The sequence below is a fragment of the Nonomuraea cavernae genome (genome assembly GCF_014646355.1).
In the GTDB taxonomy this organism is placed as follows: domain Bacteria; phylum Actinomycetota; class Actinomycetes; order Streptosporangiales; family Streptosporangiaceae; genus Nonomuraea; species Nonomuraea cavernae.
In genome coordinates, this window is record NZ_BMNH01000027.1 from 1 (window position 1) to 56,974 (window position 56,974).

Below are 56,974 nucleotides of genomic sequence, written 5' to 3' on the forward strand. Positions count from 1 at the left end.
GCAATTCGGGAGAGTACTGCCTCGGCTTCTTCGCCACTACCTTGCCTTCCGGGTGTCACGTAAACCCTACTTGGGTCCGTGTCCGGAAAGATCGGGGCACCCCAGTGTCGAAGGCGTCGCCGTCCAGGCGGGCGAACAGTCGTCCCAGGGTGCTGGCGGCCAGGCGTATCGTGCCGTGCAGGCCGGCACGGGCGCGCAGGTCGGGGTCGTACCCGGCGATGAATCGGGCGATCTTCGCCAGGGAGGTCGCGCCGCCGAGTACGGCGAGCAGGGATAACGCCAGCAGGGGGCCGAGCCGGTAGCGGCGTCCCCGGCGGCTGCGCGGGTCCGGGAGGGTGTCCAGGAGTTCGGCGAGCGTGGGCAGATCGAGCGGCTCGGCGGGCAGGTCGGCGACGGTGACGTGCTCCAAGTGGCGCGAGAGCACGTCGATCGGGGATGATGGCACGCGAACGCGACCCCTGTTCTTGATCGACTGGCTAGACACCGACGATCATCAGGGGTCGCGTTTGTCATGTGCACCCCGGGGTGCCCTCAACACCTGCCTCATCGAGCCCAGCGAACGTCCATCAACCGAGAACGCAACGGCCTTGGGTACATCGTGGACACCGACGCCAGGTAGGTGCCACGATCGATCAGGGTCGCCCACACCTGGCGCGGCGACTTGTCTGCGAACTCCTTGCTGTTGAGGACTGCGATCAGTTCCTCGCATTCCTCTTCGGACAGCGCATTGGGCGGAGCCGCCCGTACGGTTGCGGGCTTTATCTGCTTCGGTTGCCGCTGTCGATACAGGGAGGATCGGTTGATGCCGGTCAGCGCGCAGGATCGTTGGATGCCGACGCAGGGTTCGAGTTGGTCGCGGGTTTCGGCGCGAAGCTCGCTCACGAGTTGTCTGAGTCCGCGCTCTCGGACATCGTTTCCAAGAGCGCGTGCCATTTTCCCATGATCTCCAGAGCGGCCTCGGTTTGAGCGAGCTTCTTCTTCAGCCGGGCGTTCTCCCGTTCGAGTTTTTCTCGCTCCGCCTTCTCCTTGGCCCGCTGTCTTGCCATCTCTCCGGATGCGACCTGCTTTTCCCCGGAGACGCCCTTCAAGGCACCCTCGTCGCGCTGCTTGCGCCACAACTGGATGCTGGAGTCGTACAAGCCTTCGCGGCGCAGAATGGCGCCCTTTTCGCCGGGCGGCGCCGCGTCGTACTCGGCGACGATCCGCAACTTGTACTCCGCCGAGAAGTGCCGGCGCTTGGGTCGATCAGCCCGAGGACCACCGGCCTCCAGGTCGTACTTCGTCATCGTCACAGCCTGCTACACCATGTCTCGCCCTACTCATGCCACACTGAGAACTTCCTCACCGTGTGTCCCACTTGAGCCTGACACAGAGGGAGGTCGTGGGCCTTGCCCGGTAACGCTCCGGAGGTCCACAGGATGGTCCCGTCAGGTGAGGCGATCACCTGGATGTTCATCCCGTGCACGCGGTGTTTGCCAGAGAAGTACGGGCGGTCGGCCTTGATCCGGTCGGTGCGGATCAGCGTGCCATCCAGCACCAGGTAGTGCAACCCGTCCGGCTTGGCCCTACGCAGTGCCCGCCCGAGCTTGGGCGAACGGGCCCACAACAGCGCCACCGTCTCTTCCACATACCGCCACGCGGTCGCGGTGGAGATCCCGAAGCCGGCCCCAAGTTCGGTGAACGTCTCGCCCTTACGCAGGTAGACCAGCACCAGCAACGCCTGCCGGCCGGGATTGAGCCGCCGCCAGAGCGACCCGATCGCCTTACGATGACGCCGGATCATCCCGGCGACGTAGTTCAATGTCTGAGGCGACAAATCGACGGCAGCACGATAGAAAAGCATCCGAGGCCCCTGGTTGTGACGGATCTGGTTGTGGTGATCAATCCATCTACCAGGGGTTTCTTACGTCGTCAGGCGAACACCAGGCTCGCGATCATGCTGTGACCATCGATCCGCCGTCAGGGGGATGCAAAGGCTCCGTGTGGCGCGCCCAAGCGAGCCTCCGTCCCGTTCATCTGCTTTACGCAGTAATAGCAAAATGTCATGAAATAAGCCTACTCGCGGCCTTTCGGGCAGCTCGCCACCAACTCCACAAAGATGACATAAACCTCATAGCGGGCATTTCGTCACTTGAATATCACACTTCAATCACGTTCCGAAGATGGAGCAGGCGATTTCCCCTCGGCGCGCGACTTTTCCTAGTGACAATGCGCGAGGAGGAGAGCATGAGTGCCAGCCCAATCGGCTACGCGGCGATCGATGTGGAGACCACGGGGCTACGGCCGTCGTGGCATGACCGGATCATCGAGATCGGCATCGTCCACACAGATCCCTCCGGGCGAGTGACCGGCGAATGGAACACGCTGGTCAACCCGGAACGCGACCTCGGCCCGCAGCATATCCATGGCATCAGCGCCTCCGACATCCGTCACGCACCAACCTTCAAGGACATCGCAGGCACGGTGGTCACGCTGCTGCGCCATCGAGTACCCGTGGCCCACAATCTCCGGTTCGACGCCGGATTCCTGCAGTACGAATTCGCCCGCATCGGCACACCAATTCCAGACTTGCTGGAGCTCGGCGTGTGCACCATGAGCGAGGCACGGCGGTTCCTGCCTCACGCACCGCGAAACCTGGCAGGCTGCTGCGCGGTAGCCGACATTCCCCTCGACGGCCACCATGACGCTCTGATCGACGCTCGCGCCGCCTCGGGTCTGCTTCATCACTATCTGAGCCTGTCCCGCACCGCTTACCCCTGGCCGGCAGCGCTTCACGGCACCAGCACGACCGCCCAATGGCCGGCGCTCAACGAGTCCCGGGCAGACTGCGTGCGCAGAGGCATCTCGGCCGAACGCCAGACCCACTTCCTCGCTCGCATCCTCGACCGCCTCCCCCAGGCGGCGCAGCCCCCCATGGCTGAGCCGTACCTTGCCCTGCTGGACCGCGTGCTCCTCGACCACCACATCTCCGCCGCGGAGGCTGACGCCTTGGTGGAGCTGGCCACAACACTCGGCCTGGGCCAAGCGGAACTCGAAACTCTGCACCGCGACTTCCTGGCTGAGATCGCACGCGCCGCCTTGGCGGACGGGATCGTCACCGACGCCGAACGGCGCGAGCTCGAGCTCGTCGCGTCTCTGCTCGGACTGCCTGCCACCGCCGTCGAACAAGCGTTGAAGGTGGACGCCGTCCCCCCTCGCCCCGGTGAGGCGGTTCGAGCTGCAACCGGGCGACCAGGTCGTCTTCACCGGCGAGATGGACGACGACCGAGAGGTGTGGGAGGGCCGCGCCCGCCAGGCGGGCTACCTCCCCCACCCCAATGTGACCAAGAAGGTCAGGCTCGTCGTCGCGGCCGACCCCGACTCGCTGTCCGGCAAGGCTCGAAAGGCACGCGCGTACGGTATCCCGATCGTCACGCCTCATGCCTTCGTCGGCATGCTCGGCTGATCCAGATCCCCGACCTTCTGAATGTGAGAGGAACATCTCCTGGTGCGTGCGTGGTATCCCCGAATGGCCGAGGTCAAGGGTGTCGGATTCTCCGGAAGTCCCGACGTGGACAGAAGCCGCCTGCCCGAAACCCATATCAGGCCCAGCAAGACAGACTACGGCGGCATCTCCTGGCCTATCGCCAATGGGAGCACCTCCGAATCGCCAGCGTCCGCCAGAGCGTTCGCCGACATGCGCGACATGGACATCCCATCGCTGATTCGATGGGTGTGGGAAGGGCTGGAAATTCCCGGCACAGTCTCGGATTATCACTTTCTGCTGCAAAGCGCCATCGCTCGGCTGTGGTCAGCTCGTGCTTCCGATCCGAGCGGGCTGCGGTTCCTCGAAGTCTTCGCCGACCTGGACCTCCGCCTGATCGAGGCCGCTCCTCGGCCATTCTTGATCGACGAGGACGACACGTCGAAGGGCTACTTCCACTTCTCAGGCGTGGCAACGTGGGTGACTCTCCTGCAGACCGAAGGCGCGCTGCGAGAAGCTCTGGCAATCAACAGGCGGCTTCAACGCTTCCATGAGGGCTATCGGCTGGAAACCCTGGAAGCCAAGATCGCTGCCCTGGACGAGGAGGCCCGGTGTACGGGACTCGCCTAACCGACGCTCTATCCGGTGAATCCTTCCTGGAGACCTCCTTCGTCAAGTGGGTCCTGAGCGCCGCCGCCACACCGGGAATCTCCGCGCACGTACACCCCCAACATCCCGTCACGGTCGACGACCGTTCCTACCATCTCGATTACCTCATCACCGGCGTCCGATCGCACGTGGTCGTCGAACTCGACGGCTACGAGTTCCACAGTTCCAGGTCAGCCTTCGTACACGACCGGATCCGGCAGAACGACCTCGTGGGCTTGAATTACGAGGTCTTGCGATTCTCCTATGCCGCCATCCGCGAGCACACGGCCCGTTGCGTGGCACAGTTGCAGAAAGTGCTAAAGCGCGATCCGCTCCTGGCCACGTACCTCATTCCCGATCCCATCGCCCCGGTCCCCGATGATATGGACCCCAACCCGCTGGGGTTCATCACTCCCCCACCAGCCCGACGTACGGCGACCGAGGACGACTACTTCGACCGTGCCCGGCGGCACCTGAATCTGAACCCCCTGCGCGGATGCCAGAGAGAGGCACTCGTCGCTCTCGCGAACTACTACCGGCGCGGTGAGATCAACGCCGCCTGCGTGATGTCCGTAGGTGCCGGCAAGACGGCATTGGGTGTGGCTGCCACGCTGGCGTTTACCCGGCGCAGGGCTCTGATCGTCACCCCGGGACGTGTGATCCGGGGAACCTTCGCCACAGCCCTAGACCCGGCGGTGGCGGGGAACGTGCTCTACACCCTGCGGGGCGGGCCGTTGCTTTCCGGCATGAGCGCTCCGGCCACCGAGGTGCTTGACAGCGACCTCGGCACGATCCAGTCCGTCAGCCGAAAACAGCTGCTCGACGCCGCCGTGATCGTCACCAACTTCCACTCCCTCGGAAGTGCCGACAACGGTTTGCTGGCCAAGTTGGAGCCGGATGACATCGACTTCATCGTGATCGACGAAGCCCACATCGCCGCCTCGGAGTCGTACCGACGCCTGTTCGCGCGCTTCCCGCGCGCTCGGCGATTGCTGATGTCAGCATGCTTCAGCCGCGCCGACGGCAGGACCATCACGGCAGACGTCGTGTACCGCTACCGGCTCATCGACTCGATCGCCGACGGCCACGCCAAGCACCTGCGAGCCCACAGGTTCACCCCCGACGTCGAGGAGACGGAGTACGAGATCCTCTGGCCCGGCGGCGAGCGCGAACCTATCGTCGGTAAGGCCGCGCTCCTAGACATCATGAAAGACGAGCGCAAGGTGGCCAGAATCACCGCCACCTCTGAGGAACCGATCCGCCGCGTCATGCGGATCGTCCGCGACTGCCTAGTCCAGCAGACACAGGCGCTATCACCGGTAAGGCCGCGGGTGTTGTTCGCCGCGCTCGGCCAGAGTCATGCCGAGCAGATCGCCCGCATCGCCAATGCGCACGGCATCGCTTGCGGCACACTGCACCACTCGATGACCAACTCGGAGATCGCCGCCACCCGCAAGCGTTTCGAGACCGAGTCCGGCAACCTGCAAGCCATCGTGCAGCTGAAGATGCTCGGCCAGGGGTACGACCTGCCGGCCATCGCCGCGGTGGTGCCGATGCGTCCCTACGGCAGCTTCGGTGAGTTCTATCAGCTGGTCGGGCGTGGCATCCGCACGGTGCACCACCCGGCGTTGGCCGAACGTGCGCAGCCGCAACATCTGGATCTGGTGTACCACGGAGAGCTCGGCCTCGACGATCATCTGGAGACCCTGCGCAGGGAAAACGACATGGATCCGCGGCCAGCGGAGCCGGATGACTTCGGCGACGCGCCCGTGCCTGATCGCGGCGCACCCCCACTCGGCTATCCGGTGTATGCCGACATGCACGTGACCGTCGTGGCGGAGCAAGGCGACAATCGCCAGCAATTCCTCCACACCATTGACCAGGTGGAAGCCCGACGACAGGAGCGTGAACTGAACACCCTCGCCCATCGCTACGCCGCTTACGTCGCCACCACCCCGAAGCCGAGGACATTCGAGGAGTTCGTCGCGGTGATCAGGAGCGCTCATGGGTGAAACGGATCTCGCCGTCAGGCTGGCATCCGCAGGAATCGAGGAGTTCCTCCGCATCGAGCGCGAGGCCGGTCACGACGCGGCCTTCGCCCAACTCGATGTCCTGACGGCGAACCTGATGCTCATGGCCCTGTCGGGACGCACGCTGGTATCCATGACGCCGGGTGGCCCTGGACGCAGCAGTAGCGACATCGTGTCCATGACCTTCCTGACTCCGCAGGACCGATCCTTCGTCGACGACACGTTCGCCTTGGAGACGCAGCAGCGAAAGGGGGCCTGGTTCCTGCCGGAGGAGGCGCGGCTTAAGGCCGGCACCCTGAATCTTCCCGCCTACGCCCGCCACCATCCCGGACAATCTCTGACACTTGCCCAAAGCGACTCGATTCGCACCCAGCTCAGCTCGACGGCGGACGCACTGCTGGTCTGGTCCCTACTCATCCCGCTCTTTGACACCCTGATGGCACCCGTTGTACTCCGCGCCGCGGGATCGGAGCAGACTGCTGACGTACAGCGCGCCACATGGGCGACGGTGTTGGAGTCCTACTCCAGCTTGGGCATAGCGCGCACCCCGGAGGTGGAGATGTTCACCTACGGTGGTGGGTGGGGGCGCCTCGATCGGGCCGGCCAGGCCCACGCCCGCACCCTGTTGCTGGACGCCCTGAGCCGGCACGATCTGTTCTCCATCGCCGCACGCTTTCGCGCGACGCGCCTGCGTGCGCTCATCGGTGCGATCATCGCGAAGACCCGTTCGACTACGCCGCCTGCCCGTCGCGTCCTCAACAAGACCCTGAAGCCGACGCTGAGCGCCTATTTCGGTGGCGACTGGCTGGCATGTCTCGATTACCTCGGCCTGCCGCCCAACCCAGGAGAGGAACTGGTCACCGCTTTGCCGACCCCCAAGCTCTACGTCGGGGGGGCGTCCAACGCCGACGCGACAGCGGCAGAGCACGGAGTTGGAGTCGGCGAAGTCGAGGCGATGCTGGCCGCCTTCCTCAACCAGGCCACAGCGGTCTCACCTGTCGAACAGCGCGTTGACGTGCTGCGCCGGTGGTGGGGAGAGTTCGACTCGGTGCATTCCCGACAGGAATCCGGGATGAAGCCTCTATGGGGCCTGGTAGAGGATGTTGGATATTCGGTGGGGTACGGCCACCGGCCCGATTACAGGCTGTACCGAACGCTACTCACCCCCAACCTCGTGGAGGAGATCAACCTTCTTTGGGACGGCACGACACTCCCCCGCTGGCCCGAGGCTGTCGTGAGCGAGCCCTATCCACACCGGCTGATGGCGGACACATTCGGCCCCGCTGTGTCGTTCTGGCACGGAGTAGCCCTCACCACGTGGTACGTCTGCGAAGGACCGTCGTCACGCACCACCCTGTCGGGCCTGCGCGCCTACCACGAGGGCCACCTCGCGAAACTCGCCGAGATCGGCACCCCGATCCACTCCAGCCTCTTCGCCGAACTGGAACAAGCAGAAAGCCGCCTCGGCCCGATAGAAGAACTCCCTACCTACGAAAACTGGTTCCAGCGCGACGAAGGCGTCGCGCTTCGGATGACCGGTGGAGGCAGTCGCCGCGACGGCTTCAGCGTCCTGCGAGATATTCTCACTCGTCATCGGCGCGGATGGACCAGCCGCTATCTCGACGAGTACCTGCACCACCGTTGGCACACCGAACTCACTGCCGTCGCCCGCGAACTGAACAAGACGATCGCCGCCTCCGGCAAATCCCCGACGTTCAAGCGATTCGCCCGCTTCGCCGCCAAAGCAGCGAACCACTGGTTCAACGGCGACCTGTCCGGCCTTTATACCGCCATCGGCGAGAAGGCACCGTCCACTCCTCCCCGCGTCGATCTCCTTCCGATCACCGCACACGACTTCGTCGATGCCCTGTACGCAGAGCTCGGCGGGCAACCGTACGAGGAGCTCCTGCGAGTGACGGATTTCCCTCTGGCCGACGTGTACCGGCAGAAGTCCCGGCTGGCGAGTGCTGGCGTCACGTTCGTGCAGATGTCCGAAGCGCTGGGACGTGCGCCAGATCCCAAGGAGTTCGGGGTCAGCCGTTACGAGTGGTCGTGGGCGGGTGGGGTCGATCAGGGGTGGCCGATCTATCAGACGGCCATCGAAGCAATTCTGCATCGGCATCAATAGTCGACACAGTCGAACGCATGTGTCCTTCGGGGCCAGAGGTAGCGCGGCGTCTAGCTCCTGACCATGGCAAAACAAGCAGTGGTAAAGCATGGTGCAGGCGCTTGTCGTGGCCGGATGCCCGGGGCACGGCCGTCACTGTTCGCCATGATCCCGATGATCCAGGTGAGGAGCATCGTCCCGAGAAGGAATCCCGACAACGCCACCACGCCGATGAACACCCCGGGAGCGGCGAGCGCCTTACTTCTGGAGCTGAGGGGGACCAAACGGTACCGAAACGCTTCAGCTGCAGGGAGCAGAATGCGAGCACGAGCGACGCGACGCGGAGCGGGGAACCACGACCAGTGTGGAGGCCCCGGCCAGGAGCACTGCCATCCCTCCCAGCGATGCCTGGTGGGCTGGAAGAAGTACGCCCTGTTGACCCAGCCCTCAAAGCCTGTGGAGTGTTCGGCCCGCATACTCCTGAGGATCACCGCGGCGTCCTCGTGGCCCGCGTCGGCGGCGGGGCGCAGCCAAGGTTCGGCCCCGTCACACCTCTGCACGTGGAACAGGACAGCCCCCAACCGCGCCCGTCGACCGCGACAAGCTGACCTACTTCGACGTGAACCTGCTGCCCATCCCCGCCCCACCCACCTTCCGGTCCGCTGACAACTTCCGCGCCCGTGATCTCAATGAGCAGTCACTGTCCGACGAACTGCTGAGGCTCCCCGCTGCCCTCCGCCGACGCGAAGAACTGGAGGCCACGCCGCTCGCCTCGAATCTCTCTGGCCAGCCCGCTGCCCTCCCTTGCGCCTAAATATGTAAATTTGAGCGATATGCGGACAAATTAGCCATGCAGAACTCTGTTCGGTTGCAGCGTTCCAGAGATGCCGTAGAGTTCTGGGCCATCCAGTCGGGACAAGGCGGACCCAAGCCGCACATGCACTGATTTTCGTGCCCTCATTCAGTATTTATCCACCCATATTGTCTAGTTATTCATGCATTTGTGCACGTCAGCCGAACGAGCGAGATATGGCAAAGTCACCCAATTCAGCAATGCAAGAATCCGTGACAGCAAGCCCTTCGGGCATGTACCTGCGAGAGCTCACCCTTAAGAACTTCCGCTCATGCGTCGACACGACCGTGGAGTTCCAGCCGACCCTCACGCTTCTGGCCGGCGAGAACAACGCGGGCAAGTCCAACATCATCGAGGCGCTTCGCCTAGCGACCGTTCCCTTGAGCCGCCGCCGCTCACGCTACTTCGAGCGGGAGGACATCTCCCGAGGGCAACAGGACGAGGGCATCGAGATCAGGACCAGGTTCCATGGCCTGACTCCCATCCAGGCGGGCCAGTACATAACCGCGCTGGACACCGAGACCGGAATTGTGGACTACTGCACACACTTCTCCGTGGACGGTGCCGCCGGACCGCGCCCCCGCCCCACCTACACCGCGGGACCTGTGGACGGCCCAGACGCAGAGCCGCAGAAGCGCGAGCAGATTACCCACGTCTACCTCGCTCCCCTTCGCGACGCACAGCGCGAGCTGGACTCCGCGGACGGCACGCGCCTGGCCGCGATCCTCGAGTTCCTCACCGCCCAGGAAGACCGGGCAGAATTCATCGAGACGGTCAACAAGAGCTTCAAGGACCTGCATGACCATGGCGTGCTCACGACGGCCAACGAGAACATCGGCGAGCACCTAAGTGAGATGACCAAGCCCGTTCGCGCCCAGGAAGTGGGCGTCACCTTCGAGGGCTACGAACTGCGACAGTTGGCCAAGAGCCTGCGGATCAAGATGGCCGAGGAAGGCGTCGACCTGGCCGATCTCGCGGAATCCGGCCTCGGGTACGCAAACCTGCTCTACATCGCGACGGTCATCCTGGAGTTGCAAAACGCCAAGGACGCCGAACTCACCCTCTTCCTTGTCGAGGAGCCAGAGGCTCATCTGCATCCACAGCTCCAGGCCGTCTTGCTCGACTATCTGAGAGAACACGCCGAGAAGTCTGGGGGCGACGACAGCACGGGGCCTGCCGGACGCATCCAGGTGGTCGCCACCACACACTCGCCGAATCTGGCCAGCGGTGTCGGTGTGGAGAATGCCGTCATCCTGCGTACGACCGTCGAGCGGGAGCCTCAGACCGAGCGCGATGCCGTTGTGCGTCGTTCCACCAAAGCGATCCCGGTGGCGCGACTGGGGCTCGACCAAGGTGATCTGCGCAAGATCAATCAGTACCTCGACGCCACGAGGTCCGCTCTGCTGTTCGCGCGGCGGGTCATCCTGGTCGAAGGCATCGGCGAAGCGGTTCTCTTGCCTGTTCTAGCCCGTCACCTCATCTTCGGATCAGATGACCCCAACAGCTTTGAGCACCGGCGTCAGTGGCGTGGGGTGACCATCATCGCTGTCGGCAGCGTCGACTTCTGGCCCTACATCCAGTTGCTGCTCGGAGGAGTCGACGGCAACCGGATCCTTGATCGGCTGGTGGTGATCACCGACGCGGATCCTCTCAAACGCAAGAAGGCAGCGTCCGACGAGGACCTCGAGGAGACCGCCACTTACAACCGCAAGGCGGATCTGGAAGGCAAGGCACGCCAACTCGGCGTGGACAAGCACCTTCACATTCATGAGGCCACTTGGACCCTGGAAGCGGACCTGCTGGAGCCCGGCGGTGGGAACAGCACCGTCCTTCAAGCCGCCTACCTCCAGCAGCACCCCCAGTCTCAGCACCACTGGGATGCGATCATGGCCGGCGAGTCGCCTGCCCAGGAGTTCTATCGCAAGCTACGGAAGAACTCGAAGTTTCTCAAGAAGGGCGAGTTCGCGCACAATGTCGCGGCGGCGATCGCCGGCGGCCAATCGTTCGTCTGCCCGCCATATCTGGCTGGGGCGGTGCGATCGGCGCTGGAACTCGACTCATGACGGAATCCGATCTGACCGACCCGCAGAGCTTCTTGGTCGATGCCAATGGCAGCCTGTTCGTTGAGGCGTGTCCAGGGGCGGGCAAGACCAAGGCGATCGTCGCGCGTTACATCCGGCGAGTGACCGAGGAACGGCGCAAAGGCATCGCGCTGGTGTCGTTCACCAACGCCGCGATCGACGAGGTGACCGACCGGTGCCGAGACCAGCCGGACAGCCTCGTCGTCCCGCACTTCGTCGGCACCTTCGACGCGTTCATCAACCGATTCATCGTCACCCCGCTCTACACTCGCGACTATCAGCGAAAGGTTCGCTTCATCGAGTCCTGGAACTCCCTGGACGACTCAGCGGTCCGGGTGCGGGGGCAGGCGTCACAGGGGCTGGAGCTGGAGTGGTTCGACTTCGACCACAATGGCCGCGCCCGCCTCAACGAAGGTCGCGTGCCCGGGAGGAGCCTTGGCAGGGCTAAGAAACTGATGGATTCGTATAGCAATGACCTGTGTGAGAGTGCTCGTCAGAAGCGAGCGCGACTGATCCGGGCGGGTGTACTCAGTAGTTCGGCTTCCCGGAGCCTCGCAGACCGATGGCTTGCCGTACCTAGAGACCGCACCCGCATCGGAGAGTTGCTGAACCAGCGTTTTGCCGAAGTCATCGTGGATGAGAGTCAGGACTGCGGCCGCGAGGAACTCGAGGTGCTCGGCCTGCTACGGGAGTTCGGCGTAGATCTCGTCATGGTCGCCGACCTCGATCAGTCGATCTACGCATTTCGCCGGGCCGTACCCGAGAAGGTGCTGAGCTTCGCCGCGACGCTCCCGCAAGGTGAGCGACTCGACGGCAATTTCCGGAGCACACCGGCCATCTGCAGGATTACCGCAAGTGTGAGGGGGTTGACACAGGTTGACCATGCCCTCGGCCAGCATCGGGAACTCACCGTGCCTGTTCGGCTCCTCACTTTCGAGAACCTCAGCGAGGTGAGCCCCATGGTCGCCGATATCGTGAGCGGGTACGGAATCGAGCCGAAGAACGTCGCTCTTCTCGCGTACCGCGAAAACGACGCGCGTCAAGCGGCCGGCGGTCAGACACAGGAGGAGCCAGGCACGAACCGCGTCCTTCGCATCGCCGCCGCGGGACACGTGTTGACCGATCCCAGATCAGACAGCCGTTCACGACTGCGAGCACGGCAGATGCTTGAACAGACCTTTCTGGCGCTTGCGAAGACGCCCTCGGACGACGACGGGATCGATGGTGCCTGCGAGAAGCTCGGGATCACCCAGGCTTGGCTGTCCGACGTGGTAGTCCGTATGGCTCTTACCTTGAGCAGCCACACCGGTGATGCAGCCAACTACACGAAGCGGATCAGGGCGTTTCTCGCTGGGGTGGCGTGGCCCACGACCTCGCCCAGCCAGCTCGGTTCCCTGAGGACTCCCACCACTGACCAGTGGATCGGGCAAGGTCTCCGCGACAAGAGTAGCGGGCTGGACTGGTCCACCGTTCACGGGGCCAAGGGGCGCCAGATGCCGGCTGTGGGGATGGTGATACCCAAGAAACTGCACCGTGACGAGGATAACCTCACTGCGCTAGATCACTGGGACTACAGAACCAGCTCCGAAGCCAAGCGGGTGCTGTACGTGGGCGTTTCCAGGGCTGAGCGATTGCTGATGCTGCTGGTCCACAAGAACCACAGCGCTCGTGTGGCTCAAATTCTGGCACGTGACGACGTTCCTTATCACTAGGCGCCGCCTGGTACGTCGCGCATGCTTGGGCAGAGGCTCCTCTGCCCAAGCATGGTCTTCCCAGACCTAGCGCTCCGCTCGCTCAGCTACGAGGCGAGCTGAGGCCAGATCGCAGAACGACGGGTTGATCTCAATTCCTATGAAGGCGCGGTCCAGTTGCGGCGGCGCGGCGCGCGCCGGCGGCGCGGCGCGGCCCCTAGATCAATAGCGGACTCTAGGATCGACCTTCCTGGGGCTCCCAACTCTTGATCAAGGAAGTGTGCCTGATAAGTATTGCGGGCTTTACATCGTAGATCAGCATCCAACATACGATTCCGCATGCCAAGGCGACCCCTCGTTAGGCTTCAAGTGCGTTCTGAACACCTTCTACCGGTGCCGTCACGACCCATGACACCTCCCCCTTTGGGGGACCGTAGGGGGACCGGCAGTCTCGGACAGTCCCGTTTCAGGGCGGCATATCCGACACTGTCCGGCGCTCCCACGACGCTCCCACCTGCAGGAATGCCATAGAGCGGTGCGGCCCGACATCACCCGACTCGTTGATCCACAGACTCATAATCCGTGGGTCGTGGGTTCAAGTCCCACCCGCCCTACTCTCCACTACCGCGTTCCACCTGCGGTTTCTCGGTTCACGCCGGCCTTGGATCTCTTTGTTGATCATGCTTGGTCGCTCAGTGGTTGCCCTTGCGTACGGACCGTGTATCGCGGTAGATCATTTGGACCGTCACCGTCAGTTCAGACCCCAATGACGACCATCCGAAGATCAAGCCAGAAGGTCTGCGCCGCGCTGCCGGTCAACGGGGATTCATGTCCGGCCAAGCCTTGTCAATTGGCTCGCCTTGCCGGCCAGGCCGCTGGTGACCAGCAGATAAATGATCCGCTGCTCCTCGCAGCGATCCTCGAGCCGTTCGCAGCGCAGGCTAGGGATCGATCGGCTGCACCGTCTGCGCGACAGCCGTGGAGTACGGACAGGCAGGCCCGCCGGAGGGTCGGCGGACCTGCCTGGGGTCGATGGTTCAAATGGCGGTGCCTCCAGTGCGGGTCAGCAGGGTGATCAGCCGGGCCGGTCCATCGCGGTCAGGACCTTGTCGGCGGCGCCCCGTGTGAGGTCCGCATGGGGCGGCGGGCGATGGGACTACCTTCTCCGAGGCCGTTCTGGACGACGATGATCAGATGTGCGAACATACGTTCGACAATCGAACCTCTGAATGGAGTGCATGTGCGCCTCCCAAGCTCTGGCCGTGCTCCTCTTGCCCACCGATTAGTCGCCCTGGCTGGGTCCCTGTTCCTGGCAGCGGTCCTGCTCGTCGCTCAGGCACCCGCCGCCTCGGCCGCCAACACCGTCACCGACCTCGGTGTAGCCGCCGACAGGGGCGGTGACGTGGTGGGGCACAGCGGCAAAATCTTCGTCGCCGCCGACGATCGGATCGTGGTCACCACAAGCGACGGCACGCTCATCGGCACGATCAGCGGCCTGTCCGGTGCCGTGGCCCTGTCCGTGGCGGACAACGGCAGGAAGGTGTACGCGGCGCTGCGCGATTCGCATGAAGTGATCGAGATCGACATCGCGACGCTCACCATCACCAAGCGGATCGACCTCACCGCCTACCCGTGCCCGTCCACGCTGGCCCAGTCGTACGAGCGGCTGTGGGTCGGATACGGGTGCGGCCAAGCAGGGGAAGGAGGCGTCGTCGCCCTCGAGCTGTGGAGGCCGACACCCACCCTCGTCCCGGTCGGATCAGGCACGACGCGGCCTCCGCTGGTCGCCGTCGCCGGGAGCACTCTGGTGGCGGGAGAGCCGGGAGCCGGCCCCGCCTCGATCAGGGTGTATGACGTCAGCGCCACCCCGGCCACCCCGCGCGGTGAGATCCACGCTGACACGTCCCTGCGGGACCTCGCCCTCGCCGACTACGGGTCAGCGGCGCTGTCGGCGCTGGCCGACACCGACCGGTTCGACGCCTGGGACACGACGACCAACGCCAAGACACGCGCCTACGACAGCGGCGAGCTGAGCGAGCACGGCCTCCCCACCGCCGTCGCGGCCAGCCCGAACGGCGCCTACGTCGTGGGCGGCTGGAACTCCTCCGCGGGCGACGCGGCGGAGCTCGTGGTGTACGACCCGGCCACGGCGGAGGTGATCTACTCGGCCGACCACCAGGGGAAGGCGCTGGTGGCGGGCAGCATCGCCTTCTACGGCGTACTCACCTATGCGGTGCTGAAGGAGCCTGACACCGGGCGGATGCACCTCTGGCGGCTGCCGCATTCGCCTTACCACGCCTCCACCCTGACCATGACGGCTCCCTCCGAGGCGACCGCGCTCAAGCAGCTGACCTTCAGCGGGCGGCTCACACTGAGCACCGGCGCGCTGCCCGGCGTGCAGACGCTTGAGCTGTACCGCTGGCTCCCCGACGGCACCTCCCGGCCCTTCCAGGAAGTCACCACGGAGGCGGACGGCACATACCGGTTCACCGATACCGCACCGAAATGGGGGTCGTACGAATATCGGTTGTACTGGCCGGGCAACTCCTGGTTCAGGGGCAGCGGCGCCTCGGCCATCGTCGAGGTGGGCCTGTACCAGCCGGTGCTAAGGGTGACCGGCCCGACGGCCGGCGCCGTCGGCGAGCGACTCGAATTCAACGGAACGTTCGCCGCCGACGGCATCACCTTCCCGCACACCATCGTCACCGTCGTACGTAACGTCTCCAGCCCCGATGGCACTACCTCGAAAGCCCTAGCCAAGATGACTGCCGCTGCCGACGGGTCGTTCATCTTTGCTGACACGCCGACGACGGCCGGCAAGCACACGTACGTCATCCAGCTGGTGGGGAACTCGACAATCGAGCCGGCGAAGACCACCCACGTGGTCGTCGTCTCCCAACCCTCCGTGTAACCTCCCGACGGGGTGACGGCGATCCGAATCGCCGTCACCCATGTCGTTGGGCCACGCCGAACCACGGAACTCAGCCCGCTTGGGTCTTCCCGCCACGACGTGCACTTCGTAGTAGTCGCCGGGCGCGTGCTCCTGTCCCGCTCGAAAATACGGTTGCGTACTGTGAACTGGGGTTTTGCTGCATGATCGGGGCGGTGGCCGCGACCAGCTTGAGGTGTTGTTGTCGTTGGCTTACCGGTTGGTGAGAGGCTTGTTCGGCCATCTCGCCGGTGATGGCGGGCTCCAGGGCCGCGTAGTCGTACGGCATGTCCGGAAGGGTGTAGTCACCCATGAGCTATCTCCCCGCTTGGTCCGCGGTCGGGCAACCGGCCCACTGACCGACGAACACCGCCAGCGGTGATTCCCCGGGGGAGCGTCCACAGGAGCAGTGCAGGATGATCTTCCCGTAGTCGTGGGACGGGAGAGATCGATGTGCCAAGAGACGGCCACTTCACCATCCTTCGATTCCCTCATATCAACACGAAGGGGACGAAGTGGCCGTCGATGAGCATCATGCCCGCTGCCCGGGACCACTTTGACGAGACTCTCGCCGCCGCGAGCCCGGACCTGCTGCGCACCATGGTTCGCGAGTTCGCGCAGCGGATGATGACCGCCGAGCTCGATGAGCTGGTGGTCTCCTTCCGGTCCCGACCCGATGGCGGGCCGTACACCTTCGTGTGGATCGACGCGCTCACCAGAAGATGCGCTCGGGCGGCCGGGCCGTGAAGGATGTGCGCCGTCGGACCGACATGTGGTCGGCAAGGTAGGCAGGCCCAAGTTGCTCCTCCACGCGGTCCCTGCTCATCCGCCCTCAGCCGCTGTGTCAGGCGGGGCGGAGAAGAGCAACCAGGAAGCTCGAGTCGTCCCCGAACGGACGCAGGTCCCAGGAGGACAGCAGCAGGTCGGGTTCGAGCGCGCTGGCCGCCGCATCCGCAAAGAACTCGCTGAACTCGTAGCCGCGGCCGGCGCCGAAGCCGATCGCGGCTCGGCCCTCCTGCGTGAGGTGCGCGCGGAACCGTCTCAGCACCTCACGACGGGTGCTCGGCGCGAGGAACGTCATCACGTTCCCGGCGCAGACGATGGCATCGAACGGCGTGGTGATGCCTTGCGCAGGAAGGTCGAGTTCGGCCAGGTCGCCGACCATCCAGCGCGGCCCGGGGTGGTCCTGCTCGGCGGCCTCGATCAGAGCCGGGTCGACATCGACGCCGACGATGTCGTGGCCGGCCTCGGCCAACATGCCGCCGACCCGGCCGGATCCGCAGCCGGCGTCGAGGATGTGGGCGCGGCGCGGCACCATGGCGTCCATGAGGCGGGCCTCCCCGGCGAGGTCGTCACCGGCGCGAGACATGGAACGGAAGCGCTCAATGAACCAGGTGGAGTGACCGGGGTCGGCCGCGACCTTCTGCATCCAGATGCTCTGTTCGACCATGCCTGCATTCTCCCTGAGCGGAGGGGGCGATCGGCGTCCGCCGAACGGGCGCCACCGCCAGCTCAATACTCGTGAGCGGCCGTCCAACCTGGTCGACGCCCTCCCCACCGCCAGGCACACCTTTCTGGATCCTTCCGCGCGATCGTGGCGACGACAGCCTCACCATCCCCGGAACGGATCTACAACCCCGAACCCTCGCCTTCCGCAGCCCGCTCCACCGCTAGCCGGCGTGCGCCGCGCGGCCAACGCCGATGCCGCGATTGCCACCAGAGCGTACGCCAGCAGGTCAGCGGATGGGTCATGACGCCCAGCGGACGTCACCGCCCGTACGCAGGATCGCGTACACGCGAAGGCCGCCCCCAGGGTGACGACCCGGCGGCGTCCGCCCTCCCATCATGAACCCATCGGCTCTCGAAGGGCCCGGCGGCTCATCGAGATTCAAGATCAGAGCGCTGCGTATCCGGCGCTCATCGACAAAGAGGGAACACGATGTCCAAACGCTCCACCATCGCAGTTGCGATCGGAACACTGGCTGCGGCACTCGTCGGCCCGGGAATTGCCGCGACCGCAACCCCCGCCTCAGCCACAGCGATCTCGCACAACCAGGTCAGTGAAGTCGGCTCCACGCCCGCTGCGCCTCTCGCGACCTGTAACTACTTGGTGTGGCCGGTGCAAGGAATCAACGTCCACGCCGACAAGGACAGAAGCTCGGCCATACTCCGACACTTGCTCTACGGACTGAACTGTGGCAACTCAGAAGGAGGCGCATACGCAAGCTGCGGTTCGAGCATTCTCTGGAAGTCCTACGGCGTCGGCTGGCTCCCGACGAAGTGCCTTACGCGCGTTTGATCGGCGCCGGCTACGCACGCCAGCGCGTGGGCGCCGAGAAAACGAGAGGCGCGCGGCGCGGGGGGCGGCGATGACCGCGCGATGCAGGCCAGGGCCGTGGCCAGATCCTCACTCGTACAGCCGCTGGCGATCGTGTCATCCGGCGCGTGCGCGGCAAGCTCGGCACCGAACGCGTCGCAGGCGTCGCGACGGGCAACCAGGCTCCGAATCCGCCGCCCGCCGGCGTGATCGTCGGCCGGCCCGAGCGCCAGCGCGGATACGATGATCGCAGGTACGGCCGGTCGGGGCAGTCGAGCACGGCGAGCGCGCGAGCGGCGCCCCGACCCAGTCGCCGGCGATGACCGCGACGACCGGCACGGTGAACCGCCCCGGGTTTGATGGAGACATCGAAGACCCGGAAGGATGCCGACCATGGCTGCTCGCCTACACACGCGGGTTGGCCGAGTACATGGAGGTGTGCGAGCGCGAGGGCGTCGACCCGGTGACAGCCGGCCGGGCGCACATCGGCTTGTTCGTTCGGGCGTTGACCGAGCGTCCCAGCCGCCGGGGCGCGAACGTCGTCGCGCTTAGTACTGATGGCCCGTCCGATGCCGCAGTGCCGGGCCACACCGTGCACGGATCCGAACACGATCTGGACAACCTTTACGGTGCTGGCACGTTCCATGGCGCCTCCCTCTTGAGGAGACCGTAGGGGGACCGGCAGTCTCGGACACTCCCGCTTCAGGACGGCATTTCCGACACTGTCCGGCCCACCCACGACGTACCTACCTGCAGGAATGCCACAGAGCGGCGAGGCCCGACATCACCCGATTCGTTGATCCACAGACTCATAATCCGTGGGTCGTAAGTTCAAGTCCCACCCGCCCTACTTCTCTTGATCAGTGAAAACCCCGCCTGAACGGCGTGGAGCGGAGCCGGTGTTATGGCCGGTGTGCCTGTCGCTGCCGTACGGGAGCGTGAGGCAGACAAGGGCACGCGTGATTTTGTGGTCTCACCGGGCAGCGCTTGCAGGAGAGTTCTGGCAGCGCTTGCAGATCAACTTGATCGTCGCAGGGAGTCGACGTACTGATGGGCGGCGTGCGCCGCGCTTCGCCACAGTATGAGGGTTGCCGTGCCGCTTCCTTGGGCGGGAAAGGCGACCCATTCCCGCATGGTCCGCGTTCCCATGGTCACGTGTTCGGCGGCTCCCGCGTCGACGAGCTGGCAAGCTCGCTGGTGCGGGAGTTTCACGATGAGCTCACCATCATGACCGAGAAACGCGAAGATCTTGCCGCCGGCGCGGAGGCCTGGGCTGCGGAACATCGTTCCCATGGTGACGTCAGGTTGGTCGCTGAAGTCTTCGGCGATCTCCTCGAGGAGATCGCGGTTCGGCATGTCTCGACCGTCAGGCATCGGCTTGCCCTTTTTCCGGTAGAAGGCGTTCGAGTGCCGCCATGGAGCCGTCGACGACCATTCCCTGGGTCGTGGCTGCCTGCGGGGTCATGAGTCCTGTGAAGAGTGCGACGAGCACCTGCGGCGGCGCGGTGATCGTGGCTTCGGGTTGGCGCTGGCTCGAGCAGGGGCGCACGTCGATCTGGCCGTGGTCGGCGGTGATGTCGCAGCCGTCGTCCAGGTCGCCGAGGCGCACGGTGATGGCCGGCTCGTCAGGTGAGCCGTCTCGGCACAGATGGCGCAGTGGCAGCGAGAACCAGTGCATTCTGAACTCATCGCCGACTGGTGGCGTGATCATCAGGGGTGCGCCCCAGCGCGTCAGCTCGCGCACCACGCCGCTGAGATCCTGGCCGCGGGCGGTGAGGCTGATCAGCGTCGCGGCGATCGGTGGCGGCTCGTCGCGCCGGATGATCAGGCCGGTCGACTCCATCTCGCGCAGGCGCTCGGCGAGCAGGTTGCTGGCGATGCCGGGCAGCCCGCGGCGCAGGTCGGAGAACCGGCAGGGTCCTTGGGTGAGTAGTTCGCGGACGATGAGCAACGTCCAGCGGTCGCCAACCAGGTCCAGAGCACGGGCCATCGAACAGTACTGGTTGTACGAGCGCATGGCCCCAGCCTAAGCCCTATCGGTTGTAATTCTCAACCGAATGGTTTACTTTCTCTACCATTCATCAACGATGATCGAGGGAGATCACATGGCTTTCCTCAGCGAGCACGCGCATTGTGCGCTCAAGGACTACTACCGGGTTCTGACGGGCGGGATCGACAATTACGCGGACGGCCGCGAGCTTGCTCCCCTTCTGACCGACGACCTCGAATTCGAAGGCCCCATCGCTGGACGCGTCACCGGGGCGGCCCCTTTCCGGCAGGGCGTCAAAGGGTTCATCGCCAACGTCAGCAAGATCGACGTGATCCAGGAGGTGAACGGGCCCGAGGGCAGCGCCGTTCTCTACGAGGCCCACCTGCCCAGGGGCACCGTCAGGCTCGCCGAGTTCTTCACCTTCACCGACGGCAAGATCCAACGGCTTCGCCTCCACTACGACCCCGCCGCCTACATCGCCGCCGGAGGAGCCTGACCATGCTCAGCCTCGGCTCCGGCGTCCGCCGACCTGACTCCTCCGGCGCACGTTGCGCCGATGCCGCACGGAGGCTTCGGCGCCGCCAGCCGGCGAGGACACCGAGTTCGTGATGCTGGCGCACGAACGCTTTGACGGGCGTGCGGTCGATCGGTTCGACGCTTTGACGCGCTCCCCGGCGTGAACGCCGGGGAATCAGGCACGGGTTTCCGTCCAGCGGCGACGATCTGGCGCCCTTCGGCCCGGATGTTGATCTCGGCGTTGACATCCCGGTCGTGGGTGACTCCACACGGGGACTTCGGGATCGCCAAGCTGGTCTCGGAGACGGCCACCCGGCTGACCGCCACCGGAATGCGGACCTGGCGCCCTTCTGGGACCAGTTGCTGGCGACCGCGCTGGCTAAAGACCTCAGGAACGCCACCGGGATGCCGCGGCGATGCGACAGGCCATCGAAACCGGCTTATCCGCCCCCCATCACCCAGGCGCCTCCGCTGCCCCAGCCCCCCGCGTCCGCACGGCTACCCGGCTTGAGGCCCCCCACCTACCGAACCGGCGCCCACCGCCCCCTTGCGCCGGCCGCCCACGCATCCGGATCTCCCGGTCTCGGGGAGCGGTCCGCGCCCGAACCCGCAACGCAAAATCACGTCACTGCCGCGCCGCACCGGGTCCTGACCCGCCGCCGCCTGCTCACCGGGCTGGGCACCGCACGCTTGGCCGCCGCCCTGCCGGCCGCTTACCACGCCTTCAATCGGGGAGACACCGCCACCCTCCTCGGCCAGCCCCTCACCGGCCACGACGGCGTCGTCTACTCCGTGGCATTCAGCCCAGACAGCAAGATCCTGGCCACCGGCAGCAGGGACGCGACCGTGCGGTTGTGGCAACTGTGAGTGAATCGGCGAGGTTATCCCGAGCGTGATCCCAGGGGCCAAGGTACCTATGCGTAGCGACCGTCACTCTTTGTGCTCGGGTGCCCGGGGTCCGGCGGCCGTTAGCCGCAGTCGGACGGTTCGACTGTCCCACGTGTGAGGCGCCTGCGGGCAGCGCCTGCCGGACTCGGGGCGGCAAGGTCGCGCCGAAGTCCCACACGCCTCGCTTCATGCTGGTGCCCAGTTGCGGGCCGAACTGGAGGTGCGGACCCCGCCGACGCATGGCGCGGGCCATGCCTGGCAGGCGGGCCCGGCCGTTCAGACGGTGCCGGCGGCAGCGGCCAGGCCGACGCGGGTCGGCTACGCCCGCTGCAGCATCGCGCAACAGGAGCTACAGAGCCAGCTCGACGCTCTGGCCGAGGCGGGCTGTGAACCGATCTTCTAGGCGAAGATCAGCATCCGGCTTCTTGGCGAAGATCAGCACCCGGGTCAAGGCACGCAAGAACAAGGGCCGACATCCCTCGGGCCAGCGTCTACCGGATCCTGGCCGACGACGATGGGGTGCCGCGGCTACCTGAGCGCAGCGTGCGGCAGTCCGAGCTCGTCTTCAACGGCTGATCGGGCCCAGCTCGCCGAGGCGGGGGTGCCGCCCGACCGTGTTGTCTCGGGTGATCCATCGGAACACCGCCAGGCGGGCGGTCTGGGGGTCGGGCCAGCGGTGCACGCCCTTTCGTCCGCGAACAAGAAATCTGGCCGCCCAGCTAGAGTACGGCCTGTCCGCGCCTGGATACGGTCAGTGGTTCACCACGCCTCGCCCACGCTTACGATCTTCCGGCTGGTCGCCCGCACCGCCTGGAGCGCCGGCCGCGCAGCGGCCCGGGCACTTAGGTGTCGGCGGTCAACATGATGCTGGCATGCCCCAACGTGCCCTGCGCCACCTTCAGCTCAGTGCCCGACGCCGGCGCCAACGTCGCAGCTCCGCGGCACAGGTCGTGCAGCCGGATCGGCGGCAGCCCGCTGGCGGCTGTTCGCGTCCGTACGGGACCGGCCGCGCTGTGGGCGACCGCCGTGACCGGCTCGCCACCGCCGATCCGCTTGATCTGCGAGGTCAGCAGGACCGTGACGCGATCTCCTGGTTGAGGAGGCTTGCTCTCGCCGTAACGCGAGGTGATCTCGACCCTCTGGCCATCGCGGGTCGTGAAGCGGAAGACGGGATAGCACGCATTGCTGTCAGGGTCACTGCTCCTCTCCAGGCCGGTGACCACGCCCGGTACCCGAACCCCGCGGGCGCGGAACCGCTGTGGCCTGCGCAGGATCCAGACGCCGCACGCCAGGTTTGCCAACCCGAGAATAAAGAGCATGTCGGGCGAAGATGCCGATTCCAATAAGGATCACCTTTCGCTCAGACGACAATCCGCCGTTGGCAGGCGTTTCTCTGATCGACTACGCCACCGGCGGTTTGGTTCATGACCACACCTCGGCACACCGGTCGGCCGGATCACCGTGTCGACGACCGACCAGGCCAACCACGGCTTCGTCGACGGAGCCATCGAATCGGCCTACCAAGCGGTCACCTACCTCAAGGGACTCCGCTGACCACCGGGTGAAACGCCGCCCCATCCGGACGACTCACCCGATGTAAGGAACGAGAACGTGCTGCAGGCACGGACCTGATGGACGCGTACGACGCGACGTCGGCCCGTGCCCCGCAGGCGCGGCCGACCGGAACCGCTGCGGTGGCCGCCGCGATCCTGCCGACAGCTCCCGGCACGGAAGTCGCCGACAGCGGCCAGGCCGACCGGCTGGCCGATCGCCCAGATGTCCTGACTTACCGGCATCGCCCGGCTTGTCGGATCGCCTCTTCGCCGGCTCCGGTTCCGGCAAGATGTGTCGGTGACCGTACCTCCCTCGCGCCGGATCACCGGACTGCTGGCCGTTGCGCTCCTGATGGCGGGCGGATGCCAGCAGGGCGAGGTGCCCTCATCCCCTCAGCCTCCCTCCTTCTCGGTTCCCTCCCCGAGCGCGAGCGCGACCACGGTGACGAAGGCGCTCGATCCCGTGGTCACCACTCCGGCCACGTGTCCGGCCACGTCCCGCCGCACCGGACAGTTCCGGGTCGGCTCCGCCTCAGGGAGCTGGGAGCTCGTCCACGTCGACCAGACTCCCGGCACCGTCATGGGCTCCGGCACCGCCGCCTCTGACGGCACCCTCTGGGCGTGGCGCCTGGGACCTGGAGGAGCGCGCGAGCCGCGCCACTGGAACGGCAGTGGATGGGACGAGCCGGCCGCGGTCCCCGCCTCCGGCAGGCTGCTGGCGCTCGGTGCGGCCTCCGCCGACCGAGCTTGGGTGCTCGCCGACACAGAGGACGGCCACGCCGCCCTCTTGACCTGGGACGGCCGCGCCTGGCACACCGGCCCGCCGGAGCTCGCCGAGCAGCCGGCGCCCGCAGTCGACGCGCAGGGCACCTGGATCATCCTCGGAAGCGTCTCCATGCGCTGGGACGGCGCGGCATGGCAGTCCGTTCCCGTACCTTTCCAAGCCCTGTCCCTGAGCGGCACCGCTGACACCCCATGGATGATCGGCACCCCCGGGGAGGGTTCCGACAGGCCGTCGATCGCCCGGTGGACGGGCCGCGCGTGGCAGCCCGTGCAACTGCCGACGCTGCTGTCGCCCACCGACGCCGCACCGGTCCACGGCGACACCGGACGGACCAACCTGCGGGCGGTCGTGCGGACCGGGCCGGAGGAATGGTGGGTGCTCGGCTCGTTCCAGTGGATGGAGCGCGAGGAGGCCGACTTGGAGGATGTCTTTCTGTCCCGGGCGGTGGCAATGCGCCTGCGGGGAACCACGTGGACCTGCCTGGTGGCCGCCGAGTCGAAGCCGAAGGCGTTCACGGCGGCGGCTCCCGACGGCGAGGACGGCCTTTGGGCGGCGACCGACACCGGCACGCTCTGGCACCTGTCCTCCACCGGCCGCTGGACCAGCGAACGCCTGCCCACGGGAGAGTACGGGCCGGCGGTCGTGGAGGACCTGGTGACGCGGGATGACACAGGAGACGTCTACGCGTTGGGCGCGGTCGGCGCTCAAGGGGAGCCGGCCGGTTCGCGTGGCGCGCTGTGGCGGCTGCGCTGAACGGCGCTCGGCGTCGTCGCGGCGATGGTGGCGGCGCCGTCCCGGTCACGGATCAAAAGCAGGCCCGGCTACCGGCGTCCTGAAGATCCATCACCAGGTTCCTAACGGCCTGGGCGACCCAGTTCCCGGTGGGGTGTGCGGTGGTGCCGAGTACGCGAGGGGTGAGAGCGAGCGATCACCGTGCGCCTTCGAGCACTCGCGTGTCCGGTCTGGGAAAGAAGAGAGACTCCCGCCTGGGCCGGCAGGCGGTGAAGTCGCGCTGCAGCCGGTCGGCCGCCCGCTCGTGTCCTGGGTCGGACGTGGTGGTGCGGATCTTCTTGCCCCGGCGGACGCCTTGCAGGCCGAGCGCGCGCATCCGCCGTTCGACGGTGCAGCGGGCCACCCGGTGCCCTTCGCGCTGGAGTTGGTGCCAGATCTTGCGGGCGCCGTAGACGCCGTAGTTGGCGGCGTGGATGCGCTGGATGTGTTCGTCCAGTTCGGCGTCGCGTATGGCGCGGGGTGAGGGTGGCCGGTTCTTGGCGGCGTAGTAGGTGCTGGTGGAGATGGGGCAGCCGTGCTCGGTCAGGACACGGCAGATCGGCTCGACACCGAACACGCCGGCGTGCTGGTCGATGAAGGTCACGAGTGCGTGTGCGGCCGGTCGAGTTCGGCCGCGAAGAAAGCCGAGGCGGCCTTCAGGATCTCGTTGGCGCGCCGGAGTTCGGCGTTCTCCCGGCGCAGCCGCTTCAGCTCGGCCGACTCGTCGGTGGTGCGGCCGGGCCGGCTGCCCTCGTCGACCTGGGCCTGACGGACCCAGGTGCGTAGTGTCTCCGCGGTGCCGATGCCGAGTTTGGTCGCCACCGCGTTGATCGTGGCCCACTCGGTCGGGTAATCCGGCCGCACTTCGGCGACCATCCGCACCGCTCGGCGGCGCAGCTCGGCGAGGTAGGGAGACTTACCAGGCATGGACTCGATCCTCTCAAGAGATCAAGCCTCCACCGAACCCGGGGCGATTCAACTTCACCCTCTTCCTGCCGCGCGTGCCGCAGGGCGTCTGTCACCACGACCATGGCATGCTTGCGCAACCATCGCCGGACCTGTTCGCGGGACGCACCCGCGGATGAATCCAGGCCTGGCATGACGTGCACGAGACGAACCGTGACGCCTCGCATCGCGGCCTCGCGGACCGCCCATGCCACCGCCACGAGGCTGGCCCGCGAGCCGTCCACACCCACCACGATCACGATGCCCCCATGCGTTACGAGCCAATTTCCGTGCCGGGTGGCTCCCCTGACGGAGGGCCGGGTGAGGGCTCGGCTTCCCCGGCGCCGGGTCATCGGCCGCATCACGATCCGGCGCCTGCTGCCATGGGACAGCGCCCTCGCACTCAGCGGCGGCGATGCGGCCACCGGGATATCACCCGATCCGCGAGGGCCTGGACCACTGCGGCGGGGCAGTGGTCTCGATGCGGTACGCCCATGGCTCACCGAACCGCGGCTGCCCCCGGCCAGGTCTCACGCCTGTCGCGTTCGAGGCCGCACCACAGCCACCGGGCAGTTCACGTGGTGCAGTACCGCGTGGCTGACCGAGCCGAGCACCGCGGAGGCGAATCCACCCAGACCGCGCGAGCCGACCACCACCAGATCCGCGGTTCCGCCCGCCTGGATCAGGACATCGGCCGGATGGCCGACCACTTGTTCGCCGATGATCTCGACATCCGGGTTCTTCTCCCGCCAGGGCATCACGCGCTCGGCCGCCATGCGAATCTCCTGCTCGCGGGCGCCCTCGAGGATCTTGCTGTATCCGGCCGCCAACGGCGGGGCGATCGACATCTGCCAGGCGAACACGACGTACAGGGGAACGCCGCGGGCGCGGGCCTGCTCGAGGGCGTACTGCACAGCCGCCCTGGATTCGTCGGAGCCGTCGTCTCCGGCGACCACCCGCCGCCCGTACTGGACGACGGACGGCCCGCGGACGATCACGACCGCTCCGGCGGCGTGCCCGGCAACCCCCAGGCCGACCGAGCCGACCACGAGCCCCGCGAACCCGCCGACTCCCCGGCTGCCCAGCACCACGCTGTCCGCGGACGCCGACTCACCGACCAAGGTATCGATCACATGGCCGGGCACCAGTTCCGTGGTCACCTCGACGTCGCGCGCCAGACCGCGTGCCCGATCGGCGGCCGCGGCCAGCACCCCTGCACAGTCCTTCGTCCCCTCATCCCCGTAGCCCCATTGCTCGCACACATGCACGATTCGCAGGCCCAGCCCTCTGCGCTGGGCGTCCGCGGTGGCCCATTCCACGGCCGCCGTCGCCGGTGCGGACCCATCCACGCCGACCACGATGTGTCTGGCCATCACGCATCTCCTCCTACTTTCACCAGCCTCACGCGGCGTCCGCCCCCAGCGCCGGTGGACGAGGCGGCCCTGGTGGTCGTCGCGAGCCCGCACGGACGGTTCGGCTCCGTGACCGCAGCCATGTTGCGGCCATGCACCCTGCCCGGTGGCGATCGCCCGCCAGGGGTCGTCTGCGTGGCGCGGCCGGGTGCGCGGACGGTCACCAGCCGGACGCGACCGAAGCCCGAGCATCGCCGTCTCGAAGCGCGGCGCGGTCAATGGTGGTGGCCTCATCGGTCAACTCATCAGCTCGCCACCACCGACCGACCGTGCAAGCTCCCTGTGCCGCGCGAGTTTTGCTCTTTCAACCAGACATTCCCCTAGGAAACCGACATCAGTCCTCGCGACGATGAGCGCCATCCACGCACTCCGTGGCCCGGCTGGTCCCCGACCAGCCACGGCTCCACCTTCGGCGCGATCGTGCACGGCTGGGTGCTGGCCCGCTCCAACCGGGCGCTCACCGGGCCGGATGTTCCAAGGTCGAGACGTCGCCCTCGGGCAGGCCGAGTTCGCGAGCCTTGAGCAGGCGGCGCATGACCTTTCCACTGCGGGTGTGCGGCAGGTTCTGGTCGAAAGCGATCTCCTTGGGGGCGACCGCGCCCAGTCGGCGGCGGGCGAAGGCGATCAGTTCCAGCCGGAGCGGCTCGCCGGGCTCGTAGCCGGGATTGAGGGTGACGAAGGCCTTCACCAGTTCGCCGGCCACCGGGTCGGGCTTGCCTATCACGCCGGCTTCGGCGACCGCGGGGTGTTCCATCAGCATCGACTCGACCTCGAACGGCCCGATGAGGTGGCCTGCGGACTTGATCACGTCGTCTGCTCGTGCGACGAACCAGAAATATCCATCCTCGTCTTTGCGGGCGATGTCGCCTGACAGGTACCAGCCTCCGGCGAACGCCTTGGCGTATCGCTCCGGCTGGCCCAGGTAGCCGCGGAACATCGAGGGCCAGCCAGGCCGCAGCGCGAGTTCTCCTTCGACCTCGGGATCCGTGATCACCCGTACGTGCCCGTTGACGACGCGGGCGCGGCCGTCCGCACCGCGTTCGAGCAAGGCCGCCTCGATCCCGGGCAGCGGCCGTCCCATGGAGCCCGGTTTGATGTCCATCGCCGCATAGTTACTGATCATGATGGCGCCGGTCTCGGTCTGCCACCAGTTGTCATGGACAGGCTGGCCGAGCGTCCGCGCGCCCCAGACCGTCACCTCGGGGTTGAGCGGCTCCCCGACGCTGGCGATGAACCGCAGCCTGGACAGGTCGTACTCGCGGGGCAGAGCATCGCCACGGCGCATGAGCATGCGCAACGCCGTCGGCGAGGTGTACCAGACGGTCACGTGCTGGTCCTGCAGTATGCGGTACCAGCGTCGCGCGTCGAACTCGCCCGCGTCGACCACGAGGGTGAGCCCGAAGGTGAGGGGTGCGATGACGCCGTAGGACATGCCGGTGACCCAGCCAGGATCGGCGGTGCACCAGAAGACGTCCGAAGGACGCAGGTCAAGGGCGTACATGGCGGTCATGCGGTGGGCGACCAGGGCGTCGTGCACGTGGATCGCGCCCTTCGGCGTGCCGGTGGTGCCGCTGGTGAAATGCAGCAGCGCCATGTCCTCGGGGGCTGTGGGCGGGATCTCGAACTGCCCGCTTGCCTGTTCCATGAGCTCGCTCAGGAGCAGAGTGCCGTCGGGCGCGGGTCCGTCGCCTGTGACCAGCACATGCTCCAGGCCGGGCAGCGACTCGCGAATGACGGAGATCTTTCGCGCGTACAGGTCCGGGGTGGTCACCAGCACGCGTCCCTCCCCGAGTCGTAGCCGCTCGCAGATCGGCTCGGGGCCGAAGGCGGAGAACAGCGGAGAGAGCACGCTGACGTTCTTCAGCGTGCCCAGAACCGCCACATAGAGTTCAGGAACCCGCCCGAGCAGCGTGAACACCCGATCGCCCCGACTGATCTCCAAGCCGCGCAGCGTGTTGGCGAACCGGTTCGTCGCGACATGCAGATCCAGGTATGTCAGCTCGGTCACCCTGCCGTCCCTGCCGATGCACTGGAGTGCCACGTGGTCACACCGGGGGCTCTCAAGGTGACGGTCAACGGCCTCGTACGCCATGTTCAGTCCCCGGCCGCCGGGCGTGCCGTGGAAGAGCGACCGCCGAGCGGCGTGCCAGGAGAACCCACGACATTCATCCTGGTAGTCGATCAGGTTGGGTGTGACGGCCTGACGTCCGATCTTACGGATGAGATCCCACGTCATCTCAGGCTCCTCCTCGACCGCGGTGGACGGTCTGCCCCGTCGTGGCTGTGGCTCGAAGGACCCAGCTGCCATGGACCTTTACTCCCTGCGCTGGGAGCCCACCAAGATGGGTAGATACCCAGAAACAGACAAAAGGGCATATGCGAGCATCTGGGGGCACGCCGCTGCCGGCAGGGGCGGCCGGTGACCAGAGCGCAGCCTTGAGCACCTTTGCCGTGGCTTTGCCGCGTTTCGGGCAGGAGGTCCGCGCGGGAAGGTTCTCGGCTAGTGAAGGGCGCGACATGAACGACGTCATCGTCGTGGGGGCCGATGGCTCGCCGGGCTCCGGTGCGGCCATCGCGTGGGCGGCCGCCGACGCGGCACGCAAGGGGCTGCGGCTTGAACTCGTGCACGTGATCGAACGCGGCACCTACGACCTTCCGCGTTACCCGATCCCGTGGCTGCTCGAGCCCCTCGGGGAAGCAGCGGAGGCGATGCTCGAACAGGAGGCCAAGACCGTCATGACCCGCTGGCCCGGCGTCGAGGTCGCCACCAGGGTGATGACCGGATCGGCGGTGGCGGATCTGCGGGCGCGGGCGGAGGTGGCCGCCGAGCTGGTGGTCGGCTCGCGCGGCCGGGGCGGATTCGCCGGCGCGTTGCTCGGCTCGGTCAGCCTGGGAGTGGCGGGCCGCGCCCACGGCACGGTCGTCGTGGTACGGCCGACAGCGACCGAACACCGGCAACTCGTCGTGGGCCTGGACGAGACGGATTCCTCCGAACCCGCCCTGGCCCACGCCTTCGCTGAGGCGTCCCTGCGCCGAGTACCGCTGCGCGCCGTCTACGCCTACGCCGTCCCCGTCCATGCGGTCTCGCTCGACTTGGACCGCCTACGACGAGCCCAGTACGAGTTCATCCGCGATCGACTCGCCCCCTGGAGGGCCAGGCACCCTGAGGTCAACGTGATCGAGGACATCACCTCCATGCATCCGGTGACAGCGCTCACTGAGGCATCCAAGGACGCGGACCTGATCGTGGTGGGCAACCGAGGACACGGCGGCATAGCCTCCGCGGTGCTGGGCTCGGTCAGCCACGGCGTACTGCACCACGCTCACTGCCCGGTCGCCGTGGTCCGCCGCCAAGGCGCAGGATCTCGCCGCTGACCGCGTGCTCCGTGACGGCCGCGAACGGCCACCCGCCGATGAACAGAACCGGAACCGAAGGTTCAGGACACGCGCGAGAGAGGTGATCCGGATGGCCGTACTCCCCCGCGGGGTCCGCAAGCGCGGCGGCACGGTCGTGGCGTTCGATCCCGAGCAGATCCGGCGGGCGATCCACCGGGCGGCGGTCGAGGCCGGAGTTCTGAACCCGGGTGTCACCGGCAAGGCCGCGCATCGGGTGGTCGACCAGATCGCCGTACGCTTCGACGGACAGACGCCAACGGTCGAGCAGGTGCCCGACCGGCAGCTCGCCTGCACCCCGGTCGAATCTCCCCACTCGCTTCGCCGCTGAGGGGCTTCGGCCGATCTCGTCATGCCTGATAGGAGGCAGAACCAAGGGGTAAGTGCCGGAAGGGGGATGGGTGGTTCGGAAGGGGTGGACTGCCCAGAAGGGGGTAATCGTGAGGACCGCACGGGACATCATGCATCCGGGCGTCGAGTGCATCGGCGAGCACCAGAATCTCGCCTTCGCCGCGCGGCGCATGCGCGAGCTGGACGTCGGGGCGCTGCCGATCTGCGGCGACGACGACCGGCTCCATGGCATCATCACCGACCGGGACATCGTGCTCAAGTGCGTCGCCACCGGAGGCGACCCGAACACGGTCACAGCGGGCGAACTGGCTCAGGGCAAGCCCATCACCGTCGAGGCCGACGCGGATGTCCAGCAGGTACTCCTCGCCATGGAGCAGCACCGGATCCGCCGCCTGCCGGTGGTCGACCAGCACTGGCTCGTCGGGCTGATCAGCGAGGCCGACCTGGCTCGGCACCTGCCCGAAGAGACGGTCGGCCACTTCGTGGAGGCGATCTGCGCAAGCCCATGACCAGGGCGGTCAGCAGGAAGCCGGTGGAGGTCGCGGCACGACCGGCCGTCAGGACCGTCGGGGCCGGGCCGGGCAGGCGATCGGGATCCACGTCGTCGCCAACGCGCTTGCTTCGGCCGGAATGCGGCATCTGATCGTGGTGGATCCTCACACGGTCGCGCTGGAGGCCATCTGCGCCGTTCCGGTGGAGATGCCGACGGCCGTGCCAGTCCTTGCCCAGGCGCTCGGGGAAGTGCGGGACGACACTGTGGTGGCGGCACCCGATCTCGGCGCGGTCAAGCCGGCCGAGCACTATGGCCGGTTGCTGTCGCGGCCTGTGGCGGTGGTGCGCAAGACCCGGCTGAGCGGGACGAGCGTGATCGCCGAGGAACTGGTAGGAGACATCCGAGATCGTCCAGTGGTCATCGTCGACGACATGATCAGTACCGGCGGCACGATCGAGGCCGCCGCGGAGGTCGTGGCCGACCACGGCGCCGCACCGGAGATCGTCGTGGTCGCGACCCACGGCTTGTTCGTGGGGTCGGCGGCCGAGCGCCTCGGCCGCACCACGATCCAGCGGGTCCTGGTCACCGACACCGTCGCCCAGCCGACCAGACCGGAGATGCCGCTCAGCGTGTGCTCAGTGGCTCCGCTGCTGGCCGATGTCATCGGGCGCCTGCAGAGAGACGAGCCCCTGGACGACCTGCTGGCACGGGCATGACGCGCCACCGGGAAGGGCTGACCGTATGTCCGAACCAATCATCGTAGGCGTGGACGGCTCACGGGCAGCGCTGGCCGCAGTGCTGTGAGCCGCCGACGTCGCGGCTCGACGCGCATGCGACCTGCGGATCGTCCACGTCGTGGCACCGACCGTCCACGGCGGGCAACCGTATGAGCGCTCGCTCGACGACGCGGCTCGCAAGGAAGGCGAGCGGATGCTGGCCGAGGCCGCCGGGCTGGCCACCGAATCTCGCAAGGACGTCCATGTGAGCACCGAACTGCTCTACGGCAACACCACTGAGATCTTGCGTGCGCAGGCCGGCGAGGCCGCGGCCATCGTGGTGGGCAGCCGCGGCATGAACGGCGTCGTCATGTCACATCACCTGCTCGTCAAGCGGCTCGGCGGTCATGAGCACGCTCGCTGATCACCTGACTCGCCCGCCCAGGCCGTCTGATTAGCGGGACGGCGACAGGGCACTGGAGTGGGGATGAGGGGGGACGTACGCCGGGGGAAGACTCATGGCACGCAAGAACAAGGCGCGGACCACACTGAATCACGAGTTGCTGCGCAAGATGCTGCGTATCCGCCGGTTCGAGGAGCGCTGTGTCGAGCTCTACAGCGCGGAGAAGATCCGCGGGTTCATGCATCTGTACATCGGTGAGGAGGCCGTGGCCGCCGGCGTGTGCCAGGCGCTTTCGCCGGACGACACGGTCGTCTCAACGTATCGGGAGCATGGCCATGCGCTCGTCCGCGGGGTGCCGGCGACGGCGATCATGGCCGAGATGTACGGCAAGGCCGCCGGATGCAGCCGGGGCAGGGGCGGCTCCATGCACATCTTCGACGTCACCCGCGGCTTCTACGGGGGAAACGCGATCGTCGGCGGTGGCCTCCCGCTGGCGGTGGGGCTCGCCCTCGCGGACAGGTTCCAGGGGCGCGACCGGGTGACCGTGTGCTTCTTCGGCGACGGTGCGATGGCCGAGGGCGAGTTCCACGAGTGTGCCAACCTCGCCGCGCTGTGGCGGCTGCCGGTGCTGTTCGCCTGCGAGAACAACCAGTACGCGATGGGCACCGCGCTGGCCAAGTCGCATGCCATGACCGATCTGGCGCTCCGCGCGGCCGGCTACGGCGTTACGGCCTGGCCGGTGGACGGCATGGACGCGCTGGCCGTCGCCGAGGCGGCGGCCAGGGCCACGGAGTCGATCCGGGCCGGAGCCGGGCCGCATTTCCTGGAGTTGCGCACCTACCGGTTCCGCGCGCACTCGATGTACGACCCCGAGCGGTACCGCTCCAAGGCCGAGGTCGAGCAATGGAAGAAATGCGATCCGATCGACGCGCTCATCGCACGGATGAAGGCCACGGGGGAACTCCCCGACGACGATCTCGCCTTGCTGGAGAAGGAGGTGGCCGCGGAGATCGATCAGGCGGTCGCCTTCTCCGAGCAGGCGCCGCTCGAGCCCGTGGAGGATCTGGCCACGTTCGTCTGCAGCCCGGCTCCGCCACCGAGCGGAACGACGCCGGTGAGCCGGGCAGAAGCAGCGTCATGACCGAGGGCACCACGACGTACCGCGAGGCGATGAGGGAGGCGATACGCGAGGCGATGCGGAGAGACGAGCGTGTCTTCCTCATGGGCGAGGACGTCGGAGCCTACGGCGGCTGCTTCGCGGTCAGTCTGGGCCTGCTGGAGGAGTTCGGTCCCGAGCGGGTCCGTGACACCCCGCTGTCGGAGGCGGCGTTCGTGGGTGCCGGGATCGGGGCGGCGCTGGGCGGGATGCGGCCGATCGTGGAGATCATGACGGTCAACTTCAGCCTGCTGGCCCTTGACCAGATCCTCAACAACGCCGCGACGCTCCTGCACATGTCCGGCGGCCAGCTCAACGTCCCGCTGGTGATCCGCATGACGACCGGGGCCGGCAGACAGCTCGCCGCTCAGCATTCGCACAGCCTGGAAGGCTGGTACGCGCACATTCCCGGGCTGAGGATCCTGGCGCCCGCCACGGTGGAGGACGCCCGCGGCATGCTCTGGCCGGCTCTCCAGGACCCCGACCCGGTTCTGATCTTCGAGCACGGCTCTCTGTACAACATGTCGGGGGTAGCTCGTCCCGGTCCGGTGGACATCACCGGGGCCGCGCTGCGGCGATCCGGCACGGACATTTCACTGATCGGATACGGCGGCACCATGGGCAAGGCGCTATCGGCCGCGGACGCGCTTGCAGGCGAAGGCATCGAGGCGGACGTGATCGACCTGCGTGTTCTGCGCCCGCTCGACGATGCCACGATCATGGAGTCGGTCGGCCGGACGCACCGGGTCGTCATCGTGGACGAGGGCTGGCGCTCGGGCAGCCTGTCGGCCGAGATCGGCGCACGCATCGTCGAGCAGGCCTTCTACCAGCTCGACGCGCCGGTCGCGCGGGTGTGCACCGCAGAGGTCCCCATTCCCTACGCTCGTCACCTGGAGGAGGCCGCCATTCCGCAGGTGTCCGCGATCGTCGCGGCGACGCGGGAGGTGCTCGCCTCATGACCGGCGCCGGGCCCTCGGAGTTCCGGATGCCCTCGCTGGGCGCCGACATGGAGTCGGGCACCGTCGCCGAATGGCTGGTCCAGCCAGGAGATTCGATCCGCAAGGGTGACATCATCGCGGTCATCGACACCGACAAGGCCCTGATCGAGGTCGAGTCGTTCCACACAGGCGTGGTGGACAGCCTGCTGGTGAGCGCGGGTGAGCGGGTCCCCGTCGGCACGCCCCTCGCCCTCGTCACCACCGCCCCGGCTCCAGCCAGGCCCTCCACGCGGGAAAGGCCACCGGCCCCGGCCGGGAAAGAGCACCCGAGGCCGGCCCCCGGCGCGCCGGAACCAGCCCCCGCGCCCCCATCGCCGCCCGTCACCTCCCCCATCGTGCGGCACCTCGCCGAGCAGCGAGGACTTGACCTGGCTTCCGTGCACGGCACGGGTCCGGCCGGGCGGGTGATCCGCGCCGACGTCGAGCGCGCCCAAGCCCGGGCGAAGGCCTCGCCGCTCGCCCGCAAGCTCGCTCGGGAGCTCGGCGTCGACCTCGCCCGAATCACGGGCACAGGACGCACAGGGGCGATCCGCGCTGACGACGTCCGCGCCGCCGCCGTACGCCAGGGCAAGCCCCGTGAGGCGGCAGTGAGAGCCTCGGCCCGGCCGGCCGCGCCCGCGGCCGCCGAGAGGCCGGCCCAGGAACGCCGCGGAGAGGCGATGCGCCAGGCGATCGCGCAGGCGATGGCCAGGTCGAAACGGGAGATCCCGCACTACTACCTGGCCACGACCGTGGACATGAGCGCCGCGCTCGCCTGGCTACGCCAGCGCAACCGGGACCTGCCGGTGCCTCAGCGGTTGCTGCCCGCCGCGCTTCTGCTCAAGGCGACTGCCCTGGCAGCCAAGGAGGTCCCGCGGCTCAACGGCTTCTGGATCGATGACGCCTTCGTACCCGGCGACGCGGTGCACCTGGGCGTGGCGATCTCGCTCAAAGGCGGCGGCCTGATCACACCCGCGCTGCACGCTGCCGCCGGCCGCGAACTCGGCGATCTCATGGCCGGGCTGAAGGACCTGGTCGCCCGGTCGCGCGCCGGACGGCTGCGCGCCACGGAGATGACCGAGGCCACCATCACCGTCACCAACCTCGGAGACCTGGGAGTCGAGCTCGTTCACGGCATCGTCCATCCCCCGCAGGTGGCCCTCGTCGGCTTCGGCAAGATCCTCGACCGGCCCTGGGCAGTCGACGGCCTGCTCGGCGTCCGGCCCCTCGTCACCGTCACCCTGGCCGCCGATCACCGCGCCACCGACGGCTTCACCGGCGCCCGGTTCCTCGCCGTCGTCGAACGGCTGCTCAACCATCCGGAGGAGCTATGACCCCGCAGCAGGCACGGGAGCTCATCGAGCACGCGCTGGCTCAGGTGGCACCGGACGCCGACCTGGCGACGCTCCCGCCGGATGCCGACCTCCGCGACATCCTCGAACTGGACTCGCTGGACTTCCTCAGCTTCGTGGAGGCGCTCAGCGACGCCAGCGGCTATCGCATCGAAGAGGACGACTACCCCGCGTTCTCCACCGTGGCAGGCGGAGCGGGCTTCCTCGCCGCCCATACCGGAACCAGTTGATCCGACGCTCACGGCAGCGCGCCGGCTTCCTGCTCCGGCCAAGACCACATCGCTCTGGTGACCACGCTGGTCGTCCGCTGCCACGATCGGCGCTGCGCCGTGCTGTTGGAGCGGTCCCCGAGCACACTGTCCCCATGGACACCGCGATCGTGCTCTTCAACCGCGACCTGCGCGTGCACGACCATCCGGCTCTCGCCGCCGCCTGCGAGCGGGCCGGCCAGGTGGTGCCACTGTTCGTACTGGACCCGTCCATACCCGGGGACGCACGGCACGGCTTCCTGTTGCAGTGTCTGGCCGACCTGCGCGCCTCGCTCCGGCAGCTAGGAGGCGACCTGGTCGTACGGCAGGGGGACGCCGTCGCCGAGACAATGAAGCTGGCCGGTGAGGTGGGCGCGGCGGCGATCCACGCCAGCGCCGACGTCAGCTCGCTGGCCCGGCGGCGTGAGGCACGCTTCGCCGAGGAGCGGATCGAGTTCCTGCGTCATCCCGGGGTGACCGTCGTGCCCCCGGACGCGCTGCGGCCCTCCGGCGGCGGTGATCATTATCGGGTCTTCACCCCCTACTGGCACGCCTGGCTGCGCCATCGCCACCGGCCGGTGCTGCCGCCTCCGCACCGAGTCCGGCTGCCCTCCGGCCTGGCGCCCGGCCGGCTGCCCCGGCCCGGCACGGACCCGGCCATGCCGGGCGGCGAGTCGGCGGGCCGCGAACGCGCGGACCGGTGGCTGCGGCAGTTCCTCGCCGGCTACGCCGACGGGCACGACGACCTGGCGGGTGACCGCACCTCGCGGCTCAGCCCGTATCTGCGCTTCGGCTGCGTGTCACCGCTGGAGCTGGCCTGCCGCGCCGAGCGCAGCGAGGACTTCGTCCGCCAGTTGTGCTGGCGGGACTTCCACCACCAGGTGACCTACGCTTTCCCCCGCATCAACCGCGAGAACTACCGCCACAGGGAACGCCGCTGGCGGCACGACCGCGACGCGCTGTGCGCCTGGCGCCGCGGCATGACGGGGCTGCCCATCGTGGACGCGGGGATGCGCCAGCTTCTCGCCGAAGGCTGGATGCACAACAGAGCCCGCCTGATCGTGGCGACATACCTGGTCAGACGGCTCGGCCTCGACTGGCGCGACGGCGCGCGGCACTTCTTCCAGCACCTGCTCGACGGTGACGTGGCCAACAACTCGGGCAACTGGCAATGGGTGGCCGGGACCGGCAACGACACCCGGCCCGGCCGCGGCTTCAATCCTCTGCGCCAGGCCAAACGCTACGATCCGGCAGGCGCCTACGTCCGCAGGTACGTGCCCGAACTTGCCGATGTTCCCGGCGCGAAGATTCACGAACCATGGCGGCTGCCGTCCCTTCCCGCCGGATATCCCGCGCGACTGGACGGCACCGACGGGTAGGCACGGCCGCGAACCACCCTGCGACGCGGGAGTCGCTGATCACGGAGGTGTCCGGGTTCACGCGACGATCTGATCGCCCGGCTGTTCCTCGATCACCATGCCCCCTCCTTGACGTCGGGAGCCTGTAAAAACGTTGATGTGGTTGTGAACCAAACCACCGGTGGCGTAGTCGATCAGAGAAACGCCTGCCAACGGCGGACTGTCGCCTGAGCGAAAGGTGATCCTTACGACATGCTCTTTATTTTCGGGTTGGCAAACCTGGCGTGCGGCGTCTGGCTGCTGCGCAGGGCACGGCGGTTCCGCGCCCGCGGGGTCCGGGTACCCGGCGTGGTCACCGGCCTGAAGAGGAGCAGTGACCCCGATAGCAATGCGTGCTATCCCATCTTCCGCTTCACGACCAGCGATGGCGAGGAGTTCGAGATCACCTCGCGTTACGGCGAGAGCAAGCCTCCTCAACCAGGAGATCGCGTCACGGTCCTCTACGACCCTGACAAGCAGCGAAATGCACGCATCGACACCGGCGGTCAGGACGGTTCCACGATGGGAAGGTGGGTCGTGGGCATAGGCCTTTTCCTCATCACCCTCGGCGTGCTCACCGCCTTCGAGATCATCTGATTCTGGCGCGAACTCTAGCGAAGTCGTCCCCATGTGGTGGCCCGCGGCCGCCTGACCGTCGCGGCCGGTGGTCGCCCACAGCGCGGCCGGTCCCGCACTGACGCGAACGGCCCAGCAGACACCCGAACTGGTGGCGCACGCCGTGTACCTCACCGCGTACATGCCGGCGTCAGGCTGCACGCGGCGGCGTACACGCGGCTTCCTGAGGCCGTCGATGACCGTGTCGCGCCGTTGTTGCCCGCAGGCCCTCGCTCTTCCCTGCCACCACACCTGGCCGGGCTTGGCCAGGAATACGTCCTGCCGACGCTCGCGGAGGAGGTCGGGGATGAGGCTTCCGCTGCCGAGGACCCGCAACTCACAGATACCGACGTGATCCCAGCAAGTGATAGCGGGAGGATCTGGACATGGCAGCAGGACTCTTCTCGGAGCCGGATGCCGAGGAGGATCGGCAAGCGTCACCTGACGTGTGAGGTACAGGCTGGAAGCCTGGTCATCGACGACTTACCTCAGCTGTTTCGCCTTACCGTCCCACAAGACGGACCACGGACCAGGTCACCCCCTCCTACTCCTCCGATGCGGACACCGCGGCCCTGAACCAGTCAAGCGCCCCAACGACCACGTCAAACACCGCGACGCTCGCCAGCTGGCTGTTCTTGATGGAGGGATACAGCTCCAGCTTGGCGACGGGAATGTCCACGCCGGGTGCGTCGTTGAGCCGTTGCCGAAGCTCCTCTCGCAGCGCCGGATCATTGAACGGCTTGCGGTTGCGCAGCAGTCCGAAGGGAATCTCGGCGGTCTTGGCGTAGAAGCGGATGGCGTACAGGGACTGTTCCCCGACCTTGATGATCGGCGCGCACGAGGCGTTGGCGGAAGTGCCGTAGTGAAGCTCGCCGCCCCGTGAACGCCAGTGCTCCAGCAGCCGCTGAACCGCGCCGGCCGCCTGCGGCCCGCTCTGATCGTTGAGCTGACGCAGAAAACGCTGTTCCAGTGCCGTCAGCCCTTGCGGCGAAAGGGACTCATCGCCGGCGGCCTCAGTCTCGGCCAGATCCGCGGCGATGGGCAGACCGAGTAGTTCGGCGATGTCACGTACGCTGAGGTGCTGGTCCGCGGAGGCACGTCCGGCTTCGTCGAAGACGAGCCCTTCCGTGCGCAGCACCTCGTGCACGTCTCGGTCGTCATCGGGATCGACCCAGCGGAAACCGTCGGAGACCTGTCCCGACCTGGTAAGGACCCGGTGCGCATTAAGCACCGGGGCGCTCGCCAGATGTACCCCGACGGGCACCGGATGCGAGCCGATCAACTCGGCAAGGTCCGAGTACGAGGTCCAGGTGGCGGTCGGCAGCGCGGCCAAGGCACTGTGCAGTTGTGTCCAGTCGCGGGAGGCGGCGCTGCCCCGGCCGGACTCCTCCGGCCCGGGCCAGATGACGATCGCCCGGTCGGCCAGGCGATCAGCGCGGGCCAGGATCTCGGCCTTCCCCCAGCGTTCGCAGGTGGCGATCTCCTGGTTCATCACGAGCCCGCTCTGGCCCAGCTGTTTGCGTTTGGCGGCGAAGGAGTTGTTGCTCAGCTCGGAGTTGTAGCCGCTGAGCGTGAGGTTCCCCAGAGTGTGTACGAGCTGGCGATGCAGGAGATCGGCGTCGTCTCCCCCGCTGGAGAGTTCACTCAGCCAATCAGCGGTCATGGACTGCGGTAGGACGTGCTCGATGGTGATGCGTTTGTCGGCGAGGTCCACCCGCTCCTTGCTGCCCAGTGACTCCTCGATGCGCCGTAGGACGAGCTTCTGCTGCACTGTACGTCCCTGCCAGTAGAAGGCGCGGCTGCGGATCTCCTCCCTCAACTGCTCGTCCGAAGGCCAGTACAGTCGGGCGGGCGACAGCACGACCCGGACCGCCTGTGGGACCTCCTCTTCGGCCACCAGCTGGATGGCGAGCCGCTGAAAGATCCGGTTGAGATTGCCTGTGGTGACCCCGGCGATCAGGCGGCGAACGAGGAAACTCTCGACATAGGCCAGCGCTTCATCCACCTCCTCGTCGCCGATGTAGTCGTCCTCCCGCAACTCCAGCAGGCGCATCACCAGCGGGTAGACGGTCGAAGCCTGCCACTCCTTGAGGAAACGCAGCCGCCCGGCGAAGGGCAGGTCGTCAGCGGGGAAAAGGATCTGCTTGAGATGCAGGGCACGCCGGTACAGGTCGCGGGCATACTCCTCGATGCGGTGCTCGTCCCCGGACAGCGCCAGGAGCACCTGCTGGTGGCCGCGGTAGACGGCGTTGTACTGGGCATCGTCGCCTTCCTTCAGCACCAGCACCAGGTACATCAGCTGTTCCATGGCCTTGGCGTCCAGCAGGTCCTGGATCGGCTTCCAGTACTCGTCGTAGACGTGCTGGCCCCGGGTGGGCAGGCACATGAAGACGTAGTTGCGGATCAGGTCCACCTGGCTGAGCCGCATGCCCGTATTGTTGATCGACTCGAAGATACGGAACGCGTTGTCGTCCTTCTCCACCAGGATCTGCACGAGGTTGAGCCGGTCCAGCAGCACCGACTCCACGCGCGCGATGTCATGTGGGTCTGCTGGATCGTCGAACTCCTTCAACATCGCGCGGAAGAATTGGTAGGCGTTGCCGATCAGGCTGTCGGACTTGCCCTCCAGCCTGCCGTCCACGCAAGCCTTGAAGGCCGTTCGGTCCGCTTGGGTGGGCAGGAGTCTGTAGCGCAGCTCTCCCTGCTGGAACTTGTTGATCAGGTGCAGCTCGTTGATGCGTTCCAGAGCTGTGGGATCCTCGGCCATCAAGTGGTCCCGGATCGCGCAGAGCGCGAGCATGAGGGTGGTGAGACGCTGTTGTCCATCCACGATGATCCATTGGGACCGACTCGGTGCCAGCTCTGGCCCCGGAGCGAGGACCACCGATCCCAAGAAGTGGCTGGGTGCATCCTGCCGTTGCTCGGCCAGCACGTCGACCTGGGCGGTGATATCAGACCACAGTTGGGTGAGCTGCGGACGTTCCCAGGTGTATTGACGCTGGTAGAGGGGGACCAGTAATTGCTGGTCGCCCTGAATAAGCTTGCGAAGGGTGGTTTCGTTCGCCTTCATGCCGTCCCGTTCCATTGCCCGAGCAATCGGTGCATCCAAAGACACACAACTTACGACGCGCTGCTGAACAGCCGCAAGGTCCGCATTCGTGATACACGGCAGCACCGGTGCGACACCGCAGCGCGTGTCTGCAACGATCAGCAGGTACAACTGACGACAGAGAAGCCTGATCGTGATTCACTTGCTTAATTCTCATTTATTGAGGTGATCTCGGCGAGATAATTCGGAACGATTGAGAATCCATGGAACGCAGGCGGTGACGTTCCAGAATTTTTGGGAGAAGTCGGCGAAGGCCGGAGACAGCGTGGAGCCTTCGGTAGATGAGTGCTCACTACAGAAGTCCCTCCGCCGAAAGGCTCCACGTGATTGCCCATCGTGCCGCGCTCGACGTCTCCCGTGCACTCGTTCAGCATGTCGCCCTCCTCTGTTGGGTCGGCGAGGTCGAACCCGGCTGCCTCCACCGTCCGGCTTCCGGCCCGCACACGGTAGTGCCGTAGGTCGCCGAAGCGAAGGGACGTTCACCCTCAGGCGGGGTGCCGCCATGCGAAGACGCCGGCGATCGCCTGGAATGACCTTGGTCCCGCCCGAGGATGCCCTTGGACCGATGTGCCCGCGCACCAGGTGAACAAGAGTGGAAGCGAACTCCGACAGGAAGAGGGGGAACGATGACCGGCACGGGGAGCGAGTTCGAAGCCTGGCGCGGATTCCACGGGACGGCCTGGCGGTCGGTCGTGGACGTGCGGGCGTTCATCCAGGCCAACTACACGCCGTACGAGGGCGACGACCGTTTCCTGACGGGACCGACAGAACGTACACGGGCGGTGTGGGCGAAGGTCACGGCGCTGTTCCCCGAGGAGCGGCGACGCGGCATCCTTAACGCCGACCCAGCCACCCCGTCGACGATCACCTCGCACGCGCCCGGCTACATCGACCGGGACCGCGAGCTGATCGTCGGCCTGCAGACCGACGAGCCGCTGAAGCGGGCCATCATGCCCGCGGGCGGGCTGCGCATGGTGGAGAACGGCCTGGCCGCCTATGGCTACAAGCTCGACCCGCTGGTGAAGGAGATCTTCACCAGGTATCGCAAGACCCACAACGACGGCGTGTTCGACGCCTACACCCCCGAGATCCTGGCCGCCCGCCGCTCCGGCGTCATCACCGGCCTGCCGGACGCCTACGGCCGCGGTCGCATCATCGGTGACTACCGCCGCGTCGCGCTCTACGGAGTGGACCGGCTGATCGAGGCCAAGCGTGCTGAGCTGCGCTCCCTGGACGGCGAGTTCGCCGCCGACGCGGTCATCCGAGACCGTGAGGAGCTGTCGGAGCAGCTCAGGGCGCTGGACGAGCTGAAGCGCATGGCCGCCTCCTACGGCCACGACATCTCCCGCCCGGCCGCCACCGCGCACGAGGCGATCCAGTGGCTGTACTTCGCCTACCTGGCCGCGATCAAGGAGCAGAACGGTGCCGCCATGTCGCTGGGCCGCACCTCCACGTTCCTGGACGTCTATCTGGAGCGCGACCTCGCTGAAGGACTCATCACCGAGGAGCGGGCGCAGGAGCTCGTGGACGACTTCGTCATCAAGCTGCGCATCGTCCGCTTCCTGCGCACTCCTGAGTACGACCAGCTCTTCTCCGGCGATCCCACGTGGGTGACCGAGTCGATCGGCGGCCTCGGTGCCGACGGCCGCACGCTCGTGGCGCGGACCAGCTACCGCTACCTGCAGACCCTGCGCAACCTGGGGCCCGCGCCCGAGCCGAACCTCACCGTCTTCTGGTCGGCGCGCCTGCCCGGGCCGTTCAAGAGGTTCTGCGCCGCGCTGTCGATCGAGACCAGCGCCATCCAGTACGAGAGCGACGAGCTGATGCGGCCCCGCTTCGGCGACGACACCGCCATCGCCTGCTGCGTCTCGGCCGCACCGGTGGGCCGCCAGATGCAGTTCTTCGGCGCCCGCGTCAACCTCGCCAAGACCCTGCTGTACGCGATCAACGGTGGCCGCGACGAGATCACCGGCCTCCAGGTCGGCCCCGCGCATCCGGCGCTCACCGGTGACCACCTCGACTACGAGGAGGTCATGCGGGCGTTCGACCGGATGATGGACTGGCTGGCGGCCACCTATGTGAACGCGCTCAACATCATCCACTACATGCACGACAAGTACGCCTACGAGCGCCTCGAGATGGCCCTGCACGACTACCCGGTCAAGCGCACCCTCGCCTGCGGCATCGCCGGTCTGTCCGTCGCCGCCGACAGCCTGTCGGCCATCGAGCACGCGCGTGTCAAGGTGATCCGCGACGCGACCGGCCTCGCCGTCGACTACGAGATCGACGGCGACTACCCCGCCTACGGCAACAACGACGACCGGGCCGACGCCATCGCCGTCGGACTCGTCCGCTCGTTCATGGAGAAGGTCCGCCGTCACCCCGCCTACCGCGACGCCGAGCACACCCAGTCCGTGCTGACCATCACCTCCAACGTCGTCTACGGCAGGCACACCGGCAACACGCCCGACGGTCGCCGCGCCGGCGAGCCGTTCGCACCCGGCGCCAACCCGATGAACGGCCGCGACCGCCACGGCATCATCGCCTCCGCCCTGTCCGTCGCCAAACTCCCCTACGACCAGGCCCTCGACGGCATCTCTCTGACCAACACGGTCACTCCCGAGGGCCTCGGCCGCACCCAGGACGAGCGCATCCGCAACCTGGTGGGCGTGCTGGACGGCTACTTCGATGCCGCCGGATTCCACATGAACGTCAACGTCCTGACCCGAGCCGTCCTCCTGGACGCCATGGAGCACCCCGACCGCTACCCGCAGCTGACCATCCGCGTCTCCGGGTACGCGGTCAACTTCGTCCGCCTGACCCCCGACCAGCAGCGCGACGTACTCAACCGCACCTTCCACGGGTCGATATGAACGGCGCCGTCAGCTCCTGGGACCTGTCGATCGGAGTGGACGGCCCCGGTACCAGGTTCGTCCTGTTCACCGCCGGTTGCCCGCTGCGCTGCCAGTACTGCCAGAACCCGGAGACCTGGCGGATGCGCGACGGCCGCCAGGCCACCACCGACGAGATCATGGCCGAGATCGGCAGATATCAGCGCTTCATCTCCGTCGCCGGCGGCGGCGTGACCATCAGCGGCGGCGAACCGCTGCTCCAGCCCCGTTTCACCGCCGAACTGCTGCGTCGCTGCCACGACGGCGGCCTGCACACCGCCCTGGACACCTCCGGTCTGCTCGGCGCCCGCGCCGACGACGCCATGCTGGCCGACACCGACCTGGTGCTGCTCGACATCAAGTCCTTCGACCCGGCCACCTACCGGCGCGTCACCGGCGGGCCGGTCGAGCCCACCCTGCGCTTCGCTCGCCGCCTGGCCGAGCTCGGCCGGCCCACGTGGGTGCGATTCGTGCTGGTGCCAGGGCTCACTGACGCGTTCGAGAACGTGGACGCCTTGGCCCGCTTCGTGGCGGCACTGGGCAACGTGGAGCGGGTCGACGTCCTGCCCTTCCACCGCCTGGCCACCGCCAAGTACGCCCGTCTGGGCCTGCGCTTTCCCTTGGCCGACGTCCCGCCGCCCGATCAGGGGCTGCTCGACCGGGTGCACCGCCAGTTCCGGGACCACGGTGTGGTCTCGATCTGAGGCATCGTGGTCAGAGCGCGGTGAGTTCTGATCTCGCCATTCGCCGTCTTGGGCAGCGCATCACGGGTCGCGGCATGACAGTCGCGGCATGACGGGGCCTGCGCTGACCGAACGACCACGACCTCTCGGGACTTCCGGCCCTACACCCGGCTTCCAGCCGGAGTTGTATGGAAATAACCGGATATCACCGTCGCCGGACCCCACGAGCACTACCCCTCCGGCCCGAGCTGGGACGTCGCCCCGCACGACGGCGTGGCCGAGCCGAGCAGACCGCCCCACGAGCACGCCGACCACGTCGCCGACGTGCTCGCCGCCCCGTGCCCGGCATCGTCCGGGTCAGTCACCTCAGGAGCTCACCATGAGAACCATCGTCGAGAACGTGATGACCACCGACATCGCCGCCGTCAACCAGAACGCCTCCTTCCACACCGTCGCCGAACTGCTCATCAGCCGACGCGTCAGCGGCGTGCCCGTGCTCGACGACGACAACCGCGTGCTGGGCGTCATCTCCGAAGCCGACCTGCTGGCCAAGGAGGAGTTCAAGGAGCGCTACTACGGCGACGACTACCGGCCGCCGCTGCGCGCCCGCATCCGGCACAGCGCCGGCAGTGAGGGCAGCGGCTACCGCAAGTCCCTCGGCGAGACCGCCGGCGCGCTGATGACCAGCCCCGCCCACGTCACCACCCCCGACATGCCCGTCGTTTCGGCCGCCCGCCTCATGGACCGCCACGGTGTCAAGCGCCTGCCTGTGGTCGACCCCGACGGCCGACTGCTCGGCATCGTCAGCCGCCACGACCTGATCAAGGTCTTCCTGCGTTCCGACAAGGACATCGAGCAGCAGGTGCGCGAGGCCGTGCGGGCCGGCGCCGCCGGCCCGCACGTCACGGTGACCGACGCCGTCGTCACCCTGTCCGGGACACTTCCCGAGCACAGCCAGGCCATCACCGCCGTCCGGCTGGCCGAGAACATCGACGGCGTCGTCGCCGTCCACGACGAGCTCGACTGGAAGCACGACGACATCGCCGACCTGCCCGTGTGGGGCGGCGCGTGACCCGGCGTCGTCAGCCGGTGTGAGCTGTTCACAAGGCCCACGTCAGGAGGTGGAAGGTCGCGGTCACCGCCAGGGATGTCGGCCGTGACGCGCCCCCGTCCGGCCGCTACTGGATGGACACGGCAGTGCCGGAGACCTTGACACGGGCATCCCCGGAGATGGCGGCGCACCTCAGGAGGCTGGGCCGCCCCATGTCGACGCCTTGGTGAATGGTGAGGACGGTGCCATCGTCGAGGCGTCCCAGATCACGCAGGTAGCCGGTGAAGGCGGCCGCTGCGGCACCGGTGGCCGGGTCCTCGATGATGCCGCCGGGCGGGAACGGGTCGCGGGCGTGAAAGACGGTGGGAGATTCGGCCCAGAAGAGGTGGACGGTGATCCAGCCCAGCTCCGCCATGATCTTGCCAAGGGCATCGAAGTCGTAGTCGAGGTCGGCCAGGCGGTCCCGGGTGGCCGCGGCCAGCACGAGATGGTCATTGCCGGCGTTGGCGACGTGCGCGGGGTAGGCGGGGTCCAGGTCATCGGCTGACCAGCCCAGCGTGGCCAGCGCCAGCCGTACCTCCTCCTCGGATGCCGGTCGGGTGGAGGTGGGCGGACTGGTCAGGGTAGCGGTGATCCCACCGGCCGGATCCGCGGCGATCTCCACCGGGACCGGGCCTGCCTGCGTGGTGAGTTCCACGGTTCCGGGGCCGATCCGCTCGCCGAGCGCGACCGAGCTCGCGATCGTCGCATGGCCGCAGAAGGACACCTCGGCCAGAGGGCTGAAGAACCGGATCCGGTACTTGCGCTCGCCCGTGGACAGCAGGAAGGCCGTCTCCGAGTAGCCGAGTTCGGCCGCGATGGCGAGCATCTCCGCGTCTGACATGTCCCGAGCATCCAGGACCACGCCGGCGGGGTTGCCCCCAGATGGCACGGTAGTAAAAGCGGCATACTTCAGAACTTGGGTCACTCGGCAATCATGGCGCGGACTGTAACCGAGACTGAAATCGTCCAACACACAGCTCATCGTCGACCACCATGCAGGCCACTTTGACCGGATCGCCCCAGGGCGATGGCCGAATGTGACCATGTGTCCACGCCGAGCGAGATGCTTCAACACCACCGGCCCGTGCAGCCCCCAGCACCACTACATGCTGCCTCCCGCGCAACGGCTCCCCGAGGCGCGCGAGCTCATCGAGATGGACCGCTACTTCGTGCTGCACGCGCCCCGGCAGACCGGCAAGACCACGCCGCCCTGATGCTCTCCTGCGAGCGCGCCAAGGCAGCCGGTGACGACGCCGCGCGGTCGGGATGGCCGAAGAAACTACTCCCGCCGGATTCCTGTCCGTGGTGCTGCGCGATCTGCGCGACTACAAGGTCGCCTCGGGCGGCGAGCCCGGCAGGTCGAACCCGGCCAGCCCGGCCTGATGCGCGGACCCTCCTCACCAGGACCGCTCGCCCGCTACCTCGCGAGCAGCGGCGACGGCTTGTCGAGCAGGCCGTCGAAGGTGAGCGGGCGGTGCGGATGCCGGCATGGGTTGCCGTCGCTGAGCCAGATGGTCCGCTCGTCCAGATCCATGATCACGGACATGACGGTCGCCGACCGCTCGTCCGGCGCGGCCCGTACATCCGGATGGCAGCAGACCGAGTACGGATGGTCGGCATGGTCGCTGAGGGCTTCGCGCAGCGAGTCGACGGTGGCCGGCCGGCCGGTCTCGGCGATGGCGGCCTGGACACGCTGCAGGCGCACCAGGCTGTCGGCCATCGCGTAGAGGGAGACGTCCGTCACCTCCCGGAGCGGTGCCAGGAAGTGGTTGGTGTGGACGAGGCCACCGCCGACCGGCAGCAGGGGATACACCTGGCTGTGGTCGCCGGGGGCGGTCTCCAGGTTGATCGCGGTGCCGTCCTGATGGGCCAGCAGGTAGTTGGCGGAGGAGGAACGCCAATGGCGCTGGACCACGTTGACCGCGTCGGTCAGCGTGTGGCAGTCGGCGAGCGCGCGCAGCACCACGTGGTACGGCAGGCCCGGCGCGCCGCGGTCCGCCGAGGTGACCAGCGCGTTGGTGGCGATGGCGAGCCCCGAGGAGTTCATGCTCGTCTTGGCCAGCAGCCCGGCCTCCACGACGGTGACGTAGTTGGGGGCGTCGTCCTGCTCCACCTCCAGGACGACCACCGTTTCGAAGCTGTGCACGAGCCAGTCCCAGTTCTGCCCGACCATGGTGTGGCGGTCGGCCGTGCGGCCGGGCAGGAGCGCGAAGGAGCTGCACTCGCGGGCGTGCGCGGCCCGCATCGACGCGGCCTGGCGGGCGGTGGCGGCCCACATCACCTCGGTGCGCGCGTTCATGGTGAGGACGTCGGCGAAGGCGAGCTGAGCGCCGTCGGCGATGCCGCGCATCTCCTCCACGTAAGCGGGGAACACCGCCGCGATCGCGGCCTCCAGCGGCGCGGCGGCCTCGACCGCCTGCTCCCAGCTCCAGCCCGCCGCCCGCGCGAAGGCCGCCTCGTAGCCGGCTCTGCCACGGTGGACGCGGTCGCGGGCGGCGTCTCCGTAGAGGCGGCCGCGCTCGTAGGGGCCGCCGCTCACCCGGATGCGGGGGTATCTCCGTGGTTCGGGCATCGTGCTCTCCATGCTTCGGGCTCTGCTCGGCGCGGAGATCCGTCGGCCGTGTTCTCCGCGCTCGGTGGTCGGTGAGGTGGGTCAGGGCTTCGGGGGCGCGCCCGTCACCCAGTGACCGGCGATCATCGTGGCGTTCGGCGTGGTCGTCGCGAGCTCGGCCGGGCGCAGGTCATTCAGGTTCGCGGTGAAGTGGACCAGATCGGCGTACTTGCCGGGGGTGATCGAACCGATGACCCCGTCCAGGCCCAGGGCTTCGGCGGGGAGCAGCGTGTGCATCCGGAGCGCGTCGTCGAAGCCGAGCCGCTCGTCGGCGCCGATCACGGTGCCGGACTCCGTCTGTCGTCCCATGGCCGAGGCGATGGTCCGGATCGGCCGGTAGTTGGAGACGAAGGCGTCGCTGGACAGCACCGTCAGGATCCGCCGGTCCAGCTCCGAGCGCAGGGGCTGCAGCCGGTGCGTGCGGTCACCGAGGGTGGCCAGCAGCTCGTCGCCGCTCTCGGTGAGGAAGTTCGGCTGGTTGACCGGGATGACGCCCAGGTCGGCGATGCGTCCCAGCTGTTGCGGGGTCGGCCCGCCGCAGTGCTCGATGCGGTGCCGGCCGGTGCCGCGGCCGGCTTCGATGGCCCGCAGGGCGTACTCGATGCCCAGGTCGCCCTGGGCGTGGATGCCGACCTGCCAGCCCCGGGCCATCGCGTCGGCCACCAGCTCGCTCAGCTGCCCGGGCTGCCAGAACAGCTGTCCCCGGGTCAGCGCGTCGTTCGAGTAGCCGCCGCTGAACAGGGCGGTGCCGCTGGTGAGCGCGCCGTCGGAGTAGAACTTCATCGCGCCGATCCGGAACCAGTCGTCTCCGATCCCGCTGGACAGCCCCGCCTCGCTCAGCGCCGGGAGGTTGCTCGACAACGGCATGGCCACGACGCGCATCCCGAGCCGGCCGGCGCGCCGCGCGCGCAGGTAGGTGCTCATCTCGCGCCGGGTCACCTGCGGATCGCAGACGGTCGTGATGCCGGCCGCCTGGTAGGCGCGGACGCCCACCTCCAGCGCGTGGTCGAGGTCCTCGGCAGTGGCGTCGAAGTGGAAGTTGGGGCCGTGGCAGCCGATGTCGACGGCCCGGGGGAAGACGAGGTCCAGGGCGGCGTCGACGCAGTAGCCGCGGGCGCGCCCCGTCTCGTCGCGGTCGAAGTAGCCTCCCTTGGGATCGGTCCCGGTCGCGCCGCCGGCCATCGCGAGGGCCACCGAGTTGACCACCGCGCTGTGCCCCGACTTGTGGAAGACGATCACGGGGTGGTTCGGGCTGACCGCGTCCAGGTCCGCGGCCGTGGGCAGGCGGCCCTCCGGATACTTGGCGACGTCCATGCCCGAGCCGCGCACCCACGTCCCGGCCGGCTGGGCGAGGGCCGCCTCCCCCACCGCGCGGGCCAGGTCGGCGATGGAACGGACCGCCGGGTAACCGGCGTCCACCCCGGACATGGTCTCTCCGGTGGCGAGCAGGTGGTTGTGCGGGTCGACGAAGCCCGGGGTCAGGCAGCCGCCGCCCAGGTCGACGATCTCGTACCGGGCGCCGGTCAGCGCCGCGCGCACCGCCTCCAGCGTGCCGACCGCCGCGACGCGCGAGCCGCGGACGGCCACCGTGTCGGCGGTCCCGGCCGCCACCTCCGGCGACACCACCGCGGCGCCGGTCAGCAGCACCGTCTCGTCGTCCATCAGGTCACCTCCTGGTCGAGCAGATGGGCGGCCAGTTCGCCCATCGTGGGGAGCCACACCTCGCCGAGCTCCTCCGCGGTCTCGATCAGCCGCGCCGGCAGCGCCACCCGGGACGGCCGGCCCACGAGCTGCGGGTGGAGCACCATGGTCGTCACGCCGCCGAGGGCGTGGATGGCCCGCAGCTCGTCGGTCCAGATGCGGGCGATCTGGTCGTTGGCCAGGAACTGCCGGTAGTTCGGCGGGTTGTTGGCGAACAGCAGGTGGGGGCCGTCGTCGAGAGCCCAGTGCGTCGGTATCTCGGCGATCGGGCCGTGCTCGCCGCGCACGACGTACGGGTGGACGGCGTCCATGAAGTTGGAGGAGAACGTGCAGCCGATCTCGGCGAGGATGTCGCGGGTGTGCTCGGTGACGTCGTACAGCGGCGCGCGGTAGCCGCGCACGGGCGTGCCGCTCACCTGCTCCAGAGTGTCCTTCACGGTACGCAGCAGCGCCGCCTCGGCCGGACGGGAGCGGTCCGGCAGCGGGTTGTGGTCGGTGCCGTGCATGGCGATCTCGTGCCCCTCGGCGACGATCTTCCCGATCGCCCCGGGCGCGTCCACCGCGACGTCGGAGGGCACGAAGAACGTGGTGCGGATCCCGTGCTCGGTGAGCAGCCCGAGCACGAGGTCCAGCCCTTGGCCGAGGTCGTAGTCGCCCGAGGACAGCACCGCCGGCCGGGCGGCGTTCCCCGGGTCCTTGGAGGTCCACATGGTGTGGGCGTCCAGGTCGAAGGTCAGGCACAGCGCGCTGCGCTGGCCTGGCGGGTACGCGGGCGAGCTCCGCTCGGTCATGACTCTCCAGACAGGTACTGGCGTGCGGAATCGCACAGGATGTCCACGAGTGCTTCCAGCTCGGCGAGCCGGACGTGCTCGTCGTCGGTGCCCATCGTGGCCGGGTCGGGCCCGATCACGCAGGCGGGTACGCCCGCGTGGCGCCACAGCCGGGCGTCGGTGCAGCCGATCCCGGTGGAGGGGACGGGCCGGTGGCCGGTGCGCCGGGTGACGGCCTCGGTCACGGCCGTGACGATGTCCGCGTTCTCGCCGGTGGAGTTGGCGGGTCCCCGGCCGAGGACCTCGACCCGGCCGCCGGCCTCGCGCGCCAGCTCCTCGACGCGGCCGAGCAGGTCCTGCGGGTCGACCGTCTCGGGTACGCGCAGGTCGACGCTGAGCCGGCAGTCGGCCGGGCGCATGTTGACCGCCAGGCCGCCGCGGACGGTGCCCAGGTTGAGCGAGACCTCCCGGACGATGCGGGCGGCGCCGTCGCCCAGCAGCCGGTCCATCGCCTCGTCGCGGGCGGTCGGCGGCGGGTGTGAGGCCGCGAGCCCGTGGTTGACGTCGGCGACGAGGTCGGCCACCCGCCGGGCGAATCCGGCGGCGCGCAGGATCGCGCCCTCCCCGGCGCCGGGGTACGCGGCGTGCATGCTCTGGCCGGGCACGTGCACCATGAGCCAGAGGTAGCCGCGTTCGGCCACCCGTACCAGGCCGAGAGACGACGGCTCGGTGCTGACCAGCGCGTCGCCGAGCAGGTCGGGCCGGCGCCGGAGCAGGCCGCGCGCGCCCATCGGGCCGAAGGTCTCCTCGTCGCACACGAGGACCAGGGAAAGCCGTCCCGGCAGGTCGCCGGCGCTCTCCCGCAGCCGGCGGGCGGCCACGAGGAACGCCGCGACGCCGCCTTTCATGTCGACCGCTCCCCTGCCGTGCACCCGGTCCGCGGCCCGCCGGGGGCGGGACGGCGGGCCGGAGGCGGGGAACGTGTCGAGGTGCCCGTTCCACACCAGGTGCCGGCCGTCCCGGCCGGTGGGCCCGAGCACGTCCACGACGATGTTGCGACGGCGCGCGGCCGGCCGGTCCAGCCGGTGCGGCAGGCCGGCGCGGTCGCAGTACGCGGTCACGACCCCGGCGACGTCGCGCACGTCGCCGGGCGGGTTGGGGCTGGGCGCGGCCAGCAGGTCGAGGACGAGCGTGCCGAGCTCGTCCCGGAGGGCCGCGCCCGCCGCCGTCGGCGGTGCGGTCATCGGGCCGCGCTGATGTCGACGCCCAGGTGGTCGAACACGAAGTCCCGCCACGGCCTGCGGTACGGGGAAGCGTAGATCCGGGCCCGCATCGCGGCCGGGGGCGTGGCGTTGACGTTCTCGAAGAGGGCGACGCGCATGGCGTTGGCGCCGCAGGTCAGGTCCCAGACGAAGTTGAACACCCGGTTCTTGGCCTCCGCGCTGACGCCCGTGCCGGGGAGGAACTCCGCGAGCATCTCCCCGACCGAGCCGTCGGCGAACTGCCGCTCCGAGAAGCGGCTGATCAGGCCCTGGCCGGAGATCTCCCGCAGCAGCTGCAGCATCCGCGGGTAGCTCTCGACGGAGTGCAGGCGCCCGGCGGTGACGTACCGCTCGGCCGGGACGAGGACGCCGTTGGCGTAGGCGGCGGTGTCCTCGGCGGCGAGCACGTGGGCGCGCAGCCCGGTGGCGTAGGCGCTGATCTCCGAGACGGCGTCGCGCACCTGCGGGATGTTCTCCGTGCCCAGCACCTCGACGATCGCCTGGGCGGCGCCCGCGAGGATCTCGGACTTGTAGGACAGCCGGGCCAGGATGTGCCAGAGCGCGAGGGCGCCCAGCTCGTGGTACAGGCCCAGCATCTGCTCGTTGCGGAAGGAGAACACGTGCTCGCGGGGCACGAAGACCCGGTCGAAGACGAGCAGCGAGTCGGGCTCCTCGCCGCGCACGTCCAGGGGGTGCTCGTCGGTGGTGCCCGGCATGATCACCGGCTCCCGGGCCACCATCGTGAGGCCCGGCGCGTTGAGCGGCACGTAGCAGAACAGGTTGGCGTCGGGGTCGGCGCCCGGCGTCAGCAGGGTGACGACGGTGCCGACGTGGGAGTGGACCGCCCCGGAGGCGCACGGCTTGGCACCGTACAGGACCAGCCCGTCCTTGCGCTCCTCGACGCAGCGGAGCCGGCCGGGCTTCTGCGCGGTCGGCACCGACCGGTCCGACTGGACGTCGGCGACGATGTCGGCGCTCATCGCGTTGTTCGCCCGGCCCCAGTCGATGAACGTGTCGATGTTCCGCGCCCACTCCTCGCTGCTGGGGGCGATGCGGTCGGCGACCGAGAGCAGGCCCAGCGCGTTGAACGAGCCGTAGTCCGGCGGCCGCCCGAACACCCCGAAGGTGTGGTAGGTGGACAGCCGGGCGAGCTCGCGCCGGGCGACCAGGTCGTCCTTGGTCCGGGGCACCTGCCAGGCGCGGCTGGCGGGCTTCCCCGTCTCCTCGTCCTGGTAGGTGGCGATCTCGGCCGTCTCGGGCCGGTGCTGCATGTCGTAGAGGGCGGCGACGGTGTCCACGGCGTCCCGGAACTGCGGGTGCGTGGTGACGTCGGACACCCGTGAGCCGTCGGAGGCCAGCACGACGCGGCCGTCGCGCAGGCTCGCCCGGTACTCGTCACCGGTCTTGAGCATGGTCCTCAACCTTCGATGGGGTCGTCGGGGAGACGGTAGAAGTCACGGTCGTAGTAGAGGAGCGGCGCGAGGGCGGGGTCGCCCTCGCGGACCCGCTCCACCCGGGCGAAGAGCACGTCGTGGTCGCCGACGGTCACGACCTGCGAGACGGCGCAGTCGAAGTGGGCGAGCGCGCCGTGCACCGACGGCGCCGGCGGGACGGCGGCGCCGTCGTGCGGATCCCAGCGCCGGTTCGACGCCGGATGGGGGATGCCGGTCTCCCCCAGTCCCTCGGCCTCCGGGGAGAAGGACTCCAGGAACTTGGGGGCGCCGGGCGCGGCGGCCGCGCGGGCGATGTGGACCTGGTCGGCTGACAGCACCGAGACGCCCACGCGGCCGTGCAGGCGCGCGGCCCGCATGACCGCCGTGTGCGAGAACAGGCAGATCGACACGATCGGCGGGTCGAGGGTCACCGACGAGAAGCTTGACGCGGTGACGCCCCACGGGCGGCCGGACACGAACGAGCTCACGACCACGACGGTGGCGGGAACCCGGCGCAGCACGCTGCGGACGGAGTCACAGAGACCCGCTTCTGCAGTCTGACTGAAACTCATGCAGTGATACTACAGATCGCGTATTCTGAGCGCAATGTCCCCAGCCAGTGCGGCCGGGAACGGAAGCAGCGCTCTCCCTGAACGGAAAGAACGGAATGGAAACCAACCGCCCCGTCGGGCCGGTGTCCGGCACCGAGGTCCCCCGCTACGCCGGGCCCGCCACCTTCGCCCGCCTGCCCCGCACCGACCAGGTCGGCAAGGCCGACCTCGCCGTCATCGGCGCGCCGTTCGACAGCGGCGTCAGCTACCGTCCGGGGGCCCGGTTCGGCCCCTCCCACATCCGTCAGTCCTCCCGGCTGCTGCGGCCCTACAACCCGGCGTTGGACCGTTCCCCGTTCGGGGTCGTGCAGGTCGCCGACGCCGGTGACATGGTCATCAACCCGTTCGACATCACGGAGGCCGTCGGGCAGATCCAGGAGCAGGCCGGGGCGCTGACCGGTGCGGGCACGCGCCTGGTGACCCTCGGCGGGGACCACACGGTCGCGCTGCCGCTGCTGCGGGACCTGCACCGCCACCACGGCGAGCTGGCGGTGCTGCACTTCGACGCGCACCTGGACACCTGGGACACCTACTTCGGCGCGCCGGTCACCCACGGCACGCCGTTCCGGCGGGCGTCCGAGGAGGGTCTGCTGGACCCCGAGGGCTGCCTGCACGTCGGCATCCGAGGGTCCGTGTACGCCAAGGAGGATCTCACCGACGACGCCCGGCTCGGGTTCCAGCAGCTGACCAGCCGCCAGTTCGCCCACGAGCGGCTCGACACGCTGATCGAGGTCATGCTGCGACGGCTCGGCGACCGTCCCGTCTACGTCTCGGTGGACATCGACGTGCTCGATCCGGCGCACGCGCCCGGGACCGGCACCCCGGAGGCCGGCGGCCTGACCAGCCGGGAGCTGCTGGAGCTGCTGCGCGCCCTCGACGGGCGCAACGTGGTGGGCGCGGACGTCGTCGAGGTGGCGCCGGCCTACGACCACGCGGAGCTGACCGGCGTCGCGGCCGCCCACGTCACCTACGAGCTGCTGACCGTGATGGCCGGCGGCGGCCACGTCAGCGACACCACTCCGGCCCGCTGACCTCGACGTCGCGGCCGGCGTACACGGGTGCGCCGGCCACGAACGTGGCCGCGACCGGCGCGCCGAGCCGGGCTTCGAGCCCTTCCGGCCGCCGGGGGTCGGCGTCGAGCACCGCGAAGTCCGCCGGGGCGCCCGGTCGCAGCGCGCCGGCCGGGCCGGGCCCGGGGCGCACCGACGCCGACCCGCTCGTGTACAGACGCAGCGCCTGTACCGGAGTGAGCCGCTCCTGTTCACCGAGCATCTCCCCTTCCCGGGACCGTCGCGTCACGCAGCTCCACATGCCCTGCCAGGGGTCGGGGCCCGCGCACGGGTAGTCCGACGAACCGCCCACCGGGACACCGGCCTCGATGAGGGTCCGGTGCCGGATGAGCCGCCCCATCCGGGCGCGCCCGTAGGTGTCCGCGAGCCGCTCTCCGTGCTCATGGATGTACGAGCCGAACGGCACGACGCCCCAGCCCTGGCGCCGGATCGCGGGCACCTGGTCGTCGCGGACGACGCTGCCGTGCTCGATCCGCCCGCTCAGCCCCGTCCGCTCCGACGCGCGCAACAGCACGTCGATCGCCGCGTCGCCGTTGGCGTGCACGGCCAGGAGGAGGCCGAGGGAGGCGGCCAGCCGCAACTCCCGCGCGACGTCGTCGGCGGTGCGCAGCTGTTGCGGGTCTCCGTCCGGCACGGGCTCGCTCAGCAGGCACGTCCCGCCGTTGAGCGCGCCGTCCACGAACGACTTCAGCCCGATCAGGCGCAGCCGGGGGCCGCCGCGCTCGCCGAGCCGGCGCGCCAGGTCGGGATCACCGACCGGCGCCAGCGCCGAGTAGCGCGGCGAGGCGCCCTCGGCCTGGATCCGTTCGAGCAGGTCCCATCCGGTCTCGCCGCACAGCGCCTCGGTCAGCGCCGTGACGCCGCGGCTCAGGTAGTCGCGCTGGATCCGCCGCAGCGCCGCGAGGCGGTCCTCGAAGCCGGCCAGGGCGACCCGGCCGGGGTGGCGGGCGAGGGCCGGCTCCATGATGTCGAACATCGCCTGCTCGAAGACGCGGCCGGTGGCGAGACCGTCGGACCCGGTCTCCACCCAGCCGTTCGCCGGCACCGCCGCCGCGATCACCGCGCCGGTGTCGTCGGCGAAGCCCATGCGGGCCAGGCCGGCCGTGTTGGCGTACCCCCAGTGGCCGTTCGCGTGCACCACCACCAGCGGGTCGGCCGGGCAGACGCGGTCGAGCAGGCGCCGGTCCACGGCGGCGCCGCCGCACCGCTCCTCCAGCCAGCCCACGAGTTTCACCCAGCCGTTGCTGCGGCCCGCCCGCCCCACCGCGGCGGCCACCCGCCGCGGATCGCGCTGGTCCGGCGGCGACAGGCTGACGTGGCACAGCTCGTCGGCGGCGATCGTCGGATGGCAGTGCGCGTCCTCCAGGCCGGGGATGACCCAGCGGCGGCCCAGGTCGACCACGTCGGCGTCCGGCCACGCGCCGGACAGCTCGCCGAACGGGCCGACCGCCGCGACCCTGCCGCCCGCCACGGCGAGCGCGTCCGCGGGCCGGCCCGCCCAGCCGGCCTCCGGCAGGACGGCGCGGGCCCGGAACAGGCTTACCCGCCCGTCGGGATCAGCCATGCGTTGCTCGCAGAGAACCGCAGGCCGACCGTGCCCCCCACGCCGGGGATCCCGGTCGTCTCACCGCCCGTCCGCACGGTCACCTCACGGCCGGTCT

General features: G+C 68.2%; 48 protein-coding genes and 7 pseudogenes (1 of these 55 cut by a window edge). 30 read left to right on the top strand and 25 right to left on the bottom strand.

Features of this window, described 5'->3' with window-relative positions; genetic code table 11:
• Window positions 1-55: 55 nt before the first annotated feature.
• From IEY82_RS30685 to IEY82_RS30700, 4 genes and pseudogenes are all read right to left on the bottom strand, one after another.
• Entirely contained in the window at window positions 56-445 is a 390-nt protein-coding gene (locus IEY82_RS30685; RefSeq protein ID WP_189127757.1) for a transposase family protein, read from the bottom strand.
• A gap of 98 nt (window positions 446-543) precedes the next feature.
• Window positions 544-882, bottom strand: coding sequence for a hypothetical protein (locus IEY82_RS30690; protein WP_189127758.1), 339 nt, complete (start codon window positions 880-882; stop codon window positions 544-546).
• Complete coding sequence (locus IEY82_RS30695; RefSeq protein WP_189127759.1) at window positions 879-1,286, bottom strand: transposase; 408 nt, start codon at window positions 1,284-1,286, stop codon at window positions 879-881. Before IEY82_RS30695 ends, IEY82_RS30690 begins: the two co-directional genes overlap by 4 nt.
• A gap of 92 nt (window positions 1,287-1,378) precedes the next feature.
• Window positions 1,379-1,843 (bottom strand): annotated as a pseudogene (locus IEY82_RS30700) (transposase family protein); the annotation flags it as partial.
• 383 nt (window positions 1,844-2,226) lie between these two features.
• Between IEY82_RS30700 and IEY82_RS40440 the strand changes: the two are divergent.
• From IEY82_RS40440 to IEY82_RS30740, 8 genes and pseudogenes are all read left to right on the top strand, one after another.
• Window positions 2,227-2,649, top strand: a pseudogene (locus IEY82_RS40440) (3'-5' exonuclease); the annotation flags it as partial.
• 553 nt (window positions 2,650-3,202) lie between these two features.
• Window positions 3,203-3,445 carry a BRCT domain-containing protein gene (locus IEY82_RS39525; RefSeq protein ID WP_225263174.1) on the top strand — a complete coding sequence of 81 codons (243 nt, stop codon included), beginning with the start codon at window positions 3,203-3,205 and terminating at the stop codon, window positions 3,443-3,445.
• Window positions 3,446-3,508: 63 nt separating this feature from the next.
• Window positions 3,509-4,093 carry a hypothetical protein gene (locus IEY82_RS30715; protein ID WP_189127761.1) on the top strand — a complete coding sequence of 195 codons (585 nt, stop codon included), beginning with the start codon at window positions 3,509-3,511 and terminating at the stop codon, window positions 4,091-4,093.
• Entirely contained in the window at window positions 4,075-6,123 is a 2,049-nt protein-coding gene (locus IEY82_RS30720; protein ID WP_189127762.1) for a DEAD/DEAH box helicase family protein, read from the top strand. Before IEY82_RS30715 ends, IEY82_RS30720 begins: the two co-directional genes overlap by 19 nt.
• Window positions 6,116-8,269: a stress protein gene (locus IEY82_RS30725; protein WP_189127763.1), complete on the top strand. Its 2,154-nt coding sequence runs from the start codon at window positions 6,116-6,118 to the stop codon at window positions 8,267-8,269. Before IEY82_RS30720 ends, IEY82_RS30725 begins: the two co-directional genes overlap by 8 nt.
• Window positions 8,270-9,334: 1,065 nt before the next feature.
• The gene (locus tag IEY82_RS30730) at window positions 9,335-11,164 is read left to right on the top strand and encodes an ATP-dependent nuclease (protein ID WP_189127764.1); all 1,830 of its coding nucleotides are present in this window, start codon (window positions 9,335-9,337) and stop codon (window positions 11,162-11,164) included.
• A complete protein-coding gene (locus IEY82_RS30735) occupies window positions 11,161-12,894 on the top strand; it encodes a UvrD-helicase domain-containing protein (RefSeq protein ID WP_189127765.1) in 1,734 nt (577 codons plus the stop codon). Before IEY82_RS30730 ends, IEY82_RS30735 begins: the two co-directional genes overlap by 4 nt.
• Before the next feature lie 1,219 nt (window positions 12,895-14,113).
• On the top strand, window positions 14,114-15,784 hold the full coding sequence (locus IEY82_RS30740) for a YncE family protein (protein ID WP_189127766.1): 1,671 nt from the start codon (window positions 14,114-14,116) through the stop codon (window positions 15,782-15,784).
• 70 nt (window positions 15,785-15,854) lie between these two features.
• Here IEY82_RS30740 and IEY82_RS39530 read toward each other — a convergent pair whose 3' ends face one another.
• Entirely contained in the window at window positions 15,855-16,115 is a 261-nt protein-coding gene (locus tag IEY82_RS39530) for a hypothetical protein (RefSeq protein WP_225263172.1), read from the bottom strand.
• Window positions 16,116-16,327: 212 nt separating this feature from the next.
• On the opposite strand from IEY82_RS39530, the gene IEY82_RS30750 reads away from it, so the two are divergent.
• A complete protein-coding gene (locus tag IEY82_RS30750) occupies window positions 16,328-16,549 on the top strand; it encodes a hypothetical protein (protein WP_189127849.1) in 222 nt (73 codons plus the stop codon).
• Window positions 16,550-16,646: 97 nt separating this feature from the next.
• Here IEY82_RS30750 and IEY82_RS30755 read toward each other — a convergent pair whose 3' ends face one another.
• A complete protein-coding gene (locus tag IEY82_RS30755; protein WP_189127767.1) occupies window positions 16,647-17,252 on the bottom strand; it encodes a class I SAM-dependent methyltransferase in 606 nt (201 codons plus the stop codon).
• A 1,186-nt stretch (window positions 17,253-18,438) separates the two neighbouring features.
• On the opposite strand from IEY82_RS30755, the gene IEY82_RS30760 reads away from it, so the two are divergent.
• Entirely contained in the window at window positions 18,439-18,792 is a 354-nt protein-coding gene (locus IEY82_RS30760) for a hypothetical protein (RefSeq protein ID WP_189127768.1), read from the top strand.
• A gap of 344 nt (window positions 18,793-19,136) precedes the next feature.
• Here IEY82_RS30760 and IEY82_RS30765 read toward each other — a convergent pair whose 3' ends face one another.
• Complete coding sequence (locus IEY82_RS30765) at window positions 19,137-19,475, bottom strand: hypothetical protein (RefSeq protein WP_189127769.1); 339 nt, start codon at window positions 19,473-19,475, stop codon at window positions 19,137-19,139.
• Window positions 19,476-19,485: 10 nt separating this feature from the next.
• Complete coding sequence (locus IEY82_RS30770; RefSeq protein ID WP_189127770.1) at window positions 19,486-20,136, bottom strand: winged helix-turn-helix transcriptional regulator; 651 nt, start codon at window positions 20,134-20,136, stop codon at window positions 19,486-19,488.
• Window positions 20,137-20,206: 70 nt separating this feature from the next.
• Here IEY82_RS30770 and IEY82_RS30775 point away from each other — a divergent pair, with 70 nt between their 5' ends.
• From IEY82_RS30775 to IEY82_RS39540, 4 genes and pseudogenes are all read left to right on the top strand, one after another.
• Window positions 20,207-20,605: a nuclear transport factor 2 family protein gene (locus IEY82_RS30775; protein WP_225263171.1), complete on the top strand. Its 399-nt coding sequence runs from the start codon at window positions 20,207-20,209 to the stop codon at window positions 20,603-20,605.
• Window positions 20,606-21,315: 710 nt separating this feature from the next.
• A complete protein-coding gene (locus IEY82_RS39535) occupies window positions 21,316-21,492 on the top strand; it encodes a WD40 repeat domain-containing protein (protein ID WP_225263169.1) in 177 nt (58 codons plus the stop codon).
• A gap of 80 nt (window positions 21,493-21,572) precedes the next feature.
• A pseudogene (locus IEY82_RS40545) lies at window positions 21,573-21,701 on the top strand (zinc finger domain-containing protein); the annotation flags it as partial.
• Window positions 21,702-21,715: 14 nt separating this feature from the next.
• The gene (locus IEY82_RS39540) at window positions 21,716-21,916 is read left to right on the top strand and encodes a recombinase family protein (RefSeq protein ID WP_189127771.1); all 201 of its coding nucleotides are present in this window, start codon (window positions 21,716-21,718) and stop codon (window positions 21,914-21,916) included.
• A gap of 439 nt (window positions 21,917-22,355) precedes the next feature.
• Here IEY82_RS39540 and IEY82_RS39545 read toward each other — a convergent pair whose 3' ends face one another.
• On the bottom strand, window positions 22,356-22,832 hold the full coding sequence (locus IEY82_RS39545) for a DUF3592 domain-containing protein (RefSeq protein WP_225263167.1): 477 nt from the start codon (window positions 22,830-22,832) through the stop codon (window positions 22,356-22,358).
• Window positions 22,833-23,364: 532 nt separating this feature from the next.
• Here IEY82_RS39545 and IEY82_RS30795 point away from each other — a divergent pair.
• Window positions 23,365-24,603 carry a hypothetical protein gene (locus IEY82_RS30795; protein ID WP_189127772.1) on the top strand — a complete coding sequence of 413 codons (1,239 nt, stop codon included), beginning with the start codon at window positions 23,365-23,367 and terminating at the stop codon, window positions 24,601-24,603.
• 229 nt (window positions 24,604-24,832) lie between these two features.
• Here IEY82_RS30795 and IEY82_RS39550 read toward each other — a convergent pair.
• The 4 genes and pseudogenes from IEY82_RS39550 to acsA form a co-directional block, all read right to left on the bottom strand.
• Window positions 24,833-25,548: pseudogene (locus IEY82_RS39550) on the bottom strand (IS3 family transposase); the annotation flags it as partial.
• Window positions 25,549-25,700: 152 nt separating this feature from the next.
• A pseudogene (locus IEY82_RS40445) lies at window positions 25,701-25,928 on the bottom strand (universal stress protein); the annotation flags it as partial.
• A 168-nt stretch (window positions 25,929-26,096) separates the two neighbouring features.
• Window positions 26,097-26,939 carry a universal stress protein gene (locus IEY82_RS30815; RefSeq protein WP_189127774.1) on the bottom strand — a complete coding sequence of 281 codons (843 nt, stop codon included), beginning with the start codon at window positions 26,937-26,939 and terminating at the stop codon, window positions 26,097-26,099.
• 496 nt (window positions 26,940-27,435) lie between these two features.
• Window positions 27,436-29,214, bottom strand: coding sequence for an acetate--CoA ligase (acsA, locus tag IEY82_RS30820; protein ID WP_189127775.1), 1,779 nt, complete (start codon window positions 29,212-29,214; stop codon window positions 27,436-27,438).
• A 281-nt stretch (window positions 29,215-29,495) separates the two neighbouring features.
• Between acsA and IEY82_RS30825 the strand changes: the two genes are divergently transcribed.
• The 10 genes and pseudogenes from IEY82_RS30825 (at window position 29,496) to IEY82_RS30870 (ending at window position 37,446) form a co-directional block, all read left to right on the top strand.
• A complete protein-coding gene (locus tag IEY82_RS30825) occupies window positions 29,496-30,353 on the top strand; it encodes a universal stress protein (RefSeq protein ID WP_189127776.1) in 858 nt (285 codons plus the stop codon).
• Window positions 30,354-30,444: 91 nt separating this feature from the next.
• The gene (locus IEY82_RS30830; RefSeq protein ID WP_189127777.1) at window positions 30,445-30,702 is read left to right on the top strand and encodes an ATP cone domain-containing protein; all 258 of its coding nucleotides are present in this window, start codon (window positions 30,445-30,447) and stop codon (window positions 30,700-30,702) included.
• A 109-nt stretch (window positions 30,703-30,811) separates the two neighbouring features.
• Window positions 30,812-31,231, top strand: a complete 420-nt coding sequence (locus tag IEY82_RS30835) for a CBS domain-containing protein (protein WP_189127778.1) — start codon at window positions 30,812-30,814, stop codon at window positions 31,229-31,231.
• 55 nt (window positions 31,232-31,286) lie between these two features.
• A pseudogene (gene prs, locus IEY82_RS30840) lies at window positions 31,287-31,931 on the top strand (ribose-phosphate diphosphokinase); the annotation flags it as partial.
• 100 nt (window positions 31,932-32,031) lie between these two features.
• Window positions 32,032-32,355: pseudogene (locus IEY82_RS30845) on the top strand (universal stress protein); the annotation flags it as partial.
• A gap of 94 nt (window positions 32,356-32,449) precedes the next feature.
• Window positions 32,450-33,475 carry a pyruvate dehydrogenase (acetyl-transferring) E1 component subunit alpha gene (gene pdhA / locus IEY82_RS30850; protein WP_225263166.1) on the top strand — a complete coding sequence of 342 codons (1,026 nt, stop codon included), beginning with the start codon at window positions 32,450-32,452 and terminating at the stop codon, window positions 33,473-33,475.
• Window positions 33,472-34,449, top strand: a complete 978-nt coding sequence (locus IEY82_RS30855) for an alpha-ketoacid dehydrogenase subunit beta (protein WP_189127779.1) — start codon at window positions 33,472-33,474, stop codon at window positions 34,447-34,449. The genes pdhA and IEY82_RS30855 overlap by 4 nt, the downstream gene beginning before the upstream one ends.
• Window positions 34,446-35,801 carry a dihydrolipoamide acetyltransferase family protein gene (locus IEY82_RS30860; protein WP_225263164.1) on the top strand — a complete coding sequence of 452 codons (1,356 nt, stop codon included), beginning with the start codon at window positions 34,446-34,448 and terminating at the stop codon, window positions 35,799-35,801. The genes IEY82_RS30855 and IEY82_RS30860 overlap by 4 nt, the downstream gene beginning before the upstream one ends.
• Window positions 35,798-36,049, top strand: a complete 252-nt coding sequence (locus tag IEY82_RS30865; protein WP_189127780.1) for an acyl carrier protein — start codon at window positions 35,798-35,800, stop codon at window positions 36,047-36,049. Before IEY82_RS30860 ends, IEY82_RS30865 begins: the two co-directional genes overlap by 4 nt.
• Window positions 36,050-36,183: 134 nt before the next feature.
• Window positions 36,184-37,446: a cryptochrome/photolyase family protein gene (locus IEY82_RS30870; RefSeq protein ID WP_189127781.1), complete on the top strand. Its 1,263-nt coding sequence runs from the start codon at window positions 36,184-36,186 to the stop codon at window positions 37,444-37,446.
• 57 nt (window positions 37,447-37,503) lie between these two features.
• Here the strand turns inward: IEY82_RS30870 and IEY82_RS39995 are convergent, their stop codons facing one another.
• A complete protein-coding gene (locus IEY82_RS39995; RefSeq protein WP_263648110.1) occupies window positions 37,504-37,638 on the bottom strand; it encodes a hypothetical protein in 135 nt (44 codons plus the stop codon).
• A gap of 39 nt (window positions 37,639-37,677) precedes the next feature.
• Here IEY82_RS39995 and IEY82_RS30875 point away from each other — a divergent pair, with 39 nt between their 5' ends.
• On the top strand, window positions 37,678-38,061 hold the full coding sequence (locus tag IEY82_RS30875) for a DUF3592 domain-containing protein (RefSeq protein ID WP_189127782.1): 384 nt from the start codon (window positions 37,678-37,680) through the stop codon (window positions 38,059-38,061).
• A gap of 562 nt (window positions 38,062-38,623) precedes the next feature.
• Here the strand turns inward: IEY82_RS30875 and IEY82_RS30880 are convergent.
• Window positions 38,624-41,299 carry a DUF262 domain-containing protein gene (locus IEY82_RS30880; protein WP_189127783.1) on the bottom strand — a complete coding sequence of 892 codons (2,676 nt, stop codon included), beginning with the start codon at window positions 41,297-41,299 and terminating at the stop codon, window positions 38,624-38,626.
• 515 nt (window positions 41,300-41,814) lie between these two features.
• Between IEY82_RS30880 and pflB the strand changes: the two genes are divergently transcribed.
• Window positions 41,815-44,061 carry a formate C-acetyltransferase gene (gene pflB, locus IEY82_RS30885; RefSeq protein WP_189127784.1) on the top strand — a complete coding sequence of 749 codons (2,247 nt, stop codon included), beginning with the start codon at window positions 41,815-41,817 and terminating at the stop codon, window positions 44,059-44,061.
• Entirely contained in the window at window positions 44,058-44,783 is a 726-nt protein-coding gene (gene pflA / locus IEY82_RS30890) for a pyruvate formate-lyase-activating protein (protein WP_189127785.1), read from the top strand. Before pflB ends, pflA begins: the two co-directional genes overlap by 4 nt.
• Window positions 44,784-44,992: 209 nt before the next feature.
• Here the strand turns inward: pflA and IEY82_RS40000 are convergent, their stop codons facing one another.
• Window positions 44,993-45,127, bottom strand: a complete 135-nt coding sequence (locus IEY82_RS40000) for a hypothetical protein (RefSeq protein WP_263648109.1) — start codon at window positions 45,125-45,127, stop codon at window positions 44,993-44,995.
• Window positions 45,128-45,141: 14 nt separating this feature from the next.
• Between IEY82_RS40000 and IEY82_RS30895 the strand changes: the two genes are divergently transcribed.
• A complete protein-coding gene (locus IEY82_RS30895) occupies window positions 45,142-45,834 on the top strand; it encodes a CBS domain-containing protein (RefSeq protein WP_189127786.1) in 693 nt (230 codons plus the stop codon).
• Window positions 45,835-45,940: 106 nt separating this feature from the next.
• Here the strand turns inward: IEY82_RS30895 and IEY82_RS30900 are convergent, their stop codons facing one another.
• The 7 genes from IEY82_RS30900 to IEY82_RS30930 form a co-directional block, all read right to left on the bottom strand.
• Window positions 45,941-46,828: a PhzF family phenazine biosynthesis protein gene (locus tag IEY82_RS30900; RefSeq protein WP_308425887.1), complete on the bottom strand. Its 888-nt coding sequence runs from the start codon at window positions 46,826-46,828 to the stop codon at window positions 45,941-45,943.
• Between the two features lie 444 nt (window positions 46,829-47,272).
• Entirely contained in the window at window positions 47,273-48,427 is a 1,155-nt protein-coding gene (locus tag IEY82_RS30905; RefSeq protein ID WP_189127787.1) for a C45 family autoproteolytic acyltransferase/hydrolase, read from the bottom strand.
• 81 nt (window positions 48,428-48,508) lie between these two features.
• Entirely contained in the window at window positions 48,509-50,128 is a 1,620-nt protein-coding gene (locus IEY82_RS30910) for an amidohydrolase (RefSeq protein ID WP_189127788.1), read from the bottom strand.
• Window positions 50,128-50,958 (bottom strand): polysaccharide deacetylase family protein, encoded by an 831-nt coding sequence (locus tag IEY82_RS30915; protein WP_189127789.1) that lies wholly within the window; start codon window positions 50,956-50,958, stop codon window positions 50,128-50,130. The genes IEY82_RS30910 and IEY82_RS30915 overlap by 1 nt, the downstream gene beginning before the upstream one ends.
• Window positions 50,955-52,181, bottom strand: coding sequence for a M20 family metallopeptidase (locus tag IEY82_RS30920; RefSeq protein WP_189127790.1), 1,227 nt, complete (start codon window positions 52,179-52,181; stop codon window positions 50,955-50,957). Before IEY82_RS30920 ends, IEY82_RS30915 begins: the two co-directional genes overlap by 4 nt.
• Window positions 52,178-53,611, bottom strand: a complete 1,434-nt coding sequence (locus IEY82_RS30925; RefSeq protein ID WP_189127791.1) for a 4-hydroxyphenylacetate 3-hydroxylase N-terminal domain-containing protein — start codon at window positions 53,609-53,611, stop codon at window positions 52,178-52,180. Before IEY82_RS30925 ends, IEY82_RS30920 begins: the two co-directional genes overlap by 4 nt.
• A gap of 5 nt (window positions 53,612-53,616) precedes the next feature.
• Entirely contained in the window at window positions 53,617-54,204 is a 588-nt protein-coding gene (locus tag IEY82_RS30930; RefSeq protein WP_189127792.1) for a flavin reductase family protein, read from the bottom strand.
• A 95-nt stretch (window positions 54,205-54,299) separates the two neighbouring features.
• On the opposite strand from IEY82_RS30930, the gene speB reads away from it, so the two are divergent.
• Window positions 54,300-55,274: an agmatinase gene (speB, locus tag IEY82_RS30935; RefSeq protein WP_189127793.1), complete on the top strand. Its 975-nt coding sequence runs from the start codon at window positions 54,300-54,302 to the stop codon at window positions 55,272-55,274.
• Here speB and IEY82_RS30940 read toward each other — a convergent pair.
• Complete coding sequence (locus IEY82_RS30940; RefSeq protein WP_189127794.1) at window positions 55,249-56,877, bottom strand: amidohydrolase; 1,629 nt, start codon at window positions 56,875-56,877, stop codon at window positions 55,249-55,251. The two genes, speB and IEY82_RS30940, sit on opposite strands and share 26 nt — an antisense overlap.
• Window positions 56,853-56,974, bottom strand: partial view of an ABC transporter ATP-binding protein gene (locus tag IEY82_RS30945; protein WP_189127795.1) — the end only. 982 nt of this gene lie beyond the right edge of the window; only the last 122 of its 1,104 coding nucleotides appear in the window; its start codon lies off the right edge, out of view; it ends in the stop codon at window positions 56,853-56,855. Before IEY82_RS30945 ends, IEY82_RS30940 begins: the two co-directional genes overlap by 25 nt.

Excerpts from the sequence above, each read along its gene's own strand:
- IEY82_RS30695 (WP_189127759.1), bottom strand. The coding sequence starts at position 1,286 with ATGACGAAGTACGACCTGGAGGCCGGTGGTCCTCGGGCTGATCGACCC.
- IEY82_RS30715 (WP_189127761.1), top strand. The coding sequence starts at position 3,509 with ATGGCCGAGGTCAAGGGTGTCGGATTCTCCGGAAGTCCCGACGTGGAC.
- IEY82_RS30725 (WP_189127763.1), top strand. The coding sequence starts at position 6,116 with ATGGGTGAAACGGATCTCGCCGTCAGGCTGGCATCCGCAGGAATCGAG.
- IEY82_RS30730 (WP_189127764.1), top strand. The coding sequence starts at position 9,335 with ATGTACCTGCGAGAGCTCACCCTTAAGAACTTCCGCTCATGCGTCGAC.
- IEY82_RS30735 (WP_189127765.1), top strand. The coding sequence starts at position 11,161 with ATGACGGAATCCGATCTGACCGACCCGCAGAGCTTCTTGGTCGATGCC.
- IEY82_RS39530 (WP_225263172.1), bottom strand. The coding sequence starts at position 16,115 with ATGGGTGACTACACCCTTCCGGACATGCCGTACGACTACGCGGCCCTG.
- IEY82_RS30750 (WP_189127849.1), top strand. The coding sequence starts at position 16,328 with ATGAGCATCATGCCCGCTGCCCGGGACCACTTTGACGAGACTCTCGCC.
- IEY82_RS30755 (WP_189127767.1), bottom strand. The coding sequence starts at position 17,252 with ATGGTCGAACAGAGCATCTGGATGCAGAAGGTCGCGGCCGACCCCGGT.
- IEY82_RS30760 (WP_189127768.1), top strand. The coding sequence starts at position 18,439 with ATGACCGCGACGACCGGCACGGTGAACCGCCCCGGGTTTGATGGAGAC.
- IEY82_RS30765 (WP_189127769.1), bottom strand. The coding sequence starts at position 19,475 with ATGCCGAACCGCGATCTCCTCGAGGAGATCGCCGAAGACTTCAGCGAC.
- IEY82_RS30770 (WP_189127770.1), bottom strand. The coding sequence starts at position 20,136 with ATGCGCTCGTACAACCAGTACTGTTCGATGGCCCGTGCTCTGGACCTG.
- IEY82_RS30775 (WP_225263171.1), top strand. The coding sequence starts at position 20,207 with ATGATCGAGGGAGATCACATGGCTTTCCTCAGCGAGCACGCGCATTGT.
- IEY82_RS39545 (WP_225263167.1), bottom strand. The coding sequence starts at position 22,832 with ATGCTCTTTATTCTCGGGTTGGCAAACCTGGCGTGCGGCGTCTGGATC.
- IEY82_RS30815 (WP_189127774.1), bottom strand. The coding sequence starts at position 26,939 with ATGGCCAGACACATCGTGGTCGGCGTGGATGGGTCCGCACCGGCGACG.
- acsA (WP_189127775.1), bottom strand. The coding sequence starts at position 29,214 with ATGACGTGGGATCTCATCCGTAAGATCGGACGTCAGGCCGTCACACCC.
- IEY82_RS30825 (WP_189127776.1), top strand. The coding sequence starts at position 29,496 with ATGAACGACGTCATCGTCGTGGGGGCCGATGGCTCGCCGGGCTCCGGT.
- IEY82_RS30830 (WP_189127777.1), top strand. The coding sequence starts at position 30,445 with ATGGCCGTACTCCCCCGCGGGGTCCGCAAGCGCGGCGGCACGGTCGTG.
- pdhA (WP_225263166.1), top strand. The coding sequence starts at position 32,450 with ATGGCACGCAAGAACAAGGCGCGGACCACACTGAATCACGAGTTGCTG.
- IEY82_RS30855 (WP_189127779.1), top strand. The coding sequence starts at position 33,472 with ATGACCGAGGGCACCACGACGTACCGCGAGGCGATGAGGGAGGCGATA.
- IEY82_RS30860 (WP_225263164.1), top strand. The coding sequence starts at position 34,446 with ATGACCGGCGCCGGGCCCTCGGAGTTCCGGATGCCCTCGCTGGGCGCC.
- IEY82_RS30865 (WP_189127780.1), top strand. The coding sequence starts at position 35,798 with ATGACCCCGCAGCAGGCACGGGAGCTCATCGAGCACGCGCTGGCTCAG.
- IEY82_RS30870 (WP_189127781.1), top strand. The coding sequence starts at position 36,184 with ATGGACACCGCGATCGTGCTCTTCAACCGCGACCTGCGCGTGCACGAC.
- IEY82_RS30875 (WP_189127782.1), top strand. The coding sequence starts at position 37,678 with ATGCTCTTTATTTTCGGGTTGGCAAACCTGGCGTGCGGCGTCTGGCTG.
- pflB (WP_189127784.1), top strand. The coding sequence starts at position 41,815 with ATGACCGGCACGGGGAGCGAGTTCGAAGCCTGGCGCGGATTCCACGGG.
- pflA (WP_189127785.1), top strand. The coding sequence starts at position 44,058 with ATGAACGGCGCCGTCAGCTCCTGGGACCTGTCGATCGGAGTGGACGGC.
- IEY82_RS30895 (WP_189127786.1), top strand. The coding sequence starts at position 45,142 with ATGAGAACCATCGTCGAGAACGTGATGACCACCGACATCGCCGCCGTC.
- IEY82_RS30905 (WP_189127787.1), bottom strand. The coding sequence starts at position 48,427 with ATGCCCGAACCACGGAGATACCCCCGCATCCGGGTGAGCGGCGGCCCC.
- IEY82_RS30910 (WP_189127788.1), bottom strand. The coding sequence starts at position 50,128 with ATGGACGACGAGACGGTGCTGCTGACCGGCGCCGCGGTGGTGTCGCCG.
- IEY82_RS30915 (WP_189127789.1), bottom strand. The coding sequence starts at position 50,958 with ATGACCGAGCGGAGCTCGCCCGCGTACCCGCCAGGCCAGCGCAGCGCG.
- IEY82_RS30920 (WP_189127790.1), bottom strand. The coding sequence starts at position 52,181 with ATGACCGCACCGCCGACGGCGGCGGGCGCGGCCCTCCGGGACGAGCTC.
- IEY82_RS30925 (WP_189127791.1), bottom strand. The coding sequence starts at position 53,611 with ATGCTCAAGACCGGTGACGAGTACCGGGCGAGCCTGCGCGACGGCCGC.
- IEY82_RS30930 (WP_189127792.1), bottom strand. The coding sequence starts at position 54,204 with ATGAGTTTCAGTCAGACTGCAGAAGCGGGTCTCTGTGACTCCGTCCGC.
- speB (WP_189127793.1), top strand. The coding sequence starts at position 54,300 with ATGGAAACCAACCGCCCCGTCGGGCCGGTGTCCGGCACCGAGGTCCCC.
- IEY82_RS30940 (WP_189127794.1), bottom strand. The coding sequence starts at position 56,877 with ATGGCTGATCCCGACGGGCGGGTAAGCCTGTTCCGGGCCCGCGCCGTC.